General features: G+C 45.8%; 56 protein-coding genes and 1 pseudogene (2 of these 57 only partly in view). 27 read left to right on the top strand and 30 right to left on the bottom strand.

The window, feature by feature from the left end; genetic code table 11:
- The 13 genes from VCHENC03_RS12920 to VCHENC03_RS12860 all read right to left on the bottom strand — a co-directional run.
- Positions 1-474, bottom strand: partial view of a GumC family protein gene (locus VCHENC03_RS12920; protein ID WP_009706055.1) — the start only. It extends 954 nt beyond the left edge of the window; the window shows 474 of its 1428 coding nt (coding positions 1-474); its start codon is at positions 472-474; its stop codon lies beyond the left edge, outside the window.
- Positions 471-1595 carry a glycosyltransferase gene (locus VCHENC03_RS12915; RefSeq protein WP_009706056.1) on the bottom strand — a complete coding sequence of 375 codons (1125 nt, stop codon included), beginning with the start codon at positions 1593-1595 and terminating at the stop codon, positions 471-473. Before VCHENC03_RS12915 ends, VCHENC03_RS12920 begins: the two co-directional genes overlap by 4 nt.
- Before the next feature lie 96 nt (positions 1596-1691).
- Positions 1692-3077, bottom strand: coding sequence for an O-antigen ligase family protein (locus VCHENC03_RS12910; RefSeq protein ID WP_009706057.1), 1386 nt, complete (start codon positions 3075-3077; stop codon positions 1692-1694).
- On the bottom strand, positions 3074-4495 hold the full coding sequence (locus VCHENC03_RS12905; RefSeq protein ID WP_009706058.1) for a lipopolysaccharide biosynthesis protein: 1422 nt from the start codon (positions 4493-4495) through the stop codon (positions 3074-3076). The genes VCHENC03_RS12910 and VCHENC03_RS12905 overlap by 4 nt, the downstream gene beginning before the upstream one ends.
- A complete protein-coding gene (locus VCHENC03_RS12900; RefSeq protein ID WP_009706059.1) occupies positions 4488-5660 on the bottom strand; it encodes a glycosyltransferase family 4 protein in 1173 nt (390 codons plus the stop codon). Before VCHENC03_RS12900 ends, VCHENC03_RS12905 begins: the two co-directional genes overlap by 8 nt.
- Before the next feature lie 10 nt (positions 5661-5670).
- Positions 5671-6855, bottom strand: a complete 1185-nt coding sequence (locus tag VCHENC03_RS12895) for a glycosyltransferase (protein ID WP_009706060.1) — start codon at positions 6853-6855, stop codon at positions 5671-5673.
- A gap of 152 nt (positions 6856-7007) precedes the next feature.
- Positions 7008-8084: a glycosyltransferase family 4 protein gene (locus VCHENC03_RS12890; RefSeq protein ID WP_009706061.1), complete on the bottom strand. Its 1077-nt coding sequence runs from the start codon at positions 8082-8084 to the stop codon at positions 7008-7010.
- Positions 8059-9618, bottom strand: coding sequence for a sigma-54-dependent transcriptional regulator (locus VCHENC03_RS12885; RefSeq protein WP_032802722.1), 1560 nt, complete (start codon positions 9616-9618; stop codon positions 8059-8061). The genes VCHENC03_RS12890 and VCHENC03_RS12885 overlap by 26 nt, the downstream gene beginning before the upstream one ends.
- A 213-nt stretch (positions 9619-9831) precedes the next feature.
- Positions 9832-10215, bottom strand: a complete 384-nt coding sequence (locus VCHENC03_RS12880) for an Hpt domain-containing protein (RefSeq protein ID WP_005440949.1) — start codon at positions 10213-10215, stop codon at positions 9832-9834.
- A gap of 12 nt (positions 10216-10227) precedes the next feature.
- Positions 10228-10917: an AAA family ATPase gene (locus VCHENC03_RS12875; RefSeq protein ID WP_009706063.1), complete on the bottom strand. Its 690-nt coding sequence runs from the start codon at positions 10915-10917 to the stop codon at positions 10228-10230.
- Positions 10917-13016, bottom strand: coding sequence for an SLBB domain-containing protein (locus VCHENC03_RS12870; RefSeq protein ID WP_009706064.1), 2100 nt, complete (start codon positions 13014-13016; stop codon positions 10917-10919). Before VCHENC03_RS12870 ends, VCHENC03_RS12875 begins: the two co-directional genes overlap by 1 nt.
- Positions 13013-13861, bottom strand: a complete 849-nt coding sequence (locus VCHENC03_RS12865; protein WP_009706065.1) for an OmpA family protein — start codon at positions 13859-13861, stop codon at positions 13013-13015. The genes VCHENC03_RS12870 and VCHENC03_RS12865 overlap by 4 nt, the downstream gene beginning before the upstream one ends.
- A gap of 28 nt (positions 13862-13889) precedes the next feature.
- Complete coding sequence (locus VCHENC03_RS12860) at positions 13890-14210, bottom strand: STAS domain-containing protein (protein ID WP_005440957.1); 321 nt, start codon at positions 14208-14210, stop codon at positions 13890-13892.
- 317 nt (positions 14211-14527) lie between these two features.
- Between VCHENC03_RS12860 and VCHENC03_RS12855 the strand changes: the two genes are divergently transcribed.
- Positions 14528-15370, top strand: coding sequence for a DNA ligase (locus tag VCHENC03_RS12855; RefSeq protein ID WP_009706066.1), 843 nt, complete (start codon positions 14528-14530; stop codon positions 15368-15370).
- A 7-nt stretch (positions 15371-15377) separates the two neighbouring features.
- Here VCHENC03_RS12855 and VCHENC03_RS12850 read toward each other — a convergent pair whose 3' ends face one another.
- Both VCHENC03_RS12850 and VCHENC03_RS12845 read right to left on the bottom strand, forming a co-directional pair.
- Entirely contained in the window at positions 15378-16394 is a 1017-nt protein-coding gene (locus VCHENC03_RS12850; RefSeq protein ID WP_009706067.1) for a DUF3080 domain-containing protein, read from the bottom strand.
- A gap of 105 nt (positions 16395-16499) precedes the next feature.
- Complete coding sequence (locus VCHENC03_RS12845) at positions 16500-17870, bottom strand: MATE family efflux transporter (protein ID WP_009706068.1); 1371 nt, start codon at positions 17868-17870, stop codon at positions 16500-16502.
- A gap of 281 nt (positions 17871-18151) precedes the next feature.
- On the opposite strand from VCHENC03_RS12845, the gene VCHENC03_RS12840 reads away from it, so the two are divergent.
- A complete protein-coding gene (locus VCHENC03_RS12840; RefSeq protein ID WP_009706069.1) occupies positions 18152-18763 on the top strand; it encodes a riboflavin synthase in 612 nt (203 codons plus the stop codon).
- 117 nt (positions 18764-18880) lie between these two features.
- Here the strand turns inward: VCHENC03_RS12840 and VCHENC03_RS12835 are convergent, their stop codons facing one another.
- Positions 18881-19075 (bottom strand): CPXCG motif-containing cysteine-rich protein, encoded by a 195-nt coding sequence (locus tag VCHENC03_RS12835; protein ID WP_005427574.1) that lies wholly within the window; start codon positions 19073-19075, stop codon positions 18881-18883.
- Positions 19076-19327: 252 nt separating this feature from the next.
- A complete protein-coding gene (locus VCHENC03_RS12830) occupies positions 19328-20194 on the bottom strand; it encodes a fructosamine kinase family protein (protein ID WP_009706070.1) in 867 nt (288 codons plus the stop codon).
- A gap of 224 nt (positions 20195-20418) precedes the next feature.
- On the opposite strand from VCHENC03_RS12830, the gene VCHENC03_RS12825 reads away from it, so the two are divergent.
- The 3 genes from VCHENC03_RS12825 to VCHENC03_RS12815 all read left to right on the top strand — a co-directional run bounded on the left by VCHENC03_RS12825 (position 20419) and on the right by VCHENC03_RS12815 (position 22834).
- The gene (locus VCHENC03_RS12825; RefSeq protein WP_009706071.1) at positions 20419-21387 is read left to right on the top strand and encodes a response regulator; all 969 of its coding nucleotides are present in this window, start codon (positions 20419-20421) and stop codon (positions 21385-21387) included.
- A complete protein-coding gene (locus VCHENC03_RS12820; protein WP_009706072.1) occupies positions 21387-22349 on the top strand; it encodes a GGDEF domain-containing protein in 963 nt (320 codons plus the stop codon). Before VCHENC03_RS12825 ends, VCHENC03_RS12820 begins: the two co-directional genes overlap by 1 nt.
- Before the next feature lie 140 nt (positions 22350-22489).
- Positions 22490-22834: a DUF3802 family protein gene (locus tag VCHENC03_RS12815; protein ID WP_005427720.1), complete on the top strand. Its 345-nt coding sequence runs from the start codon at positions 22490-22492 to the stop codon at positions 22832-22834.
- A 34-nt stretch (positions 22835-22868) separates the two neighbouring features.
- On the opposite strand, the gene VCHENC03_RS12810 is transcribed toward VCHENC03_RS12815, so the two are convergent.
- Positions 22869-23357 (bottom strand): NlpC/P60 family protein, encoded by a 489-nt coding sequence (locus tag VCHENC03_RS12810; RefSeq protein WP_009706073.1) that lies wholly within the window; start codon positions 23355-23357, stop codon positions 22869-22871.
- A gap of 140 nt (positions 23358-23497) precedes the next feature.
- Between VCHENC03_RS12810 and VCHENC03_RS12805 the strand changes: the two genes are divergently transcribed.
- The 6 genes and pseudogenes from VCHENC03_RS12805 (at position 23498) to VCHENC03_RS28170 (ending at position 27946) form a co-directional block, all read left to right on the top strand.
- A complete protein-coding gene (locus tag VCHENC03_RS12805; protein WP_009706074.1) occupies positions 23498-25516 on the top strand; it encodes a methyl-accepting chemotaxis protein in 2019 nt (672 codons plus the stop codon).
- A 222-nt stretch (positions 25517-25738) separates the two neighbouring features.
- Complete coding sequence (locus VCHENC03_RS12800) at positions 25739-26155, top strand: NUDIX hydrolase (protein ID WP_009706075.1); 417 nt, start codon at positions 25739-25741, stop codon at positions 26153-26155.
- On the top strand, positions 26152-26628 hold the full coding sequence (locus VCHENC03_RS12795) for a hypothetical protein (RefSeq protein ID WP_009706076.1): 477 nt from the start codon (positions 26152-26154) through the stop codon (positions 26626-26628). The genes VCHENC03_RS12800 and VCHENC03_RS12795 overlap by 4 nt, the downstream gene beginning before the upstream one ends.
- Positions 26629-26777: 149 nt before the next feature.
- Positions 26778-27104: a YceK/YidQ family lipoprotein gene (locus VCHENC03_RS0125845; RefSeq protein ID WP_032802723.1), complete on the top strand. Its 327-nt coding sequence runs from the start codon at positions 26778-26780 to the stop codon at positions 27102-27104.
- Positions 27105-27305: 201 nt separating this feature from the next.
- Positions 27306-27686, top strand: a complete 381-nt coding sequence (locus VCHENC03_RS0125850) for a hypothetical protein (protein WP_032802724.1) — start codon at positions 27306-27308, stop codon at positions 27684-27686.
- 42 nt (positions 27687-27728) lie between these two features.
- Positions 27729-27946: pseudogene (locus VCHENC03_RS28170) on the top strand (hypothetical protein).
- Positions 27947-27952: 6 nt separating this feature from the next.
- Here the strand turns inward: VCHENC03_RS28170 and VCHENC03_RS0125860 are convergent.
- Complete coding sequence (locus VCHENC03_RS0125860; protein WP_083481836.1) at positions 27953-28177, bottom strand: DUF7661 family protein; 225 nt, start codon at positions 28175-28177, stop codon at positions 27953-27955.
- On the bottom strand, positions 28174-28992 hold the full coding sequence (locus VCHENC03_RS12790; RefSeq protein ID WP_009706079.1) for a sterol desaturase family protein: 819 nt from the start codon (positions 28990-28992) through the stop codon (positions 28174-28176). Before VCHENC03_RS12790 ends, VCHENC03_RS0125860 begins: the two co-directional genes overlap by 4 nt.
- 183 nt (positions 28993-29175) lie before the next feature.
- Between VCHENC03_RS12790 and VCHENC03_RS12785 the strand changes: the two genes are divergently transcribed.
- From VCHENC03_RS12785 to VCHENC03_RS0125865, 3 genes are all read left to right on the top strand, one after another.
- On the top strand, positions 29176-29925 hold the full coding sequence (locus VCHENC03_RS12785; RefSeq protein ID WP_009706080.1) for a tRNA-uridine aminocarboxypropyltransferase: 750 nt from the start codon (positions 29176-29178) through the stop codon (positions 29923-29925).
- Between the two features lie 173 nt (positions 29926-30098).
- The gene (gene nagK, locus VCHENC03_RS12780; RefSeq protein WP_009706081.1) at positions 30099-31007 is read left to right on the top strand and encodes an N-acetylglucosamine kinase; all 909 of its coding nucleotides are present in this window, start codon (positions 30099-30101) and stop codon (positions 31005-31007) included.
- A 214-nt stretch (positions 31008-31221) separates the two neighbouring features.
- Positions 31222-31719, top strand: coding sequence for a hypothetical protein (locus VCHENC03_RS0125865; protein ID WP_032802725.1), 498 nt, complete (start codon positions 31222-31224; stop codon positions 31717-31719).
- A 73-nt stretch (positions 31720-31792) separates the two neighbouring features.
- On the opposite strand, the gene VCHENC03_RS12775 is transcribed toward VCHENC03_RS0125865, so the two are convergent.
- The 6 genes from VCHENC03_RS12775 to VCHENC03_RS12750 form a co-directional block, all read right to left on the bottom strand.
- Positions 31793-32059 (bottom strand): DUF2960 domain-containing protein, encoded by a 267-nt coding sequence (locus tag VCHENC03_RS12775; RefSeq protein ID WP_005441547.1) that lies wholly within the window; start codon positions 32057-32059, stop codon positions 31793-31795.
- Between the two features lie 74 nt (positions 32060-32133).
- Positions 32134-33912, bottom strand: coding sequence for a bifunctional molybdopterin-guanine dinucleotide biosynthesis adaptor protein MobB/molybdopterin molybdotransferase MoeA (locus VCHENC03_RS12770; protein ID WP_009706084.1), 1779 nt, complete (start codon positions 33910-33912; stop codon positions 32134-32136).
- Complete coding sequence (gene mobA, locus VCHENC03_RS12765; RefSeq protein ID WP_009706085.1) at positions 33909-34496, bottom strand: molybdenum cofactor guanylyltransferase MobA; 588 nt, start codon at positions 34494-34496, stop codon at positions 33909-33911. The genes VCHENC03_RS12770 and mobA overlap by 4 nt, the downstream gene beginning before the upstream one ends.
- Entirely contained in the window at positions 34474-35193 is a 720-nt protein-coding gene (locus VCHENC03_RS12760) for an energy-coupling factor ABC transporter ATP-binding protein (RefSeq protein ID WP_005441550.1), read from the bottom strand. Before VCHENC03_RS12760 ends, mobA begins: the two co-directional genes overlap by 23 nt.
- Positions 35194-35236: 43 nt before the next feature.
- Complete coding sequence (locus VCHENC03_RS12755; RefSeq protein ID WP_009706087.1) at positions 35237-35935, bottom strand: ABC transporter permease; 699 nt, start codon at positions 35933-35935, stop codon at positions 35237-35239.
- A 6-nt stretch (positions 35936-35941) separates the two neighbouring features.
- Positions 35942-36760, bottom strand: coding sequence for a substrate-binding domain-containing protein (locus VCHENC03_RS12750; protein WP_005441551.1), 819 nt, complete (start codon positions 36758-36760; stop codon positions 35942-35944).
- A 343-nt stretch (positions 36761-37103) separates the two neighbouring features.
- Between VCHENC03_RS12750 and VCHENC03_RS12745 the strand changes: the two genes are divergently transcribed.
- Positions 37104-38555, top strand: coding sequence for a sigma-54-dependent transcriptional regulator (locus tag VCHENC03_RS12745; RefSeq protein WP_009706088.1), 1452 nt, complete (start codon positions 37104-37106; stop codon positions 38553-38555).
- Positions 38545-40587 carry a sensor histidine kinase gene (locus VCHENC03_RS12740; protein WP_009706089.1) on the top strand — a complete coding sequence of 681 codons (2043 nt, stop codon included), beginning with the start codon at positions 38545-38547 and terminating at the stop codon, positions 40585-40587. The genes VCHENC03_RS12745 and VCHENC03_RS12740 overlap by 11 nt, the downstream gene beginning before the upstream one ends.
- Before the next feature lie 101 nt (positions 40588-40688).
- Here VCHENC03_RS12740 and VCHENC03_RS12735 read toward each other — a convergent pair whose 3' ends face one another.
- Both VCHENC03_RS12735 and VCHENC03_RS12730 read right to left on the bottom strand, forming a co-directional pair.
- Positions 40689-41567, bottom strand: a complete 879-nt coding sequence (locus VCHENC03_RS12735; protein ID WP_005427576.1) for a mechanosensitive ion channel family protein — start codon at positions 41565-41567, stop codon at positions 40689-40691.
- Between the two features lie 2 nt (positions 41568-41569).
- Positions 41570-43915: an ATP-binding protein gene (locus VCHENC03_RS12730; RefSeq protein WP_009706090.1), complete on the bottom strand. Its 2346-nt coding sequence runs from the start codon at positions 43913-43915 to the stop codon at positions 41570-41572.
- Between the two features lie 400 nt (positions 43916-44315).
- Between VCHENC03_RS12730 and VCHENC03_RS12725 the strand changes: the two genes are divergently transcribed.
- The gene (locus tag VCHENC03_RS12725; RefSeq protein ID WP_005427581.1) at positions 44316-45908 is read left to right on the top strand and encodes an ABC-F family ATPase; all 1593 of its coding nucleotides are present in this window, start codon (positions 44316-44318) and stop codon (positions 45906-45908) included.
- A gap of 284 nt (positions 45909-46192) precedes the next feature.
- On the opposite strand, the gene VCHENC03_RS12720 is transcribed toward VCHENC03_RS12725, so the two are convergent.
- On the bottom strand, positions 46193-47017 hold the full coding sequence (locus VCHENC03_RS12720; RefSeq protein ID WP_009706091.1) for a formate dehydrogenase accessory sulfurtransferase FdhD: 825 nt from the start codon (positions 47015-47017) through the stop codon (positions 46193-46195).
- A 327-nt stretch (positions 47018-47344) separates the two neighbouring features.
- Here VCHENC03_RS12720 and VCHENC03_RS12715 point away from each other — a divergent pair, with 327 nt between their 5' ends.
- The 9 genes from VCHENC03_RS12715 (at position 47345) to VCHENC03_RS12675 (ending at position 56250) form a co-directional block, all read left to right on the top strand.
- Positions 47345-47797, top strand: coding sequence for a DUF3305 domain-containing protein (locus VCHENC03_RS12715; protein WP_005441569.1), 453 nt, complete (start codon positions 47345-47347; stop codon positions 47795-47797).
- Positions 47787-48410 carry a DUF3306 domain-containing protein gene (locus VCHENC03_RS12710; protein ID WP_009706092.1) on the top strand — a complete coding sequence of 208 codons (624 nt, stop codon included), beginning with the start codon at positions 47787-47789 and terminating at the stop codon, positions 48408-48410. The genes VCHENC03_RS12715 and VCHENC03_RS12710 overlap by 11 nt, the downstream gene beginning before the upstream one ends.
- A 310-nt stretch (positions 48411-48720) precedes the next feature.
- Complete coding sequence (locus VCHENC03_RS12705; protein ID WP_005441573.1) at positions 48721-50382, top strand: 4Fe-4S dicluster domain-containing protein; 1662 nt, start codon at positions 48721-48723, stop codon at positions 50380-50382.
- Between the two features lie 9 nt (positions 50383-50391).
- Positions 50392-51024 carry a TorD/DmsD family molecular chaperone gene (locus tag VCHENC03_RS12700; RefSeq protein WP_009706093.1) on the top strand — a complete coding sequence of 211 codons (633 nt, stop codon included), beginning with the start codon at positions 50392-50394 and terminating at the stop codon, positions 51022-51024.
- Positions 51025-51097: 73 nt separating this feature from the next.
- A complete protein-coding gene (locus VCHENC03_RS12695) occupies positions 51098-51298 on the top strand; it encodes a twin-arginine translocation signal domain-containing protein (protein WP_005427585.1) in 201 nt (66 codons plus the stop codon).
- 10 nt (positions 51299-51308) lie between these two features.
- Positions 51309-54164 carry a formate dehydrogenase subunit alpha gene (locus VCHENC03_RS12690; RefSeq protein WP_009706094.1) on the top strand — a complete coding sequence of 952 codons (2856 nt, stop codon included), beginning with the start codon at positions 51309-51311 and terminating at the stop codon, positions 54162-54164.
- Between the two features lie 11 nt (positions 54165-54175).
- Entirely contained in the window at positions 54176-54784 is a 609-nt protein-coding gene (gene fdh3B, locus VCHENC03_RS12685; RefSeq protein WP_005427693.1) for a formate dehydrogenase FDH3 subunit beta, read from the top strand.
- Positions 54785-54797: 13 nt separating this feature from the next.
- On the top strand, positions 54798-55850 hold the full coding sequence (locus VCHENC03_RS12680) for a formate dehydrogenase subunit gamma (protein WP_009706095.1): 1053 nt from the start codon (positions 54798-54800) through the stop codon (positions 55848-55850).
- Entirely contained in the window at positions 55834-56250 is a 417-nt protein-coding gene (locus VCHENC03_RS12675; protein ID WP_009706096.1) for a membrane protein, read from the top strand. Before VCHENC03_RS12680 ends, VCHENC03_RS12675 begins: the two co-directional genes overlap by 17 nt.
- Positions 56251-56351: 101 nt before the next feature.
- Here VCHENC03_RS12675 and VCHENC03_RS26885 read toward each other — a convergent pair whose 3' ends face one another.
- Positions 56352-56534: a hypothetical protein gene (locus VCHENC03_RS26885; protein WP_009706097.1), complete on the bottom strand. Its 183-nt coding sequence runs from the start codon at positions 56532-56534 to the stop codon at positions 56352-56354.
- Positions 56535-56654: 120 nt separating this feature from the next.
- Between VCHENC03_RS26885 and cobB the strand changes: the two genes are divergently transcribed.
- Positions 56655-57044 carry the 5' portion of a Sir2 family NAD+-dependent deacetylase gene (cobB, locus tag VCHENC03_RS12670; RefSeq protein WP_009706098.1) on the top strand. 342 nt of this gene lie beyond the right edge of the window, so 390 of the gene's 732 nt are visible here — the first part of the coding sequence; its start codon is at positions 56655-56657; its stop codon lies off the right edge, out of view.

Genomic DNA, 57044 nt, shown 5'->3' on the forward strand with positions numbered 1-57044 from the left:
TGGCGCGAGCAACTGTTCAACAAAATGGTCGCTGACGGAACCAAGCACTTCTTCCATCCCTTCAGATTTACCACTGGTTAACTGGATTTGAATAAAATCTTTGCCAAGTTGTTGAACCGTGAGGCGATTGGCAAGATCTTTAATGATGAACTCTTGCTCTTTCGGATCCATGGTGTCGTCAATCAAGCCTTGCTCCTGAGCAACCGAATACAGCACATGACGGCTTTTTAGTAAGGTGCTTAATGCGCTCAAGCGGTCTTTCAGCATAGTCGAGACGGCAAGGTCCTCCAGGAACGGGTTCATTTTTGCTGTTTCTTGAATCAACATGCTCGTGTGCGCCACATATTTCGTCGGCATCATTTTACTGACGACAAACCCCAAGATTGGTAACACCAACATAGGAATGACAATCAGGTAACGACGTCGCCATGCACCATGCAGTAATAGGGTGATGTTGTCTCTTAAATCGTTCATAACGCCCTCACTAATTGCTCAACTTGACGTGCTCTTGATTGCCAACTTTGTTGTTGGATGATCGAGAGTGATCCTTCTGGTGGTGGAAGTAAGTGATTGAGGCTTGCACAAACATCATCCACGTCCGCCACAACATGCAACATGTGTTGGTAGGGTTTAAGTGCTGGGAAAGCCGTACTGATGACTGGTGTACCTGTTGCGAGGTATTCCAACAGTTTAAGTGGATTACAGGCTTGAATTTGCGCGTTATCGACGAATGGCAGCCAGCTCGCATCCCAATGTTGTGAGTAGCCAGGTAAATCTTGATGTGCTCGTGGTCCTAGGTAATGGACGTTGCTTCGTTGAGGCAACGGGTTGTGAGGAAGTTCATTTGGACCAATAAAGACCAAGTCCCAATCCTGCGCTTGATCGGCCACTTGCTCTATCAAACGGTAGTCTAACCATTCAGAGAGGCTGCCGTAAAAACCAAGGACCTTACGACCATTGTTTGGCATATCTTGCGCTTTTGCCGCTGGCTCTGAGAACAAATTGAAATCTACACCATGCGGTAGGGTAACGGTTTTCTCTTGCGGAAACTCAGCGGCAAGTTTGTCACTCGCGGCCAGAATCAGGTCTGCACTATTAATAAGGTCTGCTTCATGTTCCAAAACGGTTTGATGATCCACACCTGCTAGCGCGCCAAAGTCGTCTCCACAGTAATAAACAATGCCTTTAGTGCTCATTTCTCGGCAAATATCCACAGCGGTAGGCAGTGATGTCCAAAAAACGGCATGTTGAAAGCCGAGCTCATTCAGCTTTTTGTTCAGTTGATGTTTCATCATTTTCGTCGCGACGCTACGTGCCCACTTCGATTTGGGAGCCGGAATCGTCAACAGAGTAATGGTGTGAATGTTTGCGTCTTCTTCACGACCGAAAGGCGTTTGGACTTTGTCTTGTTGTTTAACCGAACTGGTCAGTTTGGTGACGAGGCGTTTAGCGTCTTTCGGCGTAAATTTTGGCTGCCTTAAGCCAATAGAATTGACCCAAAGAATACGATGGTTGTTCGCTAGGTGCTTTATCAGATGTTGAGTGGAAGATGGCAAGCCGCCGAAGTCTTCTCCAAATACTACGATATCTGTCATCGTTCTCTCCTTGAGCCAATTGATTCGTTGTTGTTACTCAAAGACGTATCACGATGCGTGCCAAGGAATTAAGTATTATTAAAACAATAAGTTAGGTTATTTCTTAATTTGAGAGAGTGAAGATTTCTCATTTTGACAATCAGTTTGAACGATGCGATTTATCACTATGGTTAGTGCGGCAAGTATGTAAATCGGCCAAGTGAAGCCTTGGGTGAGGAAGGTCCCTGAGACTATGGTGCCGATAAGTCCGCTCAGTACCGCGTTTGCACCTACAGAAAGCGTGAAGTGGGATTTTTCAGTCAGAAGTGAAATGGAACTCAATGACGTTTTTACCAGAGAAACAATCAGAGTAATGAAAACCGCTAAACCAACAAAACCGGTTTCAGCCAGTACACCAAACCAAGTACTGTGCACCGCATGGTTAATGCCATCCCAATGTGGGCTATAGAAGAAGTAGTTGTAGTAGAAGTTCTCTAAACCAACGCCTGTTATTGGGTTATCGAGTGCCATTTTGAAAGCGGCTTCCCACGCGTACAAACGTCCCATTGCCGAGGCATCAATACCGGCTTCTGCTGCGCCGCCCGATGCTCGCCCAGAGATCCCAGCTACAGCATAAAGAATCAAAGCTGCGATTAAGCCTAGGAAGACAACCAGTGCCTTGCTCTTGATGTGTTTGAACGCGAAATACGCGAAGACTGACAGTGCTCCCAATAAACCACCGCGGCTTTGTGTCTCAAGGATAGACATAAACAGAATGATACAAGTGAGCAGCGCGAACCCTCGCAGCCACATCGACGACCGTTTCTCAACCAATTGGCTCACCGTAAAGGCGAGGGGGAACATCAAAACCAGCGCCAAGTCATTGGGGTCGCCTAATACCGAGCCGAACGACCGGCCAATCGACACACGCGTTCCTTCCACAATATCAATGCCGTTCGTGGCGTTATAGAGCGCAACGAGTCCGACCAACAACCCAGCAACGATAATCGCTTTTGACATTTGTGCGAGCTGTTTGGGTGTGGTGATAAGCCAAGTGATCGCCAGTGTCATCACAATGATCTTCCAATACGTATTCTTGAACACGGTAATCGCGATGTCGCGTGCTGAGGCGAACACAATACCGATGATGACTAACGCCCAGAAGATGAACAGCCACTTTAAAGAAGGATGCCAGAAGACCGATAGCTGACGACTGATCAATAGATGAAAAGATAACGCGCCAAGTGCACCTAAAGACAACAACAGCGGGATTTTGAAGTTGTAGATAACCGGAAACGCTTCGTGAATTCGAAAGAAAGAGAAGATGACAAACAAAGTCACTAGCCAAAAGGTTTGGTTGAGCACAAACAAGATGGCAAGCGGAGCAAAACAAATTGCGACAATCAAAATCGGATGCGGCATAACCAACCACGCTAAAGCGATAACCACAGTAATGGTTATCGCAGCGATGATTTGGGTTGGTCTCACATCCGTGGCATTCATAACGTCACTCTTTTCGCTTCCGTTCTTAATCTCATCACAAGATTGTTACGTGTTTCCTTAGACATGTATCGGAAGGCGATGCCTGCAAGCAGTGTGCATGTCAAAATGCAAATCACGATCGCGCTTCCGATGGATTGAGTAGAGTAAAGCAGGAACAATGCCACTCCTGAGATGATTTGTAATGCGACCATCAAACTTAGGTGGAAAGGAAGCTGCATGCACTGTTGTCCAATCACGAACGTCATCGCCAGTTTGGCTAGTTGCGCGTAGTAAAGCGCGATGAATACGCCATAAATACCAAGAGAAGAAAGCGCAAATAGAAGAGTAATTGCGACGCCAGCGGCCACGACGTTTATTCCCAGTAACCAACGAGTGCGGCGTTTGTAAAGAATCGCGATGTTCAGCAGTTCGCTCCATTCTTTGATCATAGCGATTGGCAGAAGGAACAAGGTGTAAAGCGCGGCTTCTTGGTACGTTTCTGGTAAAAACTGGCTGATCATAATGAAGGCAAGCGTCGCAACTAGAACTGTGAGTGCTGCAATATAAATCATACCGAAGTGAGAAATTCTAACGGCTTCCTTACCACGATTACGCTCTAGATACGCAAAGCGACGTGGCATCCACCACATACCGAATGGTTGAACCAAAATACACATGCCAATGGCAAACTTTACTGCAATCGCGTACACACCAAGTGTTGCTAATGAAGCATTGGCGCCAATGAACCAACGCTCAGCTCCATTCAAGCAAAAAGCAACCAGCGCAGACATCATGACAGGGATGCAGTAATGCAGATGTTGCTTTGCGATCGCCACGTCAGGCATGGCAACTCTGTATTTATTGATAATGTGCAGCCAGGTAAATTGGATAACAGCGGCCAGTAGACCACCAAGTAAGACAGAAATGACGTGTGGGTGAATCATTAAAGCGGTGACAATGAATACAACTTGAAGAACGGTGGTTGTGACCATCACACTTAGCAGGGTTTTCGCTTTATCATCTTGCATGCGCAGCCAAGCAGTACCGATACCAATCGCACCTTCCAAGATAATTGCCAACATCAGCACGATAAATTCAAATTGAGAAAACGGGCTAGGAATCGGGGCAACTAGAATCGCAAACAGTAAAACCAAACCAATTGCCGCGGCGATCCAAACAGAAAGTGAGTAGATCTGGTTGAGCATGGTCACTTTCTTCTTGCCGTCTTTCTCTACACCAACAAAGCGGTACAGCGCCTCGTGCATTGCCATGCTCGCAAGTAGGGCAGTGACAACACCGAAAGAGGTCAGCAATTCAAGCTTGCCCATTTGCTCTGGCGAGAGAAATTGAGGAAGCACTGGCAGCATGATTAAGCTGATGCTTTTGTTGATCACCAACGCAATGGCGAACAGTGACATATTGGTCATGGCTTTAGACATGGTCATATCCTTTGACGTTGTCGCGCTTCTTTGCGCTGTCTTGAGCTTTATTAGTCGGGTCAGTACAAAGCTGTTGGGTAATGTCGAAGTAACAACGTTCTGCGGTGTATAAACTCGCAACGTTCAGTGCCTCCATCCCCATTGTGACTTTTAGCCAAGGCGCTTCGTTTAAAAGTCGAATGGCATTGTGAAGAGAAGCGGCGTCTTTTGGTGTGTATTTAATGCAGTTCTTTCCATGGGTTAACACTCGATCCCAATAGCTATCGTCATGTGGAATCACGACACACATACCAGCGGCTAACGCCTCTAAAATTGATAATCCAAACGGTTCGTTCTCACTGGTCGACACAAACACACCACACTGTGCTCGCAGCTCGTCAAGGTTGTCTGGTGATTCGTGCCATTCAACGTTTGCTTGAGTGAAATCTGGTTGTGAGCATTCAACGCCTTCAATGTTAGGTTTGATGTAACAGATGGTCGCGTTTAGGTTCGCTGACTCATCCAACTTCATCGCGTCGAGCAACAGGTCAACATTCTTCCATTTCAAGAGGCTGGCAGCCCAGAACACTCGATTAGAAATCGGGTTCGCTTGCTTTGGTGCGCGTTCTGAAGACAAGCCGTTCACAAACGAAGAGGTGTTTAAGGTTGTCCAAAAACGCTCTACCGCCGGTTTTGGCATTTTTAAATAGGCAGCAAGCGCATCAATCATGGAAGCACGAGTGTTCGATAAATAATGAATCGCAGACGCTTTTACTAAGCAGTAGCCAGATGAGCGAGACACGCCGACCGGACCATGCACCATTTGCACGATAGATTTGCGATTAAACAGACGAAGCAGGTACAAAGGCATGTCGTTGTTTGGTGAAGACAAACCCATAAACCAGTCGAGTTTTGGTAGTTTGAACGTGACCAAAATCAGTTGCACCAGGTAAAAACAGTTCATCAACCAATAAGCGATACCATGATGAGACGTGATTGGAGAACGCTTGATTTTCAATACCTGTACGCGAGGGTTTGAGCTGAATGTTGCAGTCCAGTGTTCTGGATTTGTCGTCGCGACATAGCTAATCACGTCACGTTGGTCACACTGTTTAATCAACTCAGCGTTGGCAATTTTCGAACCGCCTTGCATTGGGATGGCGTCAAACATCAATACACGTTTCATGGTGAGCTCCTTAGTTGATGTTTAACCAGCGCGAAATTGGTTTCATGCAGTGGCTGACAGGCATGGGTGTCAGTTCTTTCTGCGTCAGTTCATCACGGTAAATGTCTTCAATCGCTTTGACTGAGGCAGAAACCGTCAGACGCTGATTCGCGTGTTGATGCGCATTCTCGGCTAGCTTATTTCGTAGCGGCGCATCTTGAATCATCTGCTGAATCGCATTTAACAGACTTGCCATACCGTGATTAGCGAACAATAGGGCACTGTGGTTGTGCTCAAACAATTCTGGGATGCCACCTGTTTTTGGTGCAATGATTGGTAACTTCGCTAGTGCTGCCTCACCAAGAACAAGACCAAATGCCTCTTCGTAAGCACCACTGATGAAGGCATCTACATTACCTTTCATCCAATCTCCAGCGTTGTGTTGTTCACCAACAAAATGCACACGATCCTCCACACCTAAATCAACGGCTAACTGCTTCAACGTGATACGTTCTTCACCATCACCAACAATCACCAAATGTGGATTATGTTGATGGTAGTTGTGCATACGCATGGCTTGGATTAAGCGGTCAAAGCCTTTGCGTTTAATGAGAGATCCAACCGAAATAAAGGTGAATGCTTGGTGAGGAATGCCCAGACGATCTTTGACATCGATAGGTGCATCGTGACTCTCCAATGACACGCCGTTATGAACGACATGAAGATGTTCTTCTGGGTAGCCATCTTTCAGAATCTCGTGACCCACATCTTTACTCACGCAAATCAATTTTGGAGACAGGTGCAGACCCAATGAGAAGCGGTCACGTAAGGTGTAGTGGCAATGAAGTTGCGTTACCAAAGGGATGTGATTCATTCGAGCAGCTAAGCACATCCATTGGCATGGGCCGCCACTGTTTACGTGGACAAGGTCAATGTTGTGCTTTTCGATCAACGCTGTGCCTTGTTTGATCAAATCGTTCCAACCGCTGATGTCCCAACGAGGTGTGTTCCAACCGCCAACAAGGCTGAAATTCGAATGTTCTGCTTCGATGCCTAGAGATTGGCATTTTTCAATCAAAGGCTCACAGTTTGACCAGACAATCGGTTGGTACTGGTCGCGGTCAATATTTGTGATGAGGTCAAGCAGTACTACTTCGCTGCCGCGAATCCAGTTATCACCATAATGAACGTAAAGAATGCGTTTTGGAGTAGTCATAGTCGTTACCTCAGTTAGCCAATCTGTTTGGATTAGCTATTGCAACCGAGATGCCAAAATATGCTATTGATTTAAGTGTCTGTTTTTAAATGGGAAATGAAGTGGACGTAAAAGTCAGATACGAAACTTCTCAAATTGAGAATGGATATGCATCAAGTGTGATTCTCAATTTGGTAGCGTTCAATCAGAATAGGAATGATGCTGCGAGAGGAATAGTGCGCTTTGATGGTCTCAATTGCTTTGTGGCGCATTGGGTATTGTTCGCTATGGCTCATTTCCAACCAGTTATTGATCTTGTCGGTTAGTGCCGGAATATCGTGAGCGAGGAATCCATTTTGCCCATCTTGGATCAAATCAGGAAGGCGACCAACGTCAAGGCTTATCACAACGATACCACGCGCCATCGCCTCTAACGCCGCCATTGGCAAGCCCTCATAGCGCGATGAAATGACGAGAACGCTGATATTGCGCCAAACGGCATCCATGTCACTTTGATGGCCGTGAAATATCACGTTGGTTGGTGCACTTTCTACGAGTCTCGGTTTTTCGGGGCCGTCACCATAAATTGAGAACTCGACATCAGGAATTTGGCGGGCAATATCGATGAAGCGGTCCGCGCCTTTCTCATGGCTTAGGCGACCAACAAATGCGATTTCTTTGTAGCGACAATGCTGTTCGGGAATCGTAACAAAGTTATTGAGCAATTCTGATTGAGTGGGGAGCTTGTCTTGAATGGCCTGACTCACCGCAAAGCTGTGATCAGAGAGCTGCGCGGAATATCGGTCCAGCCAGTCATACGCCCAAACTTTGCCCGTTGGTGTTTCTCCGGCGTGGTAGGTGGAGATTAAGCGGGGAAAAGTACGAGTGAATAGCTTTGCGCTTCTGGCTAACAGTGCCGCTTTGTATCCGTGGGTGTGAATAACGCTGGGTTGATGTTCAGCCACCGCGCCAGTGATTTGTTTGACTGGAATGGTCTTTGACCGTTCTGACTTTGGGCACAGGTGCCACAAATAACTCACAGGGATTTGAGCCTGGTTTAATTTGTCGATAAGTGGTGCTGGTGGATCGTATTCCACCACCAACACAACTCGTACGTTAACATGAAAGGATTGCAAGCCAGTGGCGAGTTCGACTACATGGCTTTCAATGCCACCGTAAATGCGGCTATCCAGCAGAATCCAAACTTCGCCAACGATTGGGATCTCAAGATTGTTCGAGATTAGCTTCATCCGCTTCCCACGCTTGTTTTTTGCGATACACAGTGGAAGGGCTAAGCTCCAACATCACCGCTGCGTTAAGAACGTTACCATCACAATACGCAATGGCGTTTTGAATCGCCTCTCGCTCAACTTTCCACATTGGACGAATGGTGCCATCGGAATTGAAGTAAGGTGATGACACTTGCGCCGCAGGGCTTGCTGGAGGCGCTTCGTTCGCAACCATAGTTGAGGAGAACTCCGGTTGTGCAGATGTTTCTACAGGCGCACTTTCTAAAGGTTGTGCTTGCATTGGCGTTGCAGTGGAGACTGGATTTACGTTAGCTACTTGAGCACTTTCAACATGAGGTGGTGTGACGGTGCGTGCTTTTGACGGTTTGCGAGTCAGTTGAGCGGGTAGGTGTGCCAGCGTCACTTTGTCATCGTCATTCAACACGACTATGTTGCGAATGATGTTTTGCAACTGACGCACATTGCCTGGCCAGTCATAATGCTTAATCACATGCTGGGCTTCGCTGTCGATATTGCTGAACTTCTTCTTATCCTGCTTCGCGTATGTGGTTAAGAAATGCTTAGCAAGTGTGACAATGTCACTACCACGTTCGCGGAGTGGTGGCATATCGATTGGCACGACGTGCACACGATAGTACAAGTCTTCACGGAAACGGCCTTCTTCCACTTCGGTTAATGGATCTCGGTTGGTTGCACAGATAATCCGAACATCCACCTTCATCTCTTTGGTGCCACCAAGCGGGGTGTAGGTTCCGGTTTGCAGAAAACGTAGAAGTTTTTTCTGCATCTCAAGTTCCATTTCACACAGTTCGTCTAGGAATAGTGTGCCGCCGTGGGCTAGCGTTGCAGCACCTTTACGGTCGGTGGTTGCGCCGGTAAACGCGCCTTTTACGTGACCGAAAATTTCACTTTCCATCAAATCGCGAGGGATAGCACCACAGTTAATGGCAATGAAAGGTTTGTCTCTGCGATCACTTTGTCTGTGAACTGCTTCTGCACACACTTCCTTACCCGTACCACTTTCACCAACGATAAACACGCTTGCAGAGGTTGGAGCAACCGCATCAATGGTTTTATATACCGCTTGCATCGGTAGGCTAGAGCCAATGAAGCCATGGTAGTTGTGGCGATCAAAGGTCGATTGAATGTTCTCGACGAGATTTTCTAATTTGGCGCGTTTTAAGTGAAGAGCGACTGAGGTTTTTAAACGATCAGCATTGATTGGCTTCTCTAGGAAGTCTTCTGCGCCTTTCTGGATCAGATTGACCGCTAGGTCGACACTGCCGTGCGCCGTTGCGATGATGACGGAGGTCGGGATCTCGTTTTCATTAATCCAGTCCAACACGTCTTCGCCCGACATGTCCGGAAGTTTAAGGTCGAGAATGATAAGTTGCGGTTTGCTGCGTTCAATGAATTGAATCGCCTCACGTCCCGTTTCTACGTGGAAGATGTCGTAAGGCTCATCCTTGACGTACTGCTTATAAAGTATGGCTAGTGAAGTAGAGTCTTCTACCAGTAACACCCTTGGTCTCATAATCCTTTCCCAACTTTCTTCAATTCGTTGTTTTAATGCGTTAAGTCGGCTTGAGGTTCATGCTGTCATGATAAGTTTGTTTTTCTTGCCTCAAGCTGATGGCTTCTTTTCGATTCTCATTTTGAGAATCTTTATATTTAAGTATTAGCACACGCTGTGAGTATTGCAGAAAATTCTTTATTTTTTAGTTAATTAAATCCCTGAAATTTGTTGTTAGTCTTCAAACCCTTGCTCTTTTCTTTGGTTTAGCGCCGTAAAAGACTGTTCTGCCAGTTCTGGTAAGGATTGGCAAAGCTCAAAAGCTTGTTTTGTATCACCTTCAACACAGTATTTCTCGATGGTGCGAGCGTGACGCGATAGAGTGCGATTACCCAAGGCAAGTGCAGAGCTACCAAGCGTGTGGACTTCAAACTCCATCGCTTCCTTGTCTTGGCTGTTGAGGGCCTGCTGAATCTTTTCGACGCGCTCACGAGATTCCTCAATATAGTGCTCGATTAAGGTAGGCATGATTTCCGCACAGGTGTCTTTGATCATTTGCTGAAGAATCAACTCATCGACCAATTCTTGCTCCAACGTTACATCAGTTTGAGTATTCATAGTGCGCGCTCCCTATAAGGTAAATAATTCGCTGTTCTTTATTTGTTTCGATATTTTCGCTTTCAGCTTCTCTGGCAAAAAACGTAGTTTTTTCACCTGACGAATCAGTTCGTCTTTTAAACCTGCGTTGTGCTTCATGTTCAGTACAGCGCCTAGCAGATTGGCATTGCTGGTTTCTAATAGCTTTTTAGCTTGGTCGATTTGGCTCGTAGTCGTTGAGCCGTAACTGGCAACCAGTACACAGGTATCGCAAACGCCTGCAACGACTTGGGCAGGAATGTTGCTGCGGTTCATGCTCAGTAGCGGTGAAGTGTCAATTACCACTCGGTCGTATTGCTCAAGCCACGTATCGACTGCTTTTCGCAACATGGTTGGGTCGCGATAGGCGAGTTGCGTGCTCGCAAGGGAAGGGACGGTTAACCCTACCAGCGTTTGATGGTCTTCTTCACGAGAGATCAATTGTCCGACTTCTTCCTGTTCTTCTTCAAAAGCATGAACCGTGCTGTAAGCGGGCTTGAACAGGTTCAGGTCGACATAAAGTGTTTTATGACCTGCAAGAATCAAGCGTTCTGCCAGTGCAGAAGCCACAGACGTAACCCCATCTTCAGACTGACAAGCCACGACACTAATTGACTTGTAGCCCTTGAGTTCACTTTGAAGATAGATTTGCTCAATCTCAGCATGTGTTGCAGGAATAGTCATTACAGCGCTCCTATTAACACTATGGTGGTGGTGATTTGTAGCAAGTCACGCAAGCCAGCACGGGCTTTCTCGGCAAAACTTTCGTCTTTGTGCGGAACGTAAATCGTATCACCGGCACGAATCACGGGCAGGTCGTATATGTTGGCGGTTTTGCTGAATTCAACCAAGTTAAACACACGCGCCTGACCTTGGCAGCAAGACATGTTAACCACACTGATCTTCTCAACGTAAGCACTGTCACTCGGTCCACCAGCTTCAGCAAGCAGGTCAAGAATGGTCATGTTGTCATTGAAGACATAGCGACCCGGTGCATGTACTTCACCCAGTACGCGAACTGTGGATTCTTTAGAGCGATCAAGCCAGTTCTTGTCTTTCTCTGGAATGTAGATGGTATCGCCAGGGCGTACATCTGGCAGAATTGATTCATCGCCAGTTTCAAAGTAAAGCGACAGGTTAAGTTTGCTCACTTTTGCGTAACCTAAACCACGATGCGTCACTCGGATGTTATGAATATCAGCATCTTTGGTTGGGCCATCAGCCGCAGACAAGATATCTAGGAAATGCATCTCTTTAGTAAAGCGGTAACGACCCGGCGCGTTGATCTGACCGAACACATAAATTGATGCATCAGAGCTTTGGCTGACCCACTGTGATTTGTTGTCTGATGGATCGTCTGGTAGCGCATGAACACGAACCACTGTGCCAGCGGAAACCCTTGGCAACTTAGAATGTGGTGAGCCTTGTAGGATGTATTTATCCAAATCAAACTTGGTGACTTTACCGTTGTTGGAGATTTCAATCTTACTGGTGTCCGCACGGCGAGTAGGGCCGCCCACATGGGCAATTAGATCGATCAAGTCCATTTCGTCTGACCATTCGATACGACCGGGACGAACCACTTCACCCATTACAGCGACCGCACGACTTGGTGCAACCTTCAACCATGACTTTTCATTCATGTCGGTTTTTTCAGGGACGAAGATAGCGTCACCCGGGCCAACTGTCGGTACTTTTTGCTTAGACAACCCTTCGGTGTGAGCAGTTAAGTCGAAATTGATGACGCCACCATCTGCTTTGATTACGCGGATTTGGCGAGATTCTGCAAAACGTGTTGGACCACCTGCGTTAGCAAGAATGTCCATAAAGCTCGCGCCTTTTTTGCCTTCGTAAGCACCAGGGTGAGCCACTTCACCCATCACGTAAACCACGTTCGCGCCGGCTTTGATTTCTTCTTCCTGCTTTGGCACAAAGATGGTTGCACCCGGAAGGATCTCTGGCAGCAAGCTCTGGTCGCCTGTATCAAGGTAGCGCTTTAGGTTAAACATAATCGGTGTGTTGTTGGTGATAACGCGGATTTGTTCCACACTAGCGTAACGAGTCACACCGCCAGCGCGCATGACCACATCGACAAGTGTCGTGTTGGGTTTGTAGGTAAATGAGCCTGGTGCGTTTACTTCACCAAACACTTTAATTGCGCGGGCAGAATCGGCACTGTCGCCTGAGTTTGCCAGTTTCGCAGCATCGAATTCTTGTTCAATATTCCCGACCAATGGTGAAGCAGGCACGAAGAGTACGTCCAATGATTCTAGAGTTGGCAGTTTTGAATCGTCACCAGTATCGAGAAAGCGTTTGTAGTCGAACTCAATGTTCTTGTTGCCACGCTTTACGATGATTTTATCAAGCTGAGCACCAGCACGTAGACCGCCTGCTTCATAAAGGAACATTTGAATATTGGAGCCAGATGGAAGCGTGTATTCTCCCGGCTTAACCACGTAACCCTGTACTGAAATCAAAAGTTGTTGTTGTTTGATGAACACACGTGCGTTGCTTACATCGCGGAAGACAGTTTTAAGGTTATCGGTGATGACATTTTGAAGCTGAGTCTCGTTGTAACCCGCAACAAAAACCGGACCGATTTCTGGCAGATTGATGCGACCACGTTTATCAACTTGAAAACCTTTATTCAGAGACGCTTCGCCGGGCAGGTTGATTTGTACCAAGTCGCCGACTTTAACCACATCATCTTCGGCTGCCCACGCTGTATTGATGGTGATTAAACACAGCATCAGTAGGGTGGTAATGGCTTTGAGGATTCTCATAGTGTGCCTCCCATTCCTGCGCTTGTGTCTGAATTGGCGTTTAGTACTTCGATGCTTACGCGGCGATTAGTCAAACGAACCGCTGGTGTTTGCCCTTCGTAAAGGGGCAGTGTTTCGCCCACAGATTTGGTTTGCACACGGTCAGAGGTGATGCCGAATACGTTCAAGTAACGCTTAACCTGCTCAGCTCGGTCTTGAGCTAATTTTTGGTTGTATTCCGGCGTGCCCGTTGCGTCTGCATGTCCGGTCACGACTAGCGACAAAGATGGATGGTCACGAAGGATATAAGCCGCCTCAGCAAGATGTCCCATGTATTTTGGGTTGATCTCCGCAGAGTCGACAGCGAATTGGTTGTCTACGTTCAGAAGGTCATAGATGTCTGCAACGATGTTTAGGTCACTGCGCAATGCTTCTATGTCTTGCGGTGGTTTACACGTAGTTTGCGACAATACGTAATCGAGTTGTTGCTCAAGCTGGTTAAGGCGTCGGCGTTGAATCACGATGTCGTTAGCTGCATCAAGAAGTAGTCCACCTTCCAACTCACGAGCGATACGGTTTTGCTTCTCAAGTGCTTGCACGACGGCTGCAGGGAAACACCAGCGCGCGCCTTCTTGAATCAAAGCATCCAAGTGCAGCTTGGTTAACTGCCAATCGAAACGTAAACCGTGCTCAGGGCCAAGAGGCTCGTCGGGCATCACTGGTGAAAACTGATAATTCTCGATAGAAATATCTTGGTAGCTTTCAGCCATGCCACCCTTACCATGATCAGGGTAGTTAAACGTTGAGCAACCAAACATGCCGACAACGAGACTACAAAACACACTTTGTCGTAAAAGATTCACCATGCCAACCTCCGTATTAACCGGTATTTTTTTAATGACCTTTTGAATTGACCGGAATAGCGTGATTGATGCGTAACAGGCTCATGATCTCCAATGGCTGTCCTGATACGTTTTCAATAATCATGCTACGCTCACGTTCAACTAGGCGCTTATATAGATAAACAATGGCACCAATCCCTGAAGAATCAAGAAATTGGACGTGTTGCAGGTTGATTTCTACTTCCTTGTGATCGTCACTGTGAATCACCTCATCAATTTGATGTTGTGCTTGACGGCAGCCTTTTGCATCTAGGTCGCCAAAAAATTCGATAGTTAGCGTGTTTGGGGTAGTTTCAAGTTTACGTAGTTCCATGATGCTTTCTCCATTTATTCGATTTCCTGATTTGGATAGAGCAGGGAACGTGCCAAATAAAAACTCCTTTAATTACATGATATTAAATAAGTGTAGAACGATGTTTCATATTGAGAATCTGGTTTTTCTCAATATGAGAATCAAAAAAGTGAATCGTTTTAGGGGTTTATAAATGCTAATTCGATCCGATCTTTATGTATTTAGTTGCATTTATTTGCTTATGAGTGTTGCGTTGAGTCGTAGAACGTAAAATGTGGGTTAGGCGTTTAAAGAGAGGTACGGTTCAATAGAGGTGCTTTTTCGTACAAGGTTCCCGCATGCCATTAAGAATGACATTGATTGCCCTCGCTGTAATAGCCTCCGCCCAGCCTCAAGCTGATCCCAACTTACTACCACCTGTCTCACTTGCCGATTCCTATCAAGACGGAATAGACGTATCCCAATACTGGTATAGCGAAAAGCTTGACGGCATTCGGGCGTACTGGACGGGACAACATCTAGTGACACGAAATGGTAATCGCATTTACGCGCCAGATTGGTTTATCCGAGTGTTACCTGATTACCCTTTAGACGGCGAATTGTGGGCAGGGCGAGGTAACTTCCATCTGGTTCAGCAGACGGTTTTAGACAGAACACCGATAGACAGTGCATGGCAAAGAATCGATTTTATGCTGTTTGATATGCCGTATTCGGCGGGTGATTATAGAAAACGGTACTACAACATTCAGGACTTGGTGTTTGCGATTGACGCGCCTCACATTAAGTACGTTGAGCATCGTGCAATTCAAGATGAGAAACATTTGTTCGAACAACTCGACCAAATTTCGCAATCTGACGGTGAAGGTGTCATGTTGAGAAAGGTATCAAGCCGTTATCAGGCAGGAAGAGGAAGTGATTTACTCAAGCTCAAACGTTTTGAAGATGCAGAAGCCTTAGTGGTCGGTTACAAACCAGGGACGGGACGTTTATTGGGAATGATGGGAGCGCTGCTGGTGCGTTTGAGCAATGGCACAGAGTTTTACATTGGCAGTGGCTTTACCGATGATGTAAGAAAGTCACCGCCGCGAATCGGCTCGACAATCACATTTCGTTTTAACGGCTATACCCATAATGGAAAACCACGATTTGCACGATTTCTAAGAGAGCGAGTTCCTCAATAAATCGAAGTTACTGATTGCCAACACTCACACCGCAGCGTTTAAATAAGTCTTTCCAGAATTGCACATGCTCCAATGTCTTTTGTCGAAATTGGTCATGTGCTTTTTCAATACCGTAATTTGCACCATGTGCGGCCATTCTTTGTTCGACTAAGTTAATCCCGCCATCGAGCTGCTGATAAGTACTGTCGACAAATGCCATGTAAGGTTGTACCTCGCCGACATAAATCGACTGAAATACGTTTCTCAAATAGCGAAACTGCGTGGTGTCTCGGTTGGCACCACAAATAATTTTGTCTTGGTTTGCTTCGAGCATTTGTGTGGTTTGTTCTAGCCAATGGGTCGCATCAATCAAGGTGTAATACAGTCGTCCAACGAGACGTGTTTTTTCAATCTCTTCTTGATAGTTCACTATGGTTACGTCGGGTAAGCGAGAAAGAGTGCGATAGGGCGTTTGGTAGATTTCATCCAAAGCAAGGAAAGCGTCTCGTACGTGGGCAACTTGGTCTTTGCTCTCCATCGGCAACCATTCAGACCCGGTTAATTGCTTGCGCATGGCATCGCTAGTCAGCAACATATTGTCGAGATGTACGCTTAGATGATGCCATTTCTGATCGTACAAACCGTTAAGTTTTGTGCTTTCTTCGTCACTCAATGGGTAATCATTCAAACAACCATTCAGCGTTCTGAGCAGATTGGTTTGATAGTCGAAATCGTAAAAGGCGTCTTGTACTTTACCCAATTGCGAGTTCTTTTCTGCGAGCAAGTTGAACAGGCCACATTGACGCAATTGATAGCTTTCTAGTAGGCCAAGTGACAGGCGAGGGAGCTCTTGAAACAGTTCTCTCTTCTCAGGAACAGTGACAGCGGGAGAAGCTTCTAGCTCAGATTCTGATGTATCTAACACGTTTGCTAAGCGTTGATTGTATTTTTCGAATACCGCTTTCTCTGGGTTAAACCATTCGTTACACCCAGTGAGTAAGCTTGTCGATAATAAAATCGCCGTAGCAACAAGTGAATTTCTCACAGCATTTCCTTTTTAATCACTTAGATAAGTATACTTTGTGACGCGCGGGAGAGATCAAAAAAGCCAGCGTTCGCTGGCTTTAAAATTTGATGGTCTAAGTCTGAATTACTGTTGAGAGAAATTCAATTGCACTTCAGGGTCTTGGCGGTGCATCCAACGCAAGCGAATACCTAGTAGGAATGCCGCCGACGATAGACCAATGATAAAGCCGAGCCAGAAGCCTTGTGCGCCCATAGGCTCAACAATCCAGTCTGTACGACCTAACACGTAGCCGATTGGCAAACCAAGCAACCAGTAGGCGATAAAGGTACGGTTGAAGATCGCGCGCATGTCTTTGTAACCGCGCAGCGCACCTGCCGCAATAACTTGTACTGCATCGGTACATTGGTAAATAGCAGCAAACAGCAATAGCACCATCGCCAGTTCGATAACTTCAGGGTTATTGGTGTAAAGCAGGGCAATTTGCTCACGGAACACAACAGTTAGAATTGCCGTCATCATCGCAAGAGCAAGACCAACCATAACACCTACACGAGAAGCAACACGTGCACCATCTACGTTTTCTTCACCCAAACGGTGACCAACGCGGATACTCACTGCCGCACCCACACTCATTGGTAGCATGAAAACAAGTGAAGAGAAGTTAATTGCAACTTGGTGCGCGGCAACAATGATCGAACCGAGTGGAGAGACCAAAAGCGCAACCACTGCGAACAACGTCACTTCAAAGAACAACGCTGCAGCGACAGGGAAGCCCAGTTTGAATAGACGAATTTGAGCCTTTAGTTGAGGCTTGTGGAACTCGCCAAACAGGTTAATGCTTTTTAGTCGTGCAGAAGTGGTTACGTAAAGTAGCAGTAAGCCAAACATCACCCAGTAGACGATAGCGGTTGCAACACCACAACCCACACCGCCTAGTGCAGGTGCGCCGAATTTACCGTAAACGAAAATCCAGTTCAGTGGGATGTTCAGCATCAAGCCGATAAAGCCGATGAACATCGCAGGCTTCGTTAGCGACATACCATCAGTAAAGCTGCGTAAAGTTTGGAATAACAAGAATGCTGGCACAGCAAAAATAACCGCATGGATATAGCCAATGGTTTTCTCTGTCATTGCTGCCTCGACATCCATTAACCCAAGAATGAACTGGGTTTGGAATAACACTCCGATGATTGGAATGCTGATCAGTAGGGCAAGCACAATGCCTTGTTGGATCTCGAATGGGATTTTAACGCGGCGACCTGAACCGTTAAGTTGAGCAACCACTGGTACAAGCGCCATCAATAAACCAACTCCAAATAGAATTGATGGAAGCCAGATACTTGCAGCCACAGATACCGCAGCCATGTCGGTCGCGCTGACGCCACCTGCCATTACGGTATCGACAAAGCCCATGCCTGTTTGCGCGACAGAAGCGATCAACACAGGGGTAGCTAATTTAATAAGACTCGATGCTTCTTCTTTATAGCGATGCACGAAATACTCCAGAGCGGAACAATATATTGTAAAAGAAATAATTTGAATCGAAAGAGAGTGCTCGAGGACAAAAGATGTGATGAACTGATCTGATGGTTGATTTTAGTCACTATAAGGTGAAAAAATGCCTCGGTGGAACTCCGCGCAGATGATAAACAATTGTATGCTCAGATACCATACCCACAAGATGTGGATTTTTGGTTAATTGATAGACGATTGTAAAAACACTCGGCGGACGTTTAGCTTGGCTATCAGTCGCTTCTAACAAATAGGTAAAAAGAATGTTTACAGGAATCGTTCAGGGTACGGCTAAAGTCGTTCATATCGACAAGAAAGATCGCTTTCAAACTCACGTTGTTGAACTGGAAGGCGCACTAAATGAAGGCCTTGAAATTGGCGCGTCTGTTGCGCACAACGGTTGTTGCCTCACCGTAACGAAAATCGAAGGATCGCAAATCAGCTTTGACCTAATGCAAGCGACACTTGCGCTGACCAACCTAGGCGAATTGGCGGCAGGCGATAGCGTCAACATTGAGCGCGCAGCAAAGTTCGGTGATGAGATCGGCGGTCACAGCATGTCTGGTCACATTAGCTTGATGGCAGAAATTGCAGATGTCATTGATACGCCAAACAACCGCACGATTTGGTTTACGCTGCCAGAAGAGTCGATGAAGTACGTGCTTGCGAAAGGCTACATTGGCTTAGATGGATGCTCACTGACCATTGGTGAAGTTGAAGACAACCGTTTCTCAGTACACTTAATTCCGGAAACACTAGAGAGAACCTTATTTGGTCGTCGCCAAGTGGGTGAAAAAATCAACGTTGAATTCGATCCACAAACACAAGCCATCGTTGATACGGTAGAACGTGTATTGGCAGCGAAACAGCTTTAGTTCTGCCAGGAATAGCTAACTCTGTTTAACTAGGCAAAAGTAACAGGGTAAAAATAATAAAGGAGCACTTGAGGCTCCTTTTTTGTTTCTTCTGTTTTTAGGGGGGGATGTGAGTTCCTACTCGTAGTTGTCGTCAATGAACAATTCGACCTTTTGCTGCAATTCATCAACTTTCATGTTGAGGTGAATCGCATGACAACAAGCCGGACAGTCATCATAGAACTCTTGGTTACCATTACTTGCATCGAGAGTGATGCCGATTGAGTGCCCGCAGTGGGGACATTTCACATGTCTTTCAGTGTAATTTTGCATACAAAAACTCCTAGTATTGCAGGGCTTTTAATACTTTATTGTAGAGAAAATACAGCCCTTATTTACTCGCTTGTCTCTTAGGGTTAGAGATACAACGTAAGCCGAGTTACTTAGAATATTAGGTGCTCTTGTTGCTAATTGAGTCGAAATAAGTACAAAAGTTGACCCCAAACCCAACGTTGGGCTTGGGGTCTTTCTCTAGAGTGATATGCGTCGAAAATTTACACTCAGCAATGATCTTTTCCTTCCAAATCAATAAGAAATTATCTTCTTAATTATCGATTGCGCTTGTTCCAGATAATGTCCGCCAAACAGGTTGCAATGGTTAAGAACATGATAGAGGTTATAGATATCTTTACGTTCTTCATAACCAGCTGAAAGCGGTGCAACTGATTCATATCCTTGATAAAAATCTGGTTGGAAGCCTCCAAATAACTCGGTCATGGCGAGGTCACATTCCCGGTCTCCCCAGTAACAGGCTGGATCAAAACTAATAGGTCCTGCAGGGGTCAGTGCAACGTTTCCATTCCACAGGTCACCGTGCAAAAGAGAAGGTTGAGGTGAGTGATTTGCTAAAAGCTGTTTCACGACGTCAATAAAGTCATCGATATCGACCAAAGATACGCCTTTTTCTTTTAGCAATTGTAATTGCCATCCGATGCGCTGCTCAGCGAAGAAGACGCACCATTTCTTGTGCCATTGATTTGGTTGAAGTGTAGACCCGATATAATTATCGCTGTCGAAACCGAACTCTTTTTGTTCACCCCACAAATGAAGGCGAGCCAGTTGTTGGCCAAACTTAAAGCTGTTGCTGGCATCTTCAAGCGGTTTGGTTGGGAGGTAATTAAGAATAATAAACGAGTGCGTTTTAGTTTTACCGACTAAAACGACTTCAGGGACAAATAGAGTAGAGGTTTCACGCAAAAGGTGAAGGCTTTCCGCTTCTACTTCAAACTTGGCTAAGAAATCCCGATCATTAAGTTTGACGAAATAGCGTTGCTCTCCGTCATTGATCATGTAGCTTTCGCTAATGTCGCCGCCTGAAAGTTTCACTTTCTCGGTGATTTGATATTCAAACATTAAGGTATCAGAAAGCTGTTGCGATATTGCTTGCCACATACAAAACCTCGCTCATCTATTTGACCAACAATAGTTTAGGATAAACGGCGGAAGATTGACGCGCACTTGAGCAAACTTCGACAATAAATACGTCGGTCATAGTGAAAAATGTGCATAAGTGTGAATCATGTCGCCTATAACTCTATGATTTATCGACTTAACATATGGAGCTATTGAGGTACAACGAGTATTATAATTTTTTTGACTTTAGTTCCATTGGTGGCATGAAAATACTGATTTGTGATGATTCGGCAGTCGCACGAAAGTTGATTTCCCGATCCATCGTACAAGATACATCATTGCACCTTCTCGAAGCCCAAGATGGTCACGAGGCGTTGAAAATCCTAGCGGAACAAAATATTGACGTTTTGTTTCTCGATTTGACGATGCCAATAATGGACGGATTCGAGGTACTAGAGTCTCTGCCTGTTAGCCAACATCAAACCAAGATTGTCATCGTTTCGGGTGACGTCCAGCAAGAAGCCAAACAACGTTGTTTAGATCTTGGTGCAATAGACTTTATTGCAAAACCACTCTCTGAAGAACAAGTCGTTCCTTTGTATGAAAGTCTGGGGTTGCATTACGCCTTTAGTTCTAGTGTTGAAATTGAACCAACGCCAAACATAGAAATTACCCCATTATCTAAGTTCCGTGAGGTGGCCAATATTGCGCTAGGTAAAGGCGCAGCAATCATGGCGGACCATCTGCGTGAATTTATTCAACTGCCAGTGCCTCATGTGGGGCCGCTTTCTTATGGCGAGCTTCATATGACGCTGGTGGATGTGATCGGGCGAGATAGCTCTGTGGCGGTTGCCCAGCGATTTGTCGGTGGCGGTATCCACGGTGAAGCACTGGTTTGCCTGCGCGGTAAAGACATCAACCAAATCGGTGAGCGGTTGGGGTACTTACTGGAGTTTACGCCACACAATGAAATCATCTTAAACGTGTCTAACTTGTTGGTTTCTTCTTTCCTAACTTCTTTAGGTAACCAACTGGATAAGCAATTCTCTCTGCGTCAGCCAGGTATCATTGAAACCATTACGCCTTTTAGTGAAGAAAAGGGCGAAGCTGGCCAACTCTTTACCATCGAATACACCTACATGGCAGAGGCACTCGACTTTGAGTGTGAAGTTCTGTTTTTGATAGATAAATCATCCGTAGAAATCATCTATGAAATCATGGAGTTAATCTAATGTCCGAAATCACGCTGGACATAGCAGACTTTCACTGGGTTACCCAAATTCTGGATACCATGGACTCTGGACTTATCGTACTCGACCAAGAGTATAAAGTCTGTGTGTGGAACAGTTTCATGCAGTCCTACAGCGGTATCTTGTCGCAAAACATCTTGGGTGAGTGCTTATTTGATCACTTTGAAGATCTACCCCGAACATGGTTAGAGACAAAGCTGAAAACGTCGGCGGATTTAGAGACGCGTTCATTCTCTAGCTGGGAAAACCGACCATATCTTTTTAAGTTCAACAACTTCTCGCCGGTTTCAAACAGCAGCAACTTGATGTTCCAAGACATTGTGATCACGCCATTACGCTCCCTCTCAGGAGAAGTGAGCCACATTGCGATTCAAATCAACGATGTCTCAGAAACCGCGCGTAACCGTATTCACTTGAGAGAAACCAACCAGCACCTTTCTGAAATCAGTCGTAAAGACGGTCTCACGGGATTGTTTAATCGTGCGTACTGGGAGCAGTCATTGAAAGAAGAGTTTGCCCAACTCAAAGTCATTGAAGGGGCAAGTTCGTTGGTGATCTTTGATATTGACCACTTTAAAAAGGTCAACGACACCTATGGCCACCATACTGGCGATGAAGTGATTCGTCGTACATCCAGCTTATTGCGTAAAACCGCACGAAGCAGTGATATTTGTGGGCGTTTCGGTGGCGAAGAGTTCACCGTTCTACTGCCACACACCAATCAAGAACAGGCGAGCTATTTTGCAGAGCGTTTAAGAAAGCGAATCGAGCAAGAAATCGTGAAAGTTGAAGACTTTTTGATTAACTACACGATAAGTATCGGCGTTTGCGAGTATAAATCGTACTTCGAGAGTCACACACAATGGCTTAAGAGTGCCGATGCTGCGTTATATCGTGCTAAAGAAAATGGACGAAATCAAACCTGTTGTCACGAAGATGACTAACCTAATTGGTTGAAAACCATTCAGTTAACGCATCAATGCTTATTAATATGAAATAAGTTAATGAAATTTTCTCGGCATGTCTTACTATTGAAACTATTTCGCTTTCAGCTTCGAAGGCTTGCACTAAACGGAGAAAAACAGTGGTTGTAGAAACCGATGGATATCTCGCTCTAATCGAGCACTTGTCACTTAACTTAGATATTTTCACGTCTGAAATCGGTGACACAGGATCAGAAAGCATTGAAGATGTCGTGACTGACATGGTTGCGTCGAACATCATGGCGATATTCGAACAAAACCCAGAATTGCATTCAAGTGTGCGCTTTAAGTTACTAAAAGAAGCTGATGCGGTAGTAGAAGATTTGGGTGAAGTGCTTGCGGGTGTGTGGACGAAAAAAGCGACCAATGAACAGATCGCTTTTTTAGATGAATACATCGCGTTGGTGAAGAACTTATTCGATACAGCTGTCGCGACCTACGACTGATTCCAATCTCTCGTCATTCCTATTCAAAGAAGAGTTACATTGTAACTCTTCTTACTTGCCAAAATTTCGATGCCCAATACGGGTTGTCGATTCTCGAAATGATCACGCCTTTCGATGTGGAAGCGTGCATAAACTGCTTATTACCCAAGTAGATGCCGACATGGTATGTGCTTCTACGGGTCTTGAAAAATACCAAGTCGCCTTGCTGCGCATCAGACCAACTCATCTCAACACCTTGCTTAGACTGTTGGCGCGTTGTTCGCGGCAATGACATTTGGTATGCCTCGACAAAGGCTTTTTGTACAAACGCGGAGCAGTCTATGCCTGATTTTTTTGTACCGCCTAAACGATAGGGCGTGCCTTCCCATTCATTAAAAAACTGAAACAAGTCCTGATTGTCGGACAGAAGTTGGTTGACGGGAAGGGAGGCGTTTACTTGCGTTTCTGGGTCTGGGCCAGAAGAACACGCACTAAGTAGCGTACTGATTATTAAAGGGAAAAATATACGACGTACTTTGTACACAGGTCATCTCCATGACTTAAAACTGAAATATTAGTGTCATAACCAATGCCTACTATGGGCTGAAAATCACGTTTTTGTCTCACTTATGTGACGAATAAACGGAAAGTTGATTCAAAACCAAGAAAGAACATAAATTGATTATGACAGAGCGCAAACGTTTACGCCTTTCTCTTTCACTGATTCAGACTATCAGTGCAACATTTTTAACTATCATCGCACTTGTTATAGCCCTTTCTGTCTCAAGTTTCAAAGGAATGGAACAGATTGGCGAACAATTTGAAGAGTTGTCTCAAAAAGCGTTACCCATGGCAATGGCAAATGCGACACTCACAAGGAACGTTTTAGAGCAGGTCAAACTGCTGAACTATGGAATGCAAATCACCGATCCGAATGAACTTCCTCTTATCACTTCTCACATTGAAGAGCTAGCGCAGCAAAGTGACGGGCTCATAGAGCAAACTTCCGGTGTTGCCGAAAACCTATCAAGTATGCTCAAAGAAAACGTTGCTGAGTTGCATCAAGTCACCAATTCCATTTTATCGAAACAGTCTGCGGTGATTCAGATGCAAAGCGACATTAACTCTGCCGTCGGTGGATTTCGATATGGTTTAAGTTCGATTGGTCCAGAGATGAACCGTATCAGCTCGTTTCTAAGCAGCGACAACCCTGAATCGAGTGATGCGGCAAATCGCTTCATTGCATCCGCAAGCTCGATGGAAAGCACTTTCCTGGTCATGATGATGCAAACCGAGCTAGAGAAAGCAGAGCAAGAATACAGAGAGATGCGAAACCGTATCGCTGGTATTAACCTCGCTTATGATGACTTCAAAGAATGGCATCCTGAAGTGACAGAGTTTGCCAGCCTAACTGCACCTTATGAGATGGTACAGGCTGGCTTCAAAGATGATGGGGGTTTGCGTTTGATTTTGGCGAAACTTGAACAGAGCGAACAGCAAAAGGTCGAGTTTCAACGCGCCTCTCAACTTTCAAACGAAACTATGTATTTGCTCGACCAAGTGTCTGATTCCGCCTCAGCGCTGATTGATGAGCGTGAAACCATTGTCCACAGCACCATTCAAAACGTCAGTTTGATGGTTGTTGTTGCCGCTGGCGTTATCTCGCTCGTGGTGTTAGTGACTTGGTTTGGCCTTCGCACTTGGACCAACCGAGGTTTGAAAAACATCCTTACTCGTCTTTCCGCGTTAACGGAGCATGATTTCCGAGATAAAGCGCAACAGATTGGCCCGTTTGAACTTAAAGAAGTCGCACGCAAACTTAACCAAGTTATCGACTCAACACACGATTCGATTTCAACCGTTACGCGTAACTGCGAAACCTTATATCAAACCGCTGAGATTAGCCACGATGCGGCTGAGCAAACCAATCAAAGCTTAACTGTGCAGAATGAAGCGTTGGCGAGCATGGTGACGACCATTACTCAGTTGGAAGCATCTATTAGAGAGATCGCGACGGTGACGAATGCCTCTTCCGCAGATTCGCATTTAGCGGCGGAACACACAGTGACAGGCGTTGCAGTGGTAGAGCAAAACCGTCAGCGTTTGGAATCACTAGAAAACTCACTCAACATCAATGAACACTCCATGATTGAACTCGACCAACGTGTAAAACAGATTCGTGAGATGGTGGATATGATCAGCGGCATTGCCGATAACACCAACTTACTTGCTTTGAATGCGGCGATTGAAGCGGCGCGTGCTGGGGAACAAGGGCGAGGTTTTGCAGTCGTCGCCGATGAGGTTCGCAAGTTGGCCAGTGATACTTCGCAGCAGACTACCAATATTCGTGAAATGATGAATGAGTTAGTCGCAGCAGCAGAACGATCACGTAAAGCGGTGAATGACTCACGTGAGGAAATGTCTTACGCATTGCAGTCGAGTGATGAAGTCAAATCGGCATTCGCAGACATTAACGAAGCGGTTCAGCATATCCAACAGCGTGTCGAACAGATTTCTGTTGCGACAGAAGAGCAAGAGCGAGCAACGGCGGACGTGTCGCAAGCCATTACACACATCTCAGACCAAGGTGAACACACCAAACTTCAATTAGAATCCATGGTCGAAAGCTCGGAGCAAGTTGCAGACATCGCAGGGCATCAACAAGCGATGCTGCATAAATACGAACTGCATCAAGTGAGTTGATCCAGCATTAGGTGAGACCAAACGAACTTCCAATACGACCAAAGGCAGGGCAATCGCTCTGCCTTTTTGTTTTTTGACGCCAAGAGTGAGTGACCCAAATCGCAAATTGATTAACGATACGGGATAAATATGTCATTAGCATTTGTTAATGCTTTGTTGTCAATTCAGGGTTGTTAGAATATCCCGCAACACAAAAATGCCAACAAAATGAGGAGTGGTTCCTTGGTTGATAAAGTGTGTCCTCTGGTGTTACGAAAACAAAACCGCGAGATTCTTCTTTTCAAACATCCTATTGCGGGCGTTCAGTTGGTGAAAGGTACTGTTGAACCCTTCGATTGCGACTTCTTCAGTGCGGCAAAAAGAGAATTGGCAGAAGAGTCGGGCATCGAATTGGTCAATCACACAACCTACTTAGGGGCTTGGGAGAGTGGGTTTCAAGAGCAGCTTTGGCATTTCGTTTTGTGTGAATGTGAAGAGTTGCCGGAGCATTGGGTCTTCCACACTCAAGATGATGGTGGGCATGATTTCGAATTCTTTTGGCATGGGGTGACAAAAGACATTTCTTCCCATGCTCACCCTGTTTTTCAACGTGCTTTAGAGCAGGTTCGTGAGTTTATCCGCATTGGGGCAATGAAGTGAAAATTGAAATCGGTAATCACACGAATGCAGAGTTGCTTCAAGAACTCAAAGATCAACGCATTCAATTCAATCCGTTTGCCTTACAGCTGTTTGAAGATCAATTGATACAAACCAAACAACATGCTCAGACTTTGTCTTTATCGATAGTAACGCCTTCGGAATTAGGTGCTTCATTTGGAGCAACGTTGGCTGAGCTTCTTACTCATGGAGCTCAGAAAGGGCTAGAGCCTTGTTCGCTCGCCGTTGCACCATACTTGTTACTTCAAGGTATTTTGCTCACAAAAGACGAATACATAACGCTCGCTTCTTCGGCTCTTGAGCAGGAAGAGACCTATCCCAGAGGTTTGTATCTGCGTAAGCGGGATGATGGTGTGTGGCTAAGAGGTTATCGGTGTGATGATGCCTTTATCTTTCCGCCTTCGATGAAGTTTGTGTTCATTGATGCGAAGTCTAAAGAGGGGGAACAAGATTGACGTTCGACTATTACTCGTTCACGACAATTTCACTGGAGATTTGTTGCAGCTTCTAAACCACATCCAAACGTCACATCTCACGAGTATCAGCAGTAAACAAAGAAGTACGTAAATCATTCTCACGAAGGAAATACAAACAAGGAAAGTTCATGAAAAAACGACTCGTCATATTGGCAGCCATTGCGTCGCAAGGTTGTGCAACAATAGAGACCCTAAACCCAACAAACAATCATGTGAGAATCGCTCATGAGGGGAAGCAGAGCTACTGCAAGGAAATTCCAAGAGTTTATAGTGGAGTGAATTACAACATGTGTTTGTTGAATGGTGAGCCTAGCTATTCTGAAAACACGGGGCCCAAACTGGATGGGGTGCCTTTCTTTGTGTTTGATACTGCTTTTTCAGCGTTGGCTGATACTTTATTCCTACCATACACAATAACGATGCAGGCACAGAAAGGGTCAATAGAGGTTAACTAAGCTTTCAAGCGAACCATCAAACCAAACGCTATGCTTTTATCAGGAGCGAAATGATAAGGAAGAACAGCCATTGATGTTCTTTCAACCTCTCACGTACGGTTTAAAGGCACTGTCGCTCTCAAAAATGGCGTCGAAATTACAATTATTTAGCTGATTTCTATATGCTTTGCGCATTCATTCAGATAAGGAAAGGAAACGATAATGGATAAATTCGTACTGTTTCTCCTATGCCTTTGCCTGACAGTGGGTGGTGTCATCCACATTTACGACAATATTGTCGATGGCTTTTTGCCTTACGATTTTGCCCCAGGCTGGTTAAACATGTATTGGAGCGCTCTTGGCCTCCTTGATTTAGTCGCCGTTTATTTGCTGATTAGGCACCGCCGGACTGGGCTGGTTTTACTGTTATTGATTATGTTGAGCAGCGTAGGCTTTAACTCTTATGCGCACTATGGATTGGGCGTATTGGAGAGCAGTGGACAGCTGCAATGGCAAACGTTGTTGTTAGGGTTTTCTATTGGAGTATCAATTTGGCTGTGGAATTCGCAAAAGCATCGCCACTCACGTCAGATATTCCGGTAATTGTTTTATTCGATATTACGTATTTTTAAACAGGGAAGTGTTATGGATAACTTTAAGGAACTGGCGAGCTTCGGTGTTTTTGCCGCGCTATCGGCTTTAGTTTTGGCGTAATCTTTTTTGGCATTGCGTTTGTGTACGCGGCCATCAACAAGCAACAAGATGTGAGCGTGTTCGCCATCTCTTCAATTGTTCTTGGGATTATCGGTTTGTTTGTTGGTGTGACCCAATCAAACAAAAAACGCGATTTGATCAAAGCTTAACGGTTTTTATTCAATCCGAAATACATTGGGATGAGTTGCGGTCGCGTGTTCGTGATACATATCATCTAGGCAGGTCAGTAACTCGTCTTCATCGAGAAAGGGCGGCACTACAAAGTCTCTGATTGGGCGCTTTATCGAAGTTTCCGAATCGATATAAAGCGTCCAAATCCCATCTCTGCATTCAGCAAGCATGATTTTTCCAAACACATTCACTTTCATTGAACTGCTCATGAAGAAGACTTTTCCTTGTAACGAAATGGCTGGGTAATCAGTTTATCCAATCTTTGCTCGTCTTTGTCGCGAATCTCTGGAACACCAATCACAACATCATCATGACCTAACTCCGGTTGAGCGCGGTAGGTGCCAAACAAACGATCCCAGATCGACAAGAAGAAACCAAAGTTGGAATGTGTTTCGCGCACGATGATGGAGTGGTGAACGCGGTGCATGTCTGGTGTCACTACCAATTTACGTAACTTCGCATCCCAAGGCAGTGGTAGCCTTGCATTGCTATGGTTAAACATCGCGCTAGCATTCAAGACGATTTCAAACACTACGATGGCGATAGGAGACACGCCCAAAGCGAAAACAGCAGCGATTTTTACAATCATTGAGAGAATGATTTCTATCGGGTGGAATCGTGTTCCGGTTGTGACGTCGATATCCAGATCAGCGTGATGCATGCGGTGAAGCTTCCACAGCGGTTTAACGCGATGGAAAACTAAATGCTGTAGATAAATGATGAGATCGAGTAACACAACGGCTATCAGCACATGTAACCAAGTCGGCAAGGCAAGAAAGTTGAGCAGACCCCATTGGTTTTCATAAGCAATGATGGCAGCTTGGAAAGCGGCAATAGGCATGACAACGGCAATAACGACACTATTTAGCGCGACCAGTGTGAGGTTGTTAAACCAGCGAAATGAACGGTCGACGGTCAACTGTTTTCTCGGCAGCTTGTTTTCCCAAAGGGTGCAAAGCAACAAAACACCAATAAAGATGCTAAGTCGTAGCCAAGAAGGGTCGTTAAATGCTGTTTCGGTCACGCTAATTTCCTTGATTGATTCGATTATTTTTTAAGACCTTAAGACTCCACCGTATCTTTCACCGAGAAGAAAGGAATGTGAATGTCCGTCCGTTTACGAGCATTTCTTGAGACTAATTGGCGATGCAAGTAGAATCGCGCTCTACTTTATACATGCACTTATTCCAACTGGCACTTTCTATCCATGAGAATCCACGCTTTCCATCGTTTATACCAGCACCGTCAATCTATCTCAACGAAGCCGTTTAACGCTCGTGGCTGTAAAGTGGTTCGCTGTCCTTACTGTCAGGTTTCTGAGCAATATTGTTTGTGCGACATTCAGCCTAACATCGAATCCAATATTGCCTGCATGCTGATCGTATCGGAAAACGAAGTGTTCAAGCCGAGTAATACCGGGCGTCTAATTGCTGATACGATTCAAGAGACCTACGTGTATCAATGGAATCGTACCGAGCCTTCTCAAGAGATGCTCGCACTGCTAGAAAACGATGCTTATCAACCTGTGGTTGTCTTCCCAGCAGATTACGTGGATGAGCCTGAGCGTTTATTGGATGGTTTGAATCCAGAGCGTTTGAAGGCATCCGATGGTTCAGACAAAAAATGGTTACTGATCTTCATTGATGGCAGTTGGCGTGAAGCGCGTAAGATCTTCCGCCGTTCCGAGTTCTTGAAGTCTTTGCCTGTGCTTTCTATTGAGCCGGAATCATTGTCTGAATACATCATGCGTCGCTCGGACAATGAGCAGCATCTGTCTACTGCAGAAGTCGCGACGTTAGTGTTCAAACAAGCAGGTGAAGAGCAAGCTTCGGAGTGTCTGCAATTATGGTTTGAAGCCTTCCGTGAAACCTACATGCTGACGAAAACTCGCGTAAAAACCGACTGGTCTCGACCGCATCTGAAACGTTTCAAAGAGTGGGCTAAAATCGAGAGCTAACTCTAAGGAATGAACTTTTGTTGATGGCTTGTTGTTCAACTGGCTTCAATGAGGGGATAAATCTGCATTCGGTCACGGTTTGCAGGCGTACAGATATGGATAATGCTCGGAGTTTATCTTTTTTGACTCCAGCATTTTTTGGGAGTCGTTTGAGCTTTTTAGGAGAGAATTGCATGTATTACGGCTTTGATGTCGGTGGCACTAAAATTGAGTTTGGTGCGTTTAACGAAAAACTTGAGCGTGTAGCAACTGAACGTGTACCAACACCAACAGACAACTACGATTTGCTGGTAGAAACCATTGCAGGTCTGGTTAACAAATACGATGCGGAATTTGGTTGTGAAGGTACGATTGGCCTTGGTCTTCCTGGGATGGAAGACGCTGATGATGCAACTGTACTAACGGTTAACGTACCTGCAGCAAAAGGCAAACCACTTCGCGCTGATCTTGAAGCTAAAATCGGTCGCAGCGTAAAAATTGAAAACGATGCAAACTGTTTCGCGCTTTCTGAAGCATGGGATGAAGACCTTCAAGACGAACCATCTGTACTAGGTTTGATCCTTGGTACGGGTTTTGGCGGCGGCTTTATCTACGAAGGTAAAGTATTCTCTGGTCGTAACCACGTAGCGGGTGAGGTAGGCCACACACGTCTTCCTATCGATGCATGGTTCCACCTAGGCGACAACGCACCTCTACTAGGTTGTGGTTGTGAAAAGAAAGGTTGTCTAGATAGCTACCTATCTGGTCGTGGTTTCGAGCTTCTTTACGCGCATTACTACGGCGAAGAGAAGAAAGCGATCGATATCATTAAGTCACACGCAGAAGGCGAAGCAAAAGCGGTTGAGCACGTTGAGCGCTTTATGGAGCTTCTAGCAATCTGCTTTGCGAACCTGTTTACTGCGACTGACCCACACGTTGTTGTACTAGGTGGCGGTCTATCTAACTTCGAACTGATTTACGAAGAGATGCCAAAACGTATTCCTAAGTACCTACTTTCTGTCGCGAAATGTCCGAAGATCATCAAAGCAAAACACGGTGATTCAGGCGGCGTGCGTGGTGCTGCGTTCCTAAACATCAAATAATCGTCTGAGTTTTCAGTAAGCGAAAACACATAAGACCAACATTGAAAGCCTCGTTTCCCTTTAAGGTAAACGAGGCTTTTTTATTTTGTCGCTCCATACTGCTGCTTTGTATAACTGAGCTGCCATCTTTACCCAGCTTTACGCTTCGTTTACGTCCCTTGAACTCTCGATTGATAAGCTGTTTGTATTGCTTCCACGAACAATAGGAATGAAGATGTTCAACTCATCAAAATTACGCTTTGGCGTTCTTAGCATCGCCCTAGTTGGTATGGTTTCACCGACGTTTGCCAAGTCTCCAGCACCTAAGCCACCAAAGCATGGGAAGAAGGTGGTGGTGGTAAAGCCTGTCTACCGTCCCGTTTATAAAGCGCCAGTTCATCGCGTATACCATTACAATAAAATTCCGAGAACCGCGACTTATCTAGTGATTGCGGGGATAACTTATGCCGTCGTTGATAATGTCTATTACAAGCGAAGTGGCGATCAGTATATTTACGTTGAGCAACCTCCGGTATCTGTACAGAGCGAAGTGAATACAGCGAGTACCACTGTCATAACAAATAAGGGGATGGCAGGTAAGATAGTCGATGTGTTGCCGAATGAAGCAACTACGGTGACTGTTAATGGGGCGACTTTCTACGTTCAAGGCAGTGAATGGTATGCACCAATTGCAGGAACCAATCAGTTTGTGATCGTAGAGCCTCAGCTATAGCGTATTGTCCTTGGATGGCATACATAAAAAAACTCGCGACGAATCGCGAGTTTTTTGGTCTGTGCAGCTTGGCTTATTTTTTCTTTTTGCCTACGCCCAAGTTTTCTTTTTGAGCTAGGGTGATTTTGCTAAAGCCAAGTTTTCTGAAATGATTATCGCGGTAGTTGCGTACTGCCTTGGTGTCAGATACTGCTTCGATTTGCTGCTCCATCTTTAGGTACTCAGTGATATCGATACCTTCCGCCTCTGCAACTGCTTCTTGAATGTTGCGGTGTTGCTGGTATGAGAACGTCAGTTCTTTGTCTTGGTCTTTGTAAGTGTAAAGAATGGTGCGAGCCATAGCTGTCTCTCTGAAAAATTTTTCTGTTATCAATAAAAAGGCCAGACGTGCTGACCTTTGAATTCTGAATCGGCCTAGATTCTGCCTTGAAGTGGGATAATTGTCACGCTTTCTCCCACTTTTACTGTATCAACAGCAGGGGAGATTTCGATCAAACAGTTTGCCTCACTCATTGAGCGCAGAATACCAGAGCCTTGTTTACCCGTTGTGCGAACGGTTAGGCGACCTGTTTCGTCTAGCTCGTAAATACCACGGCTAAACTCGGTACGACCTTGGCGAGAGCGCAGATTTTCTGTGGCAATGGCACTGACTTTAAGTGGCTTCCAACCTTGTTCACCTTGCATCTTACGCAGAGCAGGCTCAACAAAGTTGATGAATGAAACCATCACCGCCACAGGGTTACCCGGCAAACCAAAGAAAGGCTTATCGTTGATTTGACCAAACGCAAGCGGACGACCAGGGCGCATGTTGATACGCCAGAAATCAATTTGCCCCAGTTTGTCTAATGCCAGCTTAATGTAATCGGCATCGCCAACGGAAACGCCGCCAGAAGTCATGACTACGTCGGCTTTCGCAGAAGCATTTTGGAGCGCTTCAATCATCAATTGCTCGTTATCTTCTAGAATACCGAAATCCAAAATCTCGCAACCTAGCTTCTCTAACATGCCCATGATAGTGAAACGGTTTGAATCGTAGATTGAATTCGCTTTCTGTTCTGTACCTGGCGCTTGAACTTCGTCACCGGTAGAGAACACAGCAACTTTCAACTTGCGGAACACATTCGCTTCGCCAAAACCAAGAGAAGCAATCATGCCCATCTCAGGAGAGGCTAGGCGAGTGCCTGCGGTAAACACATCGCTACCAATTGCTAAGTCTTCACCCGCTTGGCGAACGTTTTGACCAGTTTTGATACTCGCACCATTGAACGTGACTGTATCGCCGTCTTGGGAAGCTTGTTCACGCATAACAACGGTATCACCATTGATAGGTGTTGGGGCACCTGTCATGATCTTAACCGCTTGACCAACTTCCAAAGGCCGATCGTAAGCGTGCCCCGCCATCACTTCAGCAACCACTTGGTAGCTTTCACGCTCGACGTCATCACCGCGAATCGCGTAACCGTCCATCGCTGAGTTGGTGTATTGCGGAACATTCACTGGTGACACGACATGATCTGCAAGCACACGACCATACGCATCTTCAATCTTGCATGCTTCGGTTTCAGCAACCGTGTTCACCAAAGAAAGGATCTTTTCTTGTCCTTGAACCACAGAAAGGAAAGCTGGAGAAAGGGTATCGCAGCAAGCGGCTTCTTTCTCTTTACTCTTTGGTGCTTTCGCTTCTTGAACATACTGAATAACGAACTGGGCAATCGCTTCAAGATCGTTGATGTTCATTTGTGGCAATTCAGAATCCAATTCGCCGCTGTCTGAAGCAATCGCGATGATGTTTTCATCGTTTGGATAAAGCCAAGGCTTGCCGACTTCTTCACGGTGCAATTCGATCTTAGGAAAGGCAATGTTTTTGCAGCCTTCCACTAAAACCACGTCTAGTTTGTCTTCATCGAAACGTGTCAGTAGGTAATCAAACTCCGATTCTGACTCTGGTGTTTCTGTCATCAGTGCGAAGCGGTTGCGAGAAGAGATCAGCATTTGCGATGCGCCTGCTTTACGTAGGCGATGGCTGTCTTTGCCCGGTTGGTCGACATCGAAGTTATGGTGTGCGTGCTTTAGCATACCGATGCGTAAACCTGCTTCGGTCAACTTTGGTAGTAATGCTTCAAGTAGCGTAGTTTTGCCGGTACCAGAGTAGGCAGCAAAACCAAGAATAGGGATGTTTAGCGTGTGTTTCATGATTCGAGTTGTCCAAATTGCGCCAGTTCTTCAGGCGTATTTAAGTTGACGAAACAGTTTGGTGAGTCGCTAAAGTCAACGTAACTGGTGTTGCACTCTTTGTAGAGTAGGATGATCTTACGATCGCCACGTTCTAAAAACGCGGTCAGCTTTGGCAGTACGCGCTTGTGATAAAGCGTGAAGACAGGCTGCTGGTGGTCGCCATCATGAGCAACCAAAATATCGGTGTCTTCTTCTACTGCATTGCAAAAACGTTCAACAAGATCAGTGTTGATTTGTGGGCTGTCGCAAGGGACGAAGCCAACCCAATCGGTTTCTGCATGAACCAAGCCCGCGTGGATACCGCCCATCGGACCTGGGAAATCTTTAAATTGATCGCTGAAGACGAAACCAAACGCACGGTAGGCGTCTTGGTTTCGGTTCGCATTGATTAGAATGCGTGGTGTTTGCGGAGATAAACGTTCGATAACGTGTTCGATGAGTGGCTTCTGATTCAGTTCGATCAGACCTTTGTCTTTTCCACCCATACGGCTGGCTTGACCACCAGCCAAAATGACCCAACTAGTTTGTGTTGGCTGAAGCATATGCGTTCTCTTGGGATGTTTCTTTTGGTATGACATACAAGAGTGGAGACTCTACCAAAGTCTTGTCTTTAATCCACCACTGTTTTTTACATAAATCCGTCAACGCGTTCGCTTGGTGGCTCGTCACAACAATACTAGAACCGCGATCAAGCAGATCTTTTGCCATGATAACCAGACGTTCAATCGACTCTTGGTCGAGAGAGGCACTTGGCTCGTCCATCAACAAAATCGATGGTTTTAAGATCCAAGCTCGTGCCATAGCTACGCGTTGCTTTTCACCGCCGGACAATACAGAGATGTGTTCGTCGGCTAAGGTTTCTAACCCTACCATGCGCAGCGCACTAATAACTTGAGCTCGCTTATCTTTTGCCGTGTCTTGTTGATATTTAACTCCATAAACGACGTTTTCATACACAGTGCCGTCAAAAAGGTAAGGAGACTGATGGAGATAAATCACGTCAACACGACCATTGCGACGCGTCCACTTCTTCAACCAAGTATCTTTCGGTGCCACCACTTTACCCGTTGAAGGCTTGAGCAAACCTGCAAGGATCTTGAGTAGGGTGGTTTTACCAACGCCATTGTCACCTTTTAGGTAAATCGCGTCGTTTGGACCAATGGCCAACTCAGGGATGTGGAAAAGCACACGCTCTTTAAAGCGCATGGACAATTGCTCGGCGGTAATTTTTATAGTCATAATTCACCCTTACATTGGGTCGATGGCGAGTCGATTGCTTGCTTCATGTTCTTAGATAGCCTTTGCCTCTCATGCTCGATAAGAGGAAGTTGAGCGCTAACGCTAACGATAGTAATACAATTCCTAATGCAACTCCTTGCGAAAAAGCACCTTTACTACTTTCCATAGCAATGGCAGTCGGAATATTACGGGTTACGCCCATAATGTTGCCACCAACCATCATTGAACAGCCTACCTCTGTGACGATTCGTGAGAATCCCGCAATGATAGCCGCCAATAAAGGAAAACGTGTCTCCCAGATCATAGTAGCAGCGATACGAGGGATTGACGCGCCTAACGTAATCGCTGTTTCAACTGCGCGACGGTCACTCGATTGAAGCGCACCGTGCATCATGGAAACCAGAACCGGAAAACAGACGATCATTTGTCCTAAGATCATGGCTTTTTGCGTAAACAGCATTTGCCAATCACCCAAAGGGCCTGCTCTTGAAAGCATCATGTACAGCAGCAAACCAATCACGACCGTTGGCACCGCCTGTAAGGTGTTCACAATGGACAGCAAGAACCACTTACCACGAAAGTCGGTGTAGGCTAGGACAAAAGACATCAAAATAGACGGTAATACCACCAAAGATATTGCCGTTATAGAAACACTAAAGGAGACCGCAACGATCTCCCATAGGTCTGCATCAAAATTCACCAGTAAGCGCAGGGCTTCTAGTGTTGTATCAGCAAGATTCATATTGCGTTATTTGCTCTCAGCATTCGCAACGAACAATTGTTTACCATTCAGACGGAAGCCATTGATCAGCTCTTGGCCGCGTGGGTTCACCAACCAGTCACTGAAAGCCTTCGCACCTTGGTAGTTGATGGTTGGGTAACGCTCTGGGTTAACCAAAATCACTTGGTACGGGTTAAACAGTTTTTCGTCGCCTTGGAATAGAATCGCAAGATCCAATTTGTTCTGGTAAGCCAACCAAGTGCCACGGTCAGTCATGGTGTAGCCTTGCATTTCTGACGCCATGTTTAGAGTAGGACCCATGCCTTGACCTACGCTGCGGTAGCCACCAAAGTTTGGTTCCATCTTAGTTTGTGCCCAGATGCCTAGTTCTTTTTTGTGTGTACCAGAATCATCGCCACGAGAGATGAATGTCGCGTCTTTGTTTGCGATCTCTTTGAATACGTCTAGTACTGACGCATCGTCTTTTACTTGTGCTGGGTCAGCTTTAGGGCCAACGATAACGAAGTCGTTGTACATCAGTTTACGAGGAAGGACACCGTAGCCGTTCTCAACAAACACACCTTCTGCTTTAGGAGCGTGTGTCATAACCAAATCAACGTCGCCGTTTTCACCCATCTTCAGCGCTTTACCAGTACCAGCAGCGATGATATCCACTTTGTAGCCAGTATCTTTTTCAAATTGAGGAAGTAGGTAGTCCAGTAAGCCAGAATGGTAAGTACTTGTTGTTGTTGCCAGGCGAATGTGTTCGCCATCTTGAGCTGAAAAAGCAGAGTAGCTTACAAGAGTGATTGACGTTGCAGCTAGAGTCAGCGCAATTTTTTTCATTTTAGTTGTTTCCTTTCCAATGATTCTTTGGCTTCTAAAGTCTTGGGTTACTAAAGAAGTCGCCAGAGCGTCAGAGAGCGCTCAAATCACAAGCCACCTTAGGGTGAGGGAGCGAGAAGCGATGGTATTGCATTGATGTCTCCCACATCCTGAGGTCACTTGGACACTCCATATAGCAAACAAGATGCCAACATTTTACAAGCTCAAAATGTTTGATTTATGCGCTAATTCATGGACTTATTTGCATAAAAATTTGCGTTGGTACAAAATGTCGCACTTTTTGTAGGGTATCTCTGTTTAAACTTGGTACACTCTGTCCCATTCAAATCCAACTGGGGTAAATATGTCTACTCAATCCCATATTAGTACAAACCAACAATACAACGCTTTTTCAGTACTGGTCGTTGATGACGAACTCGGTATGCAAGCCATCCTTAAAAAGGCTCTGGGCAAGCTGTTTTCTCAAGTCGATACAGCGGGCAGCATTGAAGAAGCGGAAGAGCTACGTAACTCACGCCACTACGATTTGATTCTGTTAGATATCAACCTGCCGGGGCGTTCAGGGATTGAATGGGAAGAGGCGTTTGAAGATGACGACAAACGCGCGGATGTCATCTTTATGACAGGCTACGCGGATTTGGAAATTGCGATTCGAGCCCTACAGCTTGGTGCATCGGACTTTATCCTCAAGCCGTTTAACCTAGAACAGATGCTGAAAGCGGTCAGCCGTTGTATGGATCGCCGTTTGAACGAACGCATGCAATACGCGATGAAGCGTGACTATCAGCGTCACAACACCTCAGAGATTATTGGCGGTTCGGAAAAAACTCGCCAGCTCAAACAACTGATCACTCAATTTGCGCCGTCTCGCGCATCTGTCCTAGTGGAAGGTGAGTCGGGCACCGGTAAAGAGTTGGTAGCGAGAGGCATTCACCAAGCAAGCGGTCGAACAGGTCCATTCGTCCCACTTAACTGTGGCGCGATTGCACCAGAGCTTTTAGAGAGTGAGTTATTCGGTCATACCTCAGGGGCTTTTACTGGCGCTAAGAAATCTCGCGAGGGTCTTTTCCGCGTAGCCAATGGCGGCACATTATTCCTTGATGAAATCGGTGAGATGCCTTTGTCCATGCAAGCGTCACTGCTACGCGTGTTAGAGCAGCGCACCATTCGCCCGGTTGGTTCTGAGCGTGAAATCAGCATTGATGTTCGTATTGTCGCGGCGACCAACCGCAACCTGCAAGAAGAGGTCAACAAAGGTAACTTCCGTAGCGACCTTTACTACCGTTTGAACGTGCTGAAGATTGAAGTTGCCCCTCTACGTGAGCGTAAAACAGACTTGTTTGAACTGGTTCCATATTTCAGCAATATGCTGACCCGTGAGCTGGGTATGCAAGCACCGAAGTGGGCGCATGAAGATATGGAAGCGATGAGCGAATACGAATGGCCAGGTAACATTCGTGAACTTAAAAACCTCATCGAGCGTTGTATTTTGTTAGGTAAACCACCTGCGCATCACTGGCGTGAACTCAATGGCGGTCATGCTTTACCTAATGTCTCCATTACCGTGTCACACAGTGAAGAATTGCCAACCTTCAAAGAAGGCAAAGAGTTCTCTGGTGAAGGCTATCCAAACACTTGGACACTAAAAGAAGTGGAAAAAGCGCATATCCAACAATTGGTTAATTTGCACGAAGGCAACAAGTCGGCGGCGGCTCGAGATTTAGGAGTGGCACGAAAAACGCTAGAGCGCAAATACAAAGAGTGGGATTCTGAGGACGAGGATTATGCCGAGTAGTAGTTGGCAGCAACACAAAGGATTGTCTAAATGGACGTACCGATTCAAAACCATGGTGCGTTATCGACTGTTGATTTTGACATCTGCGCCAATCTTTCTAACGCTGATAGCCCTTATCGGCATTACGATCTATTGGTCGATTCACTATACGTGGCAAAACGCGTTGTTAGACGTATCGGAGCGTTTGGGTGTCGCTAATAACAGCATTACGCTGCTGCAACAAAAGCAGGCGAACTACGTCAAATCGTTCGCGGACTCTTATGACTTCCGTACCAGAGTGAACCAAAATGTCCCACAAGCAGAGTTGCAAAAGTGGGTGACGGCGCAGAAGAAACGTTACGGTTTGGACTTTTTGTCCTTCCAACGTGTTAATTCGATGGAAAACAAATTCCGCTTTATGGATTTAACTAAGCGCGAATCTTTCTTCGATGTTCTCGACAGAAAGGAACTGGAAAAGCTAGACCCTGAACTCGCCAAACGTGCTGAAGTACCGATTCTAAAGACTGGTGGAGTGGAAGCGCGTGGCTTGGTGAGCCGAACTGTGATCCCAGTTTACAGCCAACAGAACGACTTAATTGGCTTCTTAGATGGCGGTTTGCTGCTTAACAACAGCACGGTATTGGTCGATCAAATTCGTGATCTTATCTATTTGAGTGATAACGACACCCTCCGTCCCGTGGGGACTCTGACGGTATTCTTGGATGATCTTCGTGTTAGTACTAACGTTCCCTTAGACAGTGACCAACGTTTAGGTCGCGCTATCGGTACGCGGGTGAGTTCAGAGGTATACAACAAGGTATTGGCGGAAGGTGAGCAATGGGTCGATCGCGCGTTTGTTTACGATGCTTGGTACATCACTGCTTATCAACCAATCAAAGACCAGTACGACAATGTCATTGGTATGCTCTACACCGGTTACTTGATGTGGCCATTCGTCAAAGCGTATATGACAAATATCGTTGAGATCAGCTTGATTACCTTAATGTTGCTCTTGGTTTCTGGCGTGATGGTGTATCGTGGCTCTCGTGATCTATTCCGTCCAATCGAGCGCATCTACAAAGTCGTGAAGCTTGTCCAGTTGGGTAAAGAAAAGCGTATTGGTCCATTAGGGCTGGATGAACACCACGAGCTCGCTCAGTTAGCGCGTCAGTTCGATAACATGCTTGATGCTTTGGAAGATCGTAAAGTCGAGCTGAAGAACTCCGCCATGGAGCTGGAAGGTAAAGTTCAACAACGCACGGCGAGTTTGAAAGACAAAACTGAAGAGCTTGAACTTCATATTCAACTGCTTAACCAAACCCGTGACAAGCTCGTCGTCAACGAAAAGCTTGCCGCACTAGGTGAGTTGACTGCTGGGATCGCCCACGAGATTAACAATCCAACAGCAGTGATTCTGGGTAACGTTGAATTGATTCAGTTTGAGCTAGGTGAAGAGGCAAGCCGCGTTCAGGAAGAGATTGATGCGATTCACGCTCAAATTGACCGTATTCGTAATATCACGCGCAGCTTACTGCAATACAGCCGTCAGGGCGGTGTACAAGACGAAATTACGTGGCAACACGTGAATCCAATCATCGATGAGAGCATCACGCTGGTTAAAACCGGTACTAAGAAGCGTGATATTGAGTTTGTCACCGATTTACAGGCTCATACTTCGGTTGAGATCAATCGCCACCACTTGTTGCAGATTCTGGTGAACTTGCAGATGAATGGCATTCACGCGATGGACGGCAAAGGTAAGCTAACAGTTGTGAGTGAAGATTGGATTGAAGATGGCGAACTGAAAGGCGCAGCCATTCATGTCACCGACGAAGGTTGTGGTATTAAGCCAGAAAACTTGAGTCGTATTTTCTCGCCATTCTATACCACTAAACGCGACGGTACTGGGCTAGGGCTTTCTGTTTCGCAAAGTATTCTCAGTCAAACAGGCGGCGAGCTAAAAGCCGAATCGGAATGGGGTAAAGGCAGTACGTTCAGTATCTACCTGCCAAAGAAAGCCGAACTATTGCTTGAGGTAACGAATATCGCTTAACCGGCGATTCCAATTCGTAACGCACAAAGAAAAAGGGTCAGTGTAAATAACTGACCCTTTTTGTATCTGTCCTTCTCTAAACGCGAGAGGAATACGTCGAATTAACCTGTATGCACTGCAATCTTCGGAGGATTGATACCGTGCTTTTTGAACTCTTTCATCACACGAAGAGTAATGTCGGTTTCAAACAGCTTCTCGTAGGCGGTATCTACCACATAAGCTTTACACGTTAACTGAATCGCCAAGTAGTTATCCGTAATGGTCTGCTTGACAAGAACCGTTACCGGCTTAGGCAGGTGAATATAACGACTTGAAGACGCCGCTTCCTGAATCAAGTCACGCGCTAACGTAATGTCTTCATTCATGCCGACATAAAACGGAATCACTACCTGCATATCCAGCGCACCGTAGTTACCGCTGACCACAACTTCACTCAAGAACTTGTTGTTTGGAATCGTAATGATGTCATCGGTTAGGGTACGCATACGCACAGAGCGCAAACCAATCGCAATGATATCGCCGTAGTTACCTTCGAACGTGACGCGGTCACCAACTTGGAACGGGCGATCCACCATAACCGTCATACCCGCGATGAAGGATGCGGCTAGATCTTTCAATGCGAAACCAACCGAAACTGCTAACGTACCACCAATCAAAGCAAGGATTTGATCGTTAATACGAAAGCTCATCATAAACACGACAGAGCCAGCGGTTAAGTAGATAAAGAACTGCAAGAAAGATTGAAGCTTCTGTAGCACCATGCGGTATTGCACGAACTGGCTACCAATACTTTCTACCATCGAGTTCATGAACTTAAGCAATAGCCACGTTGAGGCAATCACAATGATGGAGAAGAACACGCCGCTCCAACGAATTAGGCTAGCGATTTGCGAGATATTATCCACACTCGCGATCTCTTCAGTCGCCAATGCAGAGGTGCTTAATAGCGATAACGCTAATACGGTGAGTAGTTTTTTCATCGTTATTTCACCAATAAATGTTGACGGTCGAGAACGTTGGTAATGTGACGGAACCAATGATCCGACACGCGAGCTTTGTCTTCGCTCCACTCAATAAAGCCGCGGCTTTGGAAGTAGCGCAGAGTACCGATAACTTCCGCAATACTCAGTTGAGTACATTCAGACAACTCTTCTGGCGATGCCACCTCAAGCTGAACAATTGAGCGCAGCACTGCCAGCATTGGCTTCGGCATTTTTTCTAGTTCTTGAGACTCTGGTGCATGGAACAATCGAACCACCACTTGTTGCGTCTCTTTGTCTTGACGCAGAGACAAGCGGAAAAAGCGCAAGCCCACTGTCGGGTTACCATCAGAGTAATGCCACAGAATACGGTAGAAACCTTGTTTAGCACGTTCTTCTTCCGTGATGTCTTCTTGGTCCCATTGCTTAGGGACGACAAGACCATCAAACGTTACTGGGTTTTCAATCTCTTGGTTAATACGCGTATCAAACAGCGCAGACAGTTGTTTTTCACTCCAGCGCGGCATAAACGCCACCCAGTCAAACAACAGACGTTCGCCACGAGCGCGGTCGACAAAACGCCAACTTGCTTTCTCAATCGCCATGACAACGCGGTGATTTTTCTTAGAACGACGAAGTAGATTAGTCAGTTTAATCAAACCGCTTAAACCGCCTACCATTGGCTTAACTAAGCGCTGGGCGTTATCAACTGCAATAAGGTAAGGCGTGTCACTTTTACGTAAATGCGCAAGAACCTGAATCTCAGAGGCGTCTTCTTCCAAACCAAGCTGCAGTGCCAACTCTTTTAGTAATTCACTGTAACCTGCGTATGGACAGTTCAAATAAAGCGGTTTGGCGTTCTTCACTTTGTTAAGGATCGTACGAAGGAAGGTCGTTGTACCAATGCCACGTTCACCAGAAATTACACATACCGCAGGACTATCTGTCAGCAGGTATTTAGACAGTTGCTTGATTTCGTCTGAGGCATACTCGACCAACTCGCTGTCTTCGCTACCAGGAAGAATATACTCGAATGTTTGCTCGCCTTTGATTCTTACTAGATTAGTATCACCACCGTTATTACCCGTTTGTTTTGCAACTTCGATACGGAACAAGTACGCCAACGCTTGGCTGAACATAGTGTAGTTAGACAACATTGCGACGATGCGGTGTTTAAAGCTGTGCAGCATAATCCACACAGCACAAATTGCCGTACCGATGATGCTTAGCAACAAGGTATCTTTACGACGGATTGACCAGTTTACCCAAACAGGGCGATCAGAAAGCTTCTCTGCGACTTCAAATACCTTCTTACGCCATAGGCGCAATACTGACAGCGTCACCAATACAAACCAGAAGAACAGCGCGCTGTAGATCCACGAGTAGATGGTGCCTTTACCCAGCGTACGGATCGAGATTTGCAGAATTACGCCAGCAACAATGGCGCTCCAAACGTAACGACGAATGGTTGAAAGACGTAGGGCTATCACCTCCTGGCTAGTGCTGCGGCTGTTGCGATAAGTAAACTCGAGAATAAAGCTAATCGCGATAGAACCACCTAGAACCCACCATGTGAAGATTTCTAGAATGATCAAATGCTGCAAGCTAGGGATTTCTGATAGCACCCGAAGAGAAAGCGTAATCGCAATCAACCAAGCAATTGCTCTGTGCGCACGACTGATATACCAAATCAAACGAACCCAGATAGGCGGCTTTGTGATGTTATCTAGCTGCGTTTCGCGGAATAGAGTAATGATGCGCTTGCTGTTAGTTAACCACCAGACCAGACCGAAATAGATAAACAACACTTTGATGCCAGCCCAAACAACCGGAATCGGTGAAATCAGAATTTCTTTAATCAGAGATTTGAAAGAACGAATCTGGAAGAATACCAAGTACTCGACGTTAAGCTGAGTTTGACGCCACTCTTGCTTAAACTGCGTGACACCATAAGGACCGAAACCAGTCAGTTTATCGTGCGTGATGGGGTCAGTAAGCTCTAATAAACGCTCTTTACTTTGTCCTAGGCTGTTAACCGTAAGGTAACTGGATTGTGTCTCAAACCACTCTTTGTCTTCACCAGAATTGCGGTATGTCTTTAGGTGTTGATCAAAGATAAGGGTCTGTTTGCGCTGCTCATTCATTACTGCATTGAGCAGTTGGTTGACCTTACGTTTGTCTTGGTCAGACATAAACAAAGGCTCTGGCAGCTTGTTGATCTCCTGAGTGATCTCTTGCGCTACAGGCAAGACTTGAGGCTCAGGTTGGAATTCGTACTCCCACTCAGCGTGAGCGGGTAAAGAAAGCACGAGACCGACTAGCATTAAAATGCGCGCCATGAAATGCATAAAATTCTCTTAAAACTTAGAAGGTTAGAGTTAGTGTAGTTGCTTTATCGCGATATGCGAGTTTTACCCAATGACCGTACGTTTAGTTTCGATTCTTTAATAGAGACTGACGCTTAATAAAGGAATAACGTACGGAATTGATAAAAGGGGACGCACTATAAACCCAATTTCATGGGGTATGTCAATGGTTAGTCATGACGGATTTATGTCTCAGTTTTGAGTCGGTTAGAGTGAGAACACTTAAATTTAGCAAGGTTTATGTTAGCCAAATCTCAAAAATCAGTTCGCTAAACAGTGCTTTTTCTCATTAATTAATAAAAACAAAACTTGAAGTGTGTAGCCTTAAGCAGTAACGTTGCGCGGTTTTTCCCAATAAACTTGAATTGCTAAGGTAAAGGTTTTGATTTCCACAGCGAATATTACTCAACAATTTGGCGCTAAGCCGCTATTTGAAAACATCTCAGTTAAGTTCGGCGAAGGTAACCGCTACGGCTTAATTGGGGCTAACGGTTGTGGTAAATCAACCTTTATGAAAATCCTGAGCGGTGAGCTTGAACAAACAAGTGGTAACGTAAGCTACGATCCAAACGAGCGCGTTGCAAAACTGAACCAGGACCAGTTCGCATACGAAGAATTCACTGTAATCGATACAGTAATCATGGGTCATAAAGAGCTATGGGAAGTGAAGCAAGAGCGTGACCGCATCTACTCACTTGCTGAAATGAGCGAAGAAGACGGCATGAAAGTGGCTGACCTAGAAGTTCAGTTCGCGGAAATGGACGGTTACATGGCAGAAGCAAAAGCGGGTGAGCTTCTTCTTGCTGTAGGTATTCCAATGGAGCAACACTTCGGTCTAATGAGTGAAGTTGCACCGGGTTGGAAACTTCGTGTGCTTCTAGCGCAGGTTTTATTCGCAGACCCAGACGTAATGCTTCTTGACGAACCAACCAACAACTTGGATATGGACACTATCCGTTGGTTGGAAGACACGCTAAACGCGCGTAACTGCACAATGATCATCATTTCACACGACCGTCACTTCCTAAACTCAGTATGTACGCACATGGCTGACTTGGATTACGGTGAGCTACGTGTTTACCCAGGCAACTACGATGAGTACATGACTGCGGCTTCTCAAGCTCGTGAACGTCTACTAAACGACAACGCGAAGAAGAAAGCACAAATCGCTGAGCTACAAACGTTCGTTGCACGTTTCTCTGCAAACGCATCGAAAGCAAAACAAGCAACATCTCGTGCTAAGCAAATCGACAAGATCAAACTGGACGAAGTAAAAGCGTCTAGCCGTCAAAACCCATTCATCCGTTTTGAGCAGTCTAAAGAGCTTTTCCGTAATGCTCTGATTGTTGAAAACCTAAGCCAAGGTTTTGAAGACGACCTGTTTGCTAACTTCAATGCGATTTTTGAAGTCGGTGAGCGCGTTGCAATCATCGGTGAGAACGGTGTGGGTAAAACAACCTTGCTAAACACGCTTGCTGGTGTACTAGAACCACGTACAGGTGAGTTCAAATGGTCCGAAAACGCGAACATCGGTTACTACGCGCAAGACCACGCACACGACTTCGAAGAAGACCTAAACCTAACGGATTGGATGGGTCAATGGCGTCAAGAAGGCGATGACGAGCAAGTGGTTCGTAGTTTCCTAGGTCGTATGCTGTTTGGTCAAGATGACATCAAGAAGTCAGTAAAAGTACTGTCTGGTGGTGAACAAGGTCGTATGCTGCTTGGTAAGCTAATGATGCACAAACCAAACATGCTGCTAATGGACGAACCAACCAACCACATGGATATGGAATCGATCGAATCATTGAACACGGCACTAGAGCAGTACAAAGGCACATTGTTCTTCGTATCGCACGACCGTGTATTCGTAGACTCGCTAGCAACACGCATCATCGAAATCCGCGATGGTAAAATCACAGACTTTAAAGGTACTTACTCTGAGTTCCTAAAATCTCGTGGTATCGAAGGCTAATCCTTCTTCCGAATAAAGAAAAAGACCTCATTGCGAGGTCTTTTTTTATGTCTATTCTGTGTTAGTGCTAATGCTTTGCTAGCGCTATATTGTGGCGTTCAATCCTTAAATTGCCTCATTAGATAAGCATAAATCCCAACGAGCCCGAAGGTAATGATCATCGAAACGATGATGCCGCTTGGGGTGAGTAGATAATTCCACAGCTGATCGTTGTTCATAGTTCACATCCTTTGTGAATCCACATGATGACTTAAGTCTAACTCATTTGGTGAATTAATGATGAGTTATTGATTTCCCTTCACGTCAAAATTAATCTTCTCTGCACCAGTAAAGACTTGAAAACGTAAGCCTTTCGCACGAGCGATAGTAGTGATGCCAAACTTTTTCGCCAGATCCAAACCCATTTGAGTTACGCCCGAGCGAGAAAGTAAAACAGGGATACCCATCTGCGCTACTTTAATCACCATCTCTGATGTAAGGCGCCCCGTTGTGTAGAAAATTTTATCTTCACCCGTTTCTTGATTAAGCCACATTTCACCCGCTAGCGTATCAACTGCGTTGTGACGACCAACATCTTCCACAAAAGACAGCACTTCGTTGCCTTTACACACGGCACAGCCATGCACAGCGCCCGCTTTTTTGTAGGTATCGTTGTAATGCGTTAATGCTTCAAGCGCCGCGTAGATTTCAGATTGCTTCAGCGGCACTTGTGGCACTTGGTAATCTTCAAGCTGCTTCATCACGTTGCCATACATAGTGCCTTGACCACAACCAGACGTCACCGTCTTCTTCTTCAGCGCGCCTTCTAAGTGCTCAGTATTTTCTTTGGTGATAACCGCAGCTGAGTGCGTTTCCCAGTCAATAATGACCGATTCAATCGCTTCAGGATCAGACAAGAAGCTCTGGTTCTTCAAATAACCCAACACAAGCGCTTCAGGACGAGAGCCAAGCGTCATTAGCGTAACGACTTCCTTCCAGTTCAACATCACCGTAAGAGGGCGCTCACAGGCGATTTGCTTAGTTAGCTTCTCACCGTATTCGTCAAACACTTCTACTTCGATGGTCTGTAGGGGATTTTCACTGGTTTTAATAATGTTTGGTTTTACCACAGTCATGTCCTAATGAATGAGAGAGCCGATACACGCTCTCATTAATGGGTCTATTCGTCTTAACGCTACAACAAAGCAATTCTCATTCCAAAATAGCTGTTATAAGGAAAATTGCGAGGCATTGCTTCGATTCTGGATTAATTCTGCGATATCGCAGCAATGACACAGGTGCTAATTTGAATTTCTACTAGTTTTGAACTTATGAGCTTAGCGAAGGTAAGGCTTAATCTGGCGCGTTTATTGCTTTGTACCGCTAAAATGGTTGAAAGCAAAGTACAAAATGTCCTTTTCTGTCTTAAAGCCAACATAGAACAAACTGGGTGAGTTATGTCGGATAAGAAACAGTTCGAGAAAAATGAAGATTCATGGCCGGTAGGTGTGGATCTTGTAGAGCATGAGATCAGTACCGGTATTTGGGTTACGACCCAATGGCAACTGACGGGATTTGAGATTAACCCAACCGAAGACACTCAACATGTGTGCTTGCTGCAATTGCACAAAGACGAGCGCACCGATTACCGCTTTAACCTGAGCTCGCAACAACCAAAGCTTTTCTTGGTTATGGACAATGTCGACTCTGGTGATACACCGACGATTCAATTGCTTACGGCGTCTCAAACTGTCGCTGCGCAATATATGGATGGCGATAACCTAGTATTATCTAATGATATGCCGTTAGCTATTCAAGCTTGGATGGAAGCCTTTATTGGGCGCCACGGTGAGTTGTTAGAAGTAAGACGCAAGAAACGCAAAGGAGCGGGCAGAGCAAATGGCAACTAGTTTTTTTAGCCGTTGGTCGAAACGTAAGTTAGAAGAAGCCACTACCGAGCCTACAGACGCTAAGGTCGTGGAGTCTGTTGAATCTACTGAACCAGAAACCGCACAAGCTCATGAAGAATTAAGCACTGAAGCGCAAGCATTGGCTACTGAGGCTTCTGCGACAGAGACTGAATCTCAACAGACATCAAGCGAAACTACTGATCCTGAAGAGATGTCCGTAGCGCAGCTATTGGTTTCTGAGGCTTCAGACAGCGTTAAGAAAGCCGCACTGCGTAAGATGTTTTTGTCAGAAGAGTTTAACGTTCGCGATGGTTTGGATGATTACGACGATGACTACAGTAACCTCAAGTCGCTTTCTGAAGGGGTGGCTGAAACACTTCGTGATTGGGTGAAAGAGAAAACGGAAGAAGAACCAGCAGAAGAAACCGCACAATCAACTGAATCTCATGAAGAAAGTGATATTGAATCGGCTGATGTAGAACTTGCTGAAGGTGCTGAAATTCCCGAAGAACAACAAGAGCTGGATATAAATACAGTATCTGATGGAAGTGATATTCCAGAGACAAAACTAGCCCCTGAAGAGGTGGGACAAAATATACCACACAAAGAATAGGTACATTTTGACTAAACGCTCAATGAACCGGCTGAGACAAAATGTCCCAGTCGGTTTTTTTATCCCTACTATTTCTAAGATAAATAGCTAACCTATTGAAAATTAGCTGATATTTAATTGGCACGACATTTGCTATCTGTTGCTCATTACCATTCTTGTTGAAGTTAGACCATTTGCCTAACAGGCAGTGATAACCCGGGTGGGACTACCTAAAAGGGGTAGTTACTGATGAGTTAATCAGCAGAATCGCCTGCGCTAACTACAATGAAAGATGGAAGAAACTATCCATGCGTATAAATGGAACTGAGCAATGTTGAAACAACTATTAGAACAAGCAACTTCCAATAACGGTAAAGCGCGTCTGTATGCGTTTGAGAATACCGTAGAGTTGACCAATCTTATTCCACCAACGGTGAGCTACGAGAGTGGCGGTAATACACTGATTGTTGGACCGACTGCCATCATTGAGAGTGCAGCCGCGCAGCTATCTCAAATGAACAGCCTGACACTTCTTTCTACAGACGGAGAGAAAGGCACCAATCCAGAACTGTACTTTGCAAACTCAGTTCAGGTTTCTGGTTTCCTAGGCACGTTTGAAGTGCTTATCGAAAATAACGGTCTAACAAGCAACCTAGCAAAAGTCGCTATCAATAGTGATTGTTTCGATGTTGTTCTCGATCTTTGTCTAAGCAGCTGTATGTCAGAAGAGGTTCCGGTTCCTGGTTACTACCCAGTAGGACGCGGCTATCCAAAACTGGCTGAAGCGCTAGAAGAAATCCCAACATTAATGGGGACGTTTGATAAGCCAAAATTCTTTCGCCTGGATACAGACCTATGTGCGCACAGTTCTCGTGGCGTAAAAGGTTGTGAGCGTTGTGTGGATGCTTGTCCTGCTGGCGCACTATCAAGTGAAGGCAGCGATAAAACGGGTCATCGCATTGAGATTAACCCATACCTATGTCAGGGCGTGGGTACTTGTGCAACGGCTTGTCCGACAGAAGCGATTCATTACGCGCTACCTAATCCTGAAGATACGCAAAAATTCATTGAACGCACGCTAGCGAACTACGAGCAAGCGGGCGGTCTGGATCCTATCGTTCTTATCTGTAGTTCTCGCCACGAGACTTACAATGTGATGGCACTGAAAGCGCTACCAGATAACGTGATTCCAATTGTGGTTGAAGAGCTTCCTTCTATCGGTATCGATACATGGTTTGCAGCTCTAGTTAATGGCGCGACACAGGTGCTATTTGCAGCTTCTCGCTTTATGCCTGCAACCATCATTCGTGTTCTAAATAACGAAGTAGGTATCGCGCAAGAGCTATTGGATCAACTTGGTATCGCAAAAGAGACCATCGATATCCTTTACTTGGAATCGCTTCGTGAAGGTCCTCCAACACTATGTACAGATTCGTTCGACCTTGCACTTGGCGATCTTCAAGGTAACAAGCGACAACGTCTGTTTACTGCGCTGGATGCGATGTCTTCTTCTCGTATTCCGGTTGAGAACATTGTTGAACTGCCTGCGAACGCGCCTTACGGCAATGTTTCTTGTGAGAGCAAAGATTGTACGTTGTGTATGAGCTGTGTGGCGGTTTGTCCGACGCGTGCACTTCATACCGATGGTGAATCTCCATCACTTAAATTCGTTGAACAAGATTGTATTCAATGTGGTTTGTGTGAAAAGGCATGTCCAGAGAAAGTTCTGACTCTAACGCCACGCATGAACTGGGTGAAAGAAGAGCGCCAAAAAGCGGTTGTGATTCACGAAGAGAAAGCAGCGGAATGTATTCGCTGTCATAAGCCATTCGCACCTCAGTCTATGATCGACATGCTACAAAACAAGTTACGCGGTCACTCTCATTTCTCCGATGAAGCGGCGATCAATCGTATCGCGATGTGTGAAGACTGCCGTGTGATCGATATGTTTGAGTCTATGGCAGAAGACCCAATGAAACAACTGAAATACTAGGAGCTCGCAGTGGATACACAACGAGAACAAGAACAAACACTGAGAACAGAGATCTACTTGGTTTTGTCAGCGCTTTTCCGTAGCGCACCAAGTGAAGAGATGATCGAGTTCCTGACTTCTCTAGAAGTTGAACCATCAGAAAGCGCAATGCAAAAAGCGTGGATTGCACTTCAGCAAGCGGCAAAAGATTCCAACCGTGAAGCGCTAGAAGATGAATACCAAGATCTTTTCATTGGTATCGGTCGTGGTGAAGTGATGCCATTTGGCTCATGGCACATGACGGGTGCAATGATGGAAAAACCACTGGCTGAAATTCGTCACGATTTGGAACTGCTTGGTTTCGAGCGTGATGAGAATGTGAAAGAGCCGGAAGACCACATCGCAGCACTTTGTGAAGTGATGTCGATGCTAACGGGTGAAGAAGAAGATCTTCAACAAGCGGTGTTTAACAAACACATCGCACCTTGGTTTAACTCTTTCACTCAGCAACTAGAAAACGCAGAGAGTGCGAGCTTTTATAAGCCAGCAGCTCAACTGTGTGAGGCGTTCTTAACACTGGAACAAGTGCGCTTTAGCGTGAACACCAAAAGCAGTAAGCACAAATTAAAAATTGATGTGAAAAACGTCACTGATTACGAGTAATCGAGCAGTACTTGGTCATATCGATAGAGGGGCAATAGCCTCCAAAGATCTACCGTAAGGTAAGGAAGCAATGATGAAAGATAATAAAGAAATAAACACAAGCCGTAGGGATCTCCTGAAAGGCTTAACGACTGCAGCCGTAGCTGGTGCGGTTGTCGCTGGAACAACAAAAGTGGCAAGCGCTTCAGAAACGGTTGAGCCTTCTGAAAAAGACGTGAAGAAGAAAGGGTATCGTGAAACTCAACACATTCGCGATTACTACGACACACTTTAGGAGATAACGGATGAAACTTGTCAAACGCTCCGACAGTGTGAGCAAAGAAACCAATCAGCTTGGCGTTTCTCGCCGTGCATTCATGAAAAACACCTCGCTTGCTGCTGGTGGTGCGGTTGTAGGTGCAAGTCTTTTTGCACCGGGCATGATGAAGAAAGCACAAGCTAAATCGGTGGATCCAGAAGCGAAAACAGAAGTAAAACGTACTATCTGTTCTCACTGTTCTGTAGGTTGTGGTATCTACGCTGAAGTTCAAAACGGCGTATGGACAGGTCAAGAGCCTGCATTTGACCACCCATTCAACGCTGGTGGACACTGTGCAAAAGGTGCAGCACTGCGCGAACACGGTCACGGTGAGCGTCGTCTGAAATACCCAATGAAGCTTGAAAACGGTAAGTGGAAGAAGCTTTCTTGGGATCAAGCGATCGAAGAAATCGGTAACAAGGTGATGGACATCCGCAAAGAGTCGGGTCCAGATTCCGTTTACTGGTTGGGTAGTGCGAAGCACAACAACGAACAAGCGTACATGTTCCGTAAGATGGCGTCGCTTTGGGGTACCAACAACGTTGACCACCAAGCGCGTATCTGTCACTCAACAACCGTAGCAGGTGTAGCAAACACTTGGGGTTACGGTGCGATGACCAACTCTTTCAATGACATGCACAACTGTAAGTCGATGCTGTTCATTGGTTCAAACCCTGCAGAAGCGCACCCTGTTGCGATGCAGCACATCCTGATCGCGAAAGAGAAGAACAACTGTAAGATCGTTGTTGCGGATCCTCGTCGTACTCGTACCGCTGCAAAATCAGATCACTACGTATCGCTACGTCCGGGTTCTGACGTTGCATTCATCTGGGGCGTGCTATGGCATGTCTTCGCGAACAACTGGGAAGACAAAGAGTTCATTCGTCAACGTGTATTCGGTATGGATGAAATCCGTGCAGAAGTAGCGAAATGGACACCAGCAGAAGTTGAGCGCGTAACTGGCGTTCCTGAGTCTGAAGTTTACAAAACAGCGAAACTGCTTTCTGAAAACCGTCCGGGTTGTATCGTGTGGTGTATGGGTGGTACTCAACACACGACTGGTAACAACAACACACGTGCTTACTGTGTACTTGAGCTTGCGCTAGGTAACATCGGTAAATCAGGCGGTGGTGCAAACATCTTCCGTGGTCACGATAACGTACAGGGTGCAACTGACCTTGGCGTACTATCTGACACGCTACCTGGCTACTACGGTCTGTCTGAAGGTTCTTGGCGTCACTGGTCGAAAGTGTGGGAAATCGATTACGAATGGATCAAAGGTCGTTTCGATGACAACGCTTACGGCGGTCAAAAACCAATGAACAGTGCAGGTATCCCTGTATCTCGTTGGGTGGATGGTGTTCTTGAAAACAAAGACAACATTCGTCAACGTGAAAACATCCGTGCAATGTTCTACTGGGGTCACGCAGTAAACTCTCAGACTCGTGGTCCTGAGATGAAGAAAGCGATGCAGAAGCTGGATATGATGGTTATTGTTGACCCATACCCAACAGTCGCAGCGGTAATGAACGATCGTACTGACGGCGTTTACCTGCTTCCTGCAACGACTCAGTTTGAAACGCACGGCAGTGTGACAGCATCTAACCGCTCACTTCAGTGGCGTGATCAGGTTATCGAGCCATTGTTCGAATCTAAACCTGACCACGAAATCATGTACCTGCTAACTAAGAAGCTAGGTTATGAAGATCTGCTGTTCAAAAACATCCGTGTTGAGAACAACCAGCCAGTGATCGAAGACATCACGCGCGAATTCAACAAAGGCATGTGGACCATCGGTTACACAGGTCAAAGCCCAGAGCGTCTAAAAGCGCACCAACAAAACTGGCATACATTCCACAAGACGTCTCTAGAGGCAGAAGGTGGTCCTGTGAATGGTGAGACTTACGGTCTACCTTGGCCATGTTGGGGTACGCCAGAGATGAAACACCCAGGCACACACATTCTGTACGATACGTCGAAGACGGTTGCAGAGGGTGGCGGTAACTTCCGTACGCGTTTCGGTGTGGAATTCGAAGGTCAAAGCCTACTTGCTGAAGACAGCTATTCAAAAGGCTGTGAAATCAAAGACGGTTACCCAGAATTCTCTGACAAGCTAATCAAACAGCTTGGTTGGTGGGACGACCTAACGGCTGAAGAAAAAGCAGCAGCGGAAGGTAAAAACTGGAAAACTGACCTGTCTGGCGGTATTCAACGCGTAGCAATTAAGCACGGTTGTATCCCGTTTGGTAACGCAAAAGCGCGCGCGATTGTTTGGACATTCCCAGACCGAGTGCCGCTACACCGTGAGCCGCTATACACGCCTCGTCGTGACCTTGTAACGGATTACCCAACTTGGGACGACAAAGAAGCAATCTTCCGTGTACCAACGCTTTACAAGTCTATCCAAAAAGAAGACAAGTCTGGCGAATACCCGATCATCCTGACTTCTGGTCGCTTGGTTGAGTACGAAGGTGGTGGTGAAGAGACGCGTTCAAACCCATGGCTTGCTGAACTTCAACAAGAAATGTTCGTTGAAGTGAACCCGAAAGACGCAAACGATCTTGGCTTCAAAGATGGCGATGACGTTTGGGTTGAAGGTGCAGAAAAAGGCCGCATCAAGGTGAAAGCGATGGTCACTCGTCGTGTTAAACCGGGTCTGGCATTCATTCCGTTCCACTTCGGCGGTAAGTTCGAAGGTGAAGACCTACGTCCTAAGTACCCAGAAGGTACGGATCCTTATGTTGTTGGTGAAGCAGCCAACACGGCAACCACTTACGGTTACGACCCTGTTACTTTGATGCAGGAAACTAAAGTAACCCTATGTAACATTCGTAAAGCGTAAGGAGTCTGACAATGGCACGAATGAAATTCCTATGTGACACCAAACGCTGTATCGAGTGTAACGGCTGTGTTACTGCATGTAAGAACGAAAACGATGATGCACTTGAGTGGGGTATTCAACGTCGTCGCGTGGTAACACTGAACGACGGTGAACCAGGTGAAAACTCAATCTCTGTTGCTTGTATGCACTGTACAGATGCGCCTTGTATGGCAGTTTGTCCAGCTGACTGTTTCGAGCACACAGAAGACGGCATCGTTCTTCACAATAAAGATCTTTGTATCGGTTGTGGTTACTGTCTGTTTGCTTGTCCATTCGGTGCGCCTCAGTTCCCGAAACAAGCGTCGTTCGGTGAGCGTGGTAAAATGGACAAATGTACTTTCTGTGCAGGTGGTCCAAACACAGAACCAGGTTCTCTAGAAGAGCGTGAGAAGTACGGTGCGAACCGTATTGCTGAAGGTAAGCTACCTATGTGTGCGTCACTATGTTCAACAAAAGCACTGCTAGCGGGTGATGCAGAGAAAGTTTCTGACATCTTCCGTCAACGTGTGGTTGAGCGCGGTGCGAAAAACGCAGGTTGGACAGACGGTAACGATCTTTCTTACGACGCAACCAAAAGCTAAGTAGGAGAGACACATGTTAAATACTCTTAAACGTGCGTCTCTTGTAATGCTGTCGATGATGACAGCATTACTGCTGACCTTTGCGATGCCAGCGTCTGCGCAAGAAGACACATCTCCAGTGGTACAACAGGAGATGACGCAACTTGCAGGTGCAGACTTCTGGCGCCAGGTCAAAGAGGGGCAAGAAGGCTATACCACGTCGAAATCAGCGGAACACGGTGTGCTGATCAGTACTCCGGGTGAGACTTGGTACATTCTTAAAGAGAAATGGATGTCTCCTGCGGGCGCTGTCGCGATTTTCGGCAGTATCGCAATGGTTATCATGGCTTACGTATTCGTTGGTCCTCTAATGCTAAGCAAGCCACGTACTGGCAAGAAGATGAAACGCTGGTCTCGACTAGACCGCGCACTACACTGGAGCATGGCGTTTACCTTCTTAACGCTGGCATTCAGTGGTTTGATGCTGGTTTACGGTAAGCACTTCTTGAAGCCGTACGTACCCACTGAGTTCTGGGGCTTCATCGTCATGTTGGCGAAGCAATACCATAACTACATGGGTCCGTTGTTCTTCATCTTGCTGATGTTTGTTCTACTGAAATGGTGGCGCAAATCTATCCCTAACATGACAGACATCCGTTGGTTCATGAAAATGGGTGGCATGGTTGGTAAACACAAAGGAACGCACCCATCGGCTGGTTTCTCGAACGGTGGTGAAAAGGCGATCTACTGGTTGTTGATCTTCTTCGGTGCTATCGCTGCAGTGAGTGGCTTAATTCTGGATTTCCCTATTTTTGGCCAAACTCGTCGCGATATGGAATTGTCTAACCTTGTTCACGCGATTTCGGCACTGATTCTTATCTGTGGCTTTATCTTCCACATCTACATCGGTCTATTCGGTATGGAAGGTGCGTTAGAAGGTATGGTTACCGGTGAAGTTGACGAAACATGGGCGAAAGAACACCACGATCTTTGGTATGAAGAAGTGAAATCCAAAGAAGCGATGGGCGAAACAGATACGGCAAACACGGAACCAAAAGGAGCGAAAGCGAATGAACAAACCTCATAACGGGATTTGGGTTGCGTACATCCTGAGTTGTTTGACCCCGTTTACGTTTTTGATCTCAGGCGTTATCGCAATCATTTACGCTGGGTACCGTTTGGATAAAGGTGAAGACAGCGACGTAGTGAACTCACATTACTACGGCTTGATTCGTACTTTCTTCCTGTACTTCACGTTCTTTGTTGTTTTGATCGTAACAGTGGCAACATCGAACGGTGTGTTGGTTGGCGTAAGTGACTATTGGGTACACAGCAGCTTGCTAGACACGGTAGCTTACTTCATTCCTTGGGTAGGTATGCTGTTCGCAACGCTAGCTATTCTTGTGTGGTTCCTACGCATGTACCAAGGTATGAACCAACTGCGCAACAATATGCCTCACAGACCGTCTACAGGCCCAAACCTGTAAATCTTATTGCGTTGCAAAGAAATCAAAAACAGTCTGTAAAAATGCAAAACCCTCGACATAGTTCGAGGGTTTTTTATATCGTCTTTATAAGAAATACTGACCTAGCAGTTTCCTTTTTTCGCTTGTCCGGGCGGACAGAAATCACCACCATGAACTGGGTGGTCATTATCTTTGTCATTGGTGCTCACTTTGACTTTTACGTCATCGAATTCACCCTCAACATTTGTAAGCTGACACCCTGCTAAAGTACCCAATAATATAAGGACAAGAGATACACGTCTCATTGCTTTGCCTCTCAATTTATCATTCTAATTAGGACCACTACGACCATGGTCTAATCCATATTACTACTGTTGTTATTCGTTCAGTGTTAAGCTAATGAAAAAGAACAACAAGGATAGGTTATGGATTTCCCTTATAGAAATATTGTAGTACTTACTGGCGCAGGCATCTCGGCTGAGTCTGGTATTCAAACATTTCGAGCTCAAGATGGTCTCTGGGAGAATCACCGCATAGAGGACGTCGCAACACCTGAAGGGTTTGCTCGCGATCCCGATCTTGTTCAATCGTTCTATAATCAACGTCGCAAAAAACTGCAGGGCGAAGATATCAAGCCTAATGCTGCTCATATCGCGCTAGGACGCTTAGAGGATCAGTTGGAAGGCAAAGTGACTATCATCACTCAAAACATCGATAATCTGCACGAGAGAGGTGGTAGCGCCAATATTATTCACATGCACGGTGAATTGCTTAAAGCGCGTTGTAGTGAATCTAATCAAGTCATCGAGCATTCA

It is taken from the genome of Vibrio sp. HENC-03 (assembly GCF_000305755.2).
Taxonomy (GTDB): Bacteria; Pseudomonadota; Gammaproteobacteria; order Enterobacterales; family Vibrionaceae; genus Vibrio; species Vibrio owensii.

What these genes read in the sequence shown, in the direction of transcription:
- VCHENC03_RS12705 (WP_005441573.1), top strand. Translation starts at nt 48,721, where the DNA reads ATGTTGAAACAACTATTAGAACAAGCAACTTCCAATAACGGTAAAGCG.
- VCHENC03_RS12750 (WP_005441551.1), bottom strand. Translation starts at nt 36,760, where the DNA reads ATGAAAAAAATTGCGCTGACTCTAGCTGCAACGTCAATCACTCTTGTA.
- VCHENC03_RS12830 (WP_009706070.1), bottom strand. Translation starts at nt 20,194, where the DNA reads ATGTGGCAAGCAATATCGCAACAGCTTTCTGATACCTTAATGTTTGAA.
- VCHENC03_RS12880 (WP_005440949.1), bottom strand. Translation starts at nt 10,215, where the DNA reads ATGAATACTCAAACTGATGTAACGTTGGAGCAAGAATTGGTCGATGAG.
- VCHENC03_RS0125850 (WP_032802724.1), top strand. Translation starts at nt 27,306, where the DNA reads ATGGATAAATTCGTACTGTTTCTCCTATGCCTTTGCCTGACAGTGGGT.
- VCHENC03_RS12785 (WP_009706080.1), top strand. Translation starts at nt 29,176, where the DNA reads ATGAGAATCCACGCTTTCCATCGTTTATACCAGCACCGTCAATCTATC.
- VCHENC03_RS12885 (WP_032802722.1), bottom strand. Translation starts at nt 9,618, where the DNA reads ATGAGACCAAGGGTGTTACTGGTAGAAGACTCTACTTCACTAGCCATA.
- VCHENC03_RS12710 (WP_009706092.1), top strand. Translation starts at nt 47,787, where the DNA reads ATGGCAACTAGTTTTTTTAGCCGTTGGTCGAAACGTAAGTTAGAAGAA.
- VCHENC03_RS12715 (WP_005441569.1), top strand. Translation starts at nt 47,345, where the DNA reads ATGTCGGATAAGAAACAGTTCGAGAAAAATGAAGATTCATGGCCGGTA.
- VCHENC03_RS12695 (WP_005427585.1), top strand. Translation starts at nt 51,098, where the DNA reads ATGAAAGATAATAAAGAAATAAACACAAGCCGTAGGGATCTCCTGAAA.
- VCHENC03_RS12740 (WP_009706089.1), top strand. Translation starts at nt 38,545, where the DNA reads ATGCCGAGTAGTAGTTGGCAGCAACACAAAGGATTGTCTAAATGGACG.
- VCHENC03_RS12680 (WP_009706095.1), top strand. Translation starts at nt 54,798, where the DNA reads ATGTTAAATACTCTTAAACGTGCGTCTCTTGTAATGCTGTCGATGATG.
- VCHENC03_RS12825 (WP_009706071.1), top strand. Translation starts at nt 20,419, where the DNA reads ATGAAAATACTGATTTGTGATGATTCGGCAGTCGCACGAAAGTTGATT.
- mobA (WP_009706085.1), bottom strand. Translation starts at nt 34,496, where the DNA reads ATGCTTCAGCCAACACAAACTAGTTGGGTCATTTTGGCTGGTGGTCAA.
- VCHENC03_RS12870 (WP_009706064.1), bottom strand. Translation starts at nt 13,016, where the DNA reads ATGAGAATCCTCAAAGCCATTACCACCCTACTGATGCTGTGTTTAATC.
- VCHENC03_RS12760 (WP_005441550.1), bottom strand. Translation starts at nt 35,193, where the DNA reads ATGACTATAAAAATTACCGCCGAGCAATTGTCCATGCGCTTTAAAGAG.
- VCHENC03_RS12730 (WP_009706090.1), bottom strand. Translation starts at nt 43,915, where the DNA reads ATGCATTTCATGGCGCGCATTTTAATGCTAGTCGGTCTCGTGCTTTCT.
- nagK (WP_009706081.1), top strand. Translation starts at nt 30,099, where the DNA reads ATGTATTACGGCTTTGATGTCGGTGGCACTAAAATTGAGTTTGGTGCG.
- VCHENC03_RS12735 (WP_005427576.1), bottom strand. Translation starts at nt 41,567, where the DNA reads ATGAAAAAACTACTCACCGTATTAGCGTTATCGCTATTAAGCACCTCT.
- VCHENC03_RS12775 (WP_005441547.1), bottom strand. Translation starts at nt 32,059, where the DNA reads ATGGCTCGCACCATTCTTTACACTTACAAAGACCAAGACAAAGAACTG.
- VCHENC03_RS12835 (WP_005427574.1), bottom strand. Translation starts at nt 19,075, where the DNA reads ATGCAAAATTACACTGAAAGACATGTGAAATGTCCCCACTGCGGGCAC.
- VCHENC03_RS12745 (WP_009706088.1), top strand. Translation starts at nt 37,104, where the DNA reads ATGTCTACTCAATCCCATATTAGTACAAACCAACAATACAACGCTTTT.
- VCHENC03_RS12755 (WP_009706087.1), bottom strand. Translation starts at nt 35,935, where the DNA reads ATGAATCTTGCTGATACAACACTAGAAGCCCTGCGCTTACTGGTGAAT.
- VCHENC03_RS12910 (WP_009706057.1), bottom strand. Translation starts at nt 3,077, where the DNA reads ATGAATGCCACGGATGTGAGACCAACCCAAATCATCGCTGCGATAACC.
- VCHENC03_RS12770 (WP_009706084.1), bottom strand. Translation starts at nt 33,912, where the DNA reads ATGAAACACACGCTAAACATCCCTATTCTTGGTTTTGCTGCCTACTCT.
- VCHENC03_RS12855 (WP_009706066.1), top strand. Translation starts at nt 14,528, where the DNA reads ATGCCATTAAGAATGACATTGATTGCCCTCGCTGTAATAGCCTCCGCC.
- VCHENC03_RS12690 (WP_009706094.1), top strand. Translation starts at nt 51,309, where the DNA reads ATGAAACTTGTCAAACGCTCCGACAGTGTGAGCAAAGAAACCAATCAG.
- VCHENC03_RS12860 (WP_005440957.1), bottom strand. Translation starts at nt 14,210, where the DNA reads ATGGAACTACGTAAACTTGAAACTACCCCAAACACGCTAACTATCGAA.
- VCHENC03_RS26885 (WP_009706097.1), bottom strand. Translation starts at nt 56,534, where the DNA reads ATGAGACGTGTATCTCTTGTCCTTATATTATTGGGTACTTTAGCAGGG.
- VCHENC03_RS12840 (WP_009706069.1), top strand. Translation starts at nt 18,152, where the DNA reads ATGTTTACAGGAATCGTTCAGGGTACGGCTAAAGTCGTTCATATCGAC.
- VCHENC03_RS12865 (WP_009706065.1), bottom strand. Translation starts at nt 13,861, where the DNA reads ATGGTGAATCTTTTACGACAAAGTGTGTTTTGTAGTCTCGTTGTCGGC.
- VCHENC03_RS0125845 (WP_032802723.1), top strand. Translation starts at nt 26,778, where the DNA reads ATGAAAAAACGACTCGTCATATTGGCAGCCATTGCGTCGCAAGGTTGT.
- fdh3B (WP_005427693.1), top strand. Translation starts at nt 54,176, where the DNA reads ATGGCACGAATGAAATTCCTATGTGACACCAAACGCTGTATCGAGTGT.
- VCHENC03_RS12675 (WP_009706096.1), top strand. Translation starts at nt 55,834, where the DNA reads ATGAACAAACCTCATAACGGGATTTGGGTTGCGTACATCCTGAGTTGT.
- VCHENC03_RS12820 (WP_009706072.1), top strand. Translation starts at nt 21,387, where the DNA reads ATGTCCGAAATCACGCTGGACATAGCAGACTTTCACTGGGTTACCCAA.
- VCHENC03_RS12805 (WP_009706074.1), top strand. Translation starts at nt 23,498, where the DNA reads ATGACAGAGCGCAAACGTTTACGCCTTTCTCTTTCACTGATTCAGACT.
- VCHENC03_RS12915 (WP_009706056.1), bottom strand. Translation starts at nt 1,595, where the DNA reads ATGACAGATATCGTAGTATTTGGAGAAGACTTCGGCGGCTTGCCATCT.
- VCHENC03_RS0125860 (WP_083481836.1), bottom strand. Translation starts at nt 28,177, where the DNA reads ATGAGCAGTTCAATGAAAGTGAATGTGTTTGGAAAAATCATGCTTGCT.
- VCHENC03_RS12875 (WP_009706063.1), bottom strand. Translation starts at nt 10,917, where the DNA reads ATGACTATTCCTGCAACACATGCTGAGATTGAGCAAATCTATCTTCAA.
- VCHENC03_RS12895 (WP_009706060.1), bottom strand. Translation starts at nt 6,855, where the DNA reads ATGACTACTCCAAAACGCATTCTTTACGTTCATTATGGTGATAACTGG.
- VCHENC03_RS12900 (WP_009706059.1), bottom strand. Translation starts at nt 5,660, where the DNA reads ATGAAACGTGTATTGATGTTTGACGCCATCCCAATGCAAGGCGGTTCG.
- VCHENC03_RS0125865 (WP_032802725.1), top strand. Translation starts at nt 31,222, where the DNA reads ATGTTCAACTCATCAAAATTACGCTTTGGCGTTCTTAGCATCGCCCTA.
- VCHENC03_RS12905 (WP_009706058.1), bottom strand. Translation starts at nt 4,495, where the DNA reads ATGTCTAAAGCCATGACCAATATGTCACTGTTCGCCATTGCGTTGGTG.
- VCHENC03_RS12890 (WP_009706061.1), bottom strand. Translation starts at nt 8,084, where the DNA reads ATGAAGCTAATCTCGAACAATCTTGAGATCCCAATCGTTGGCGAAGTT.